Consider the following 56,162-nt stretch of genomic DNA (forward strand, 5'->3'; position numbering starts at 1 on the left):
ACGTACGTCCAGTACGCGGGCATCCGGCCGGCACGCCGAGAGCACGCACCGGACACCGCTCCTTCACCACGGACCTCCGTCAGACACCCCCTAGGGGGCAGGCGCCGCGGTTTGTGGTGGTGGTCGCCGGGCAGACGCCGACTGCCGCCCCGCGGTCACGAGCCCGGGGCGGACCAGACCGCAGGGAACCGGGTGCACGGTTCGGAGGTGGTGGCGATGGACGCGGGCACGAGCTCCGCCCCGGCCGCGGCGGCCGGACCCCTGGAAGCCGGACAGGGATACGACGCGACCCCCTACCTGCCGGCACGCGGCGGTCTGCCGAGCCTGCGGCGCGCGGCGGAAGGATGCCGGGGATGCCCCCTGTTCCGGGACGCCACCCAGACGGTCTTCGGCAAGGGACCGGCCCACGCGCGGCTGATGCTGGTCGGGGAGCAGCCCGGCGACCAGGAGGACGTGCAGGGCGAGCCGTTCGTGGGCCCCGCGGGACGGCTGCTGCGGAAGGCGCTCGACGAGGCCGGGCTCGGCGACGAGGACCCCTACCTGACCAACGTGGTCAAGCACTTCAAGTTCACGGTGGCCCCGCGCGGCAAGCGCCGCATCCACAAGGCCCCGAGCCTGCGGGAGATGACCGCCTGCCGGCCCTGGCTCGTGGAGGAACTCCGGCTGGTCGCCCCCGACGTGCTGGTGGTACTGGGCGGAACGGCGGGCAAGGCGCTGCTCGGCTCCTCGTTCCGCGTCGGCGAGCGCCGCGGGATACTCCTGCCGATGCCCACGCTGGACGGCGGTCAGGCACACGAGATGCCCGGCCAGATGCTGGCGACGGTCCATCCGTCGTCCGTCTTGCGGTCCGACGACCGGAGCGCCGCCTTCTCGGGCCTGGTCGCGGACCTCTCCGTGGCCGCCACCGCGCTGGACTGACCGGCGCTGCGAAAAGTCCGAACTGCAGCGGGCCCTCGGCCGCTGAACCTCCGCGCACCGGTCGGACCCACAGGGTTCAGGCCCCCGCGTGGAGGTGCGCCGCCCAGCGGGTGGGAGTGTGCGGATAGCGGTCGCGGAGCTCACGCAGCGTCTCGTTCAGCGCGAGGGCCGCGTCCGCGGTGTCCGGTGCCCGCGTGCCCCCGCCGGTCAGCCGGCGGTAGAAGCCCTCGGCGACGGCGGCGGCGGCCCTGTCGCCGACCGGCCAGAGCGTACCGATGGCATGCGGATACCCCGACAGCTGGAAGGCGGCCGTGATGTGGACGGCCTCGTCGGCGAGCCGCGGGGTCGTGATCGCCGTGCTGCACGCCGAGAGGTAGACCAGCTCGGCTTCCCGCAGGCGCAGTCCGGCGATTTCCGAGACGGTGAGCGGCCGGCGTGCGTGGTCGGCGAGGAGCAGCCGGTTGCGCGAAGGGTCCGCAGGGTCACCCACACCATGGCAGATGAAGTGCACCAGGCCGTGGTCCTCCAGGTGCGTGCGTACGGCGGCCGAGGTGGCCTCGTCGCCGACCAGCGTGGTGACCACCCCGGTCGGCTCCAGCAATCCGCCGACGACGCGTGCTTCGGCGGCGGCCTGGGACAGCGGCGGTGCCGCGGGTGTGTCGGGCAGGGCCACCACGAGCGCGGCCGGCGCCTCCCTCCCGGGCTTCCGCCGCGCACGGGCCCGGGACCGCGAGTGGCCCAGCGCGCGCAGCGTGGTGGTCGTGGAGGAGACCGTCCGGTCCAGCAGGGTCGCCGGCAGCCGGTCGGGCGCGGGCGGCGCGTCGCGGTGGCGTCCGGCGGCCTGGAGGGGCAGCCGGGACAAGAAGCCCACCGGGCACCACCAGATCCGCGGAGTCCCCGCCGCCGGGCGGGAGCCGTCGATGCCGAGATGGTCGAGCACCGGTGCGGCGACGGCGTCCCACAGCCACTCCAGCAGGGCGTGCAGATCCTCTTGCGCCTGCTCGCGGGCGCTGAAGGGAAGGGCCTGCGCGGCCGCAGCGTCGACCATCCCGGGAAGGCGGGCCATGTGGGCCGCGGCCTCCTCGGCCACCAGCAGGGGCAGCGGCACCGCCTCGACACGGTGTCCGGGTGCGGCGCCCGGACGCAGGACGAGTGCGTCGGACCGCCACGGACTGGTGTAGACGAGGACGACGAGCCCTGGTTCCACCTGCCGGAGCAGCCCGTCGATGGCGGGCGGCCGCATGAACTCCTCGTGGCCGGGCAGCGCGCGGATGCGCGCCAGGAGGGCGGTCCGCCGCTCGCCGAGGCGGTGGCGCTCCTCGGCGGGCCCGGTGGTGAGGAGGCCGTCCCGCGGTCCCCGCACGGGCACGGCGCGGAGGTCCTCGTAGGCCCGGGCCAGCGCGGGATGGGTGCGCCGCAGCGCTTCGAGTTCGCCGTCCGGGCCGGGCAGCACCTCGGCGTGGAGCCGGCCGCGGCACTGCTCGAGCAGTTCGACGGCACGCTCGGCCCTGCCCGCGGCCACCGCTGCCGCGGCGGTCAGGTTGGCGAGTCCCGCCGTGCCCTGGAGGAGGTGCTGCCGGTCCCGGTGCGGCAGGTCCCACGGAGCGAGCACCGGAATCCGGGCGATCGCCTGTTCCACGGCGGCCAGTGCGGCCGTGGCGTCCCGTCGCTGCATGGCCTTGGCGGCGAGGGCGCCGGCCGCCTCGAGCCGGACGAGCGGTTCCGCGGCGGCCCGTGCGGCGATCGCCCGGTAGATCTCCTCGGCCTCGACGGCCGCCTCCGGGACCCCACCCGCTGCGGCCTGCGCGTCGAGGACGCGGGCCAGGAGCCAGGCGTACGCGTCCTTCCTGTGCGAGGCGGTTCCGGACGCGGCCGCACATGCCGCCCGCGCAAGCGTCACGGCCCGGGGGAGGTCGTCCGGGAACCCGTCGAGGAGGGCTTCCTCCTCGTCGGTGCAGTGGTGCCGCGTCAGGAGCAGGTGCGCCAGGAGCGCGCGGGCCTCCGCTCCGTTCTGTTCGTCCGGGGGGAGGGCCTGGGCCTCCTCCACGCAGGGCTTCGCCTTGACGAGGGCAGTCGCGATCCGGGTTCGCCGGTACACGTCCAGCCATGCCTGCCCGGCACGCAGCAGCAGAGCCGGGTACTGTCCGTCGGCTTTGGGACAGGCCGCCGCGGCCGCCATGCCGTGGCCGGCCGCCTCCATGGCGCGCGCCAGGTACGTGTCCGCGTCGGTGGCCCGCTCCGCGGCACTCTCCAGCACGTCGCCCAGCCCGGCCAGGGCCCTCGCACGCATGATGCCGTGGGAGGGAGTGAGCGCCAGGGCCCGCCGTGCGAGCAGCTCGGCCTCCTCGAGCGTGTCGAGGTCTCCGCGCCGCTGGTACAGGGTGTGCAGCACGTCCACCAGGGCGAGCAGTCCCCTCGCCTGGTCCGCGCGGTCGGCCGGCTGGTTTCCGGCAGCGGCCGCGCCGGTCAGGGACCGGTGGACATCGGCGCAGTCCAGCAGCGTCCTCAGCTCGCCCGTGGTGTCGTACACCCGCTTGAGGGTCTGGGCGAGCACCGGCATCGCCTCGCGGAAGGAGTCGGGTCCGGCGGCCGTGACCCGGCCCCGGGCGAGGTCCAGCAGTTCCGCGGCCCCTTCCGGGCGGCCGAGCTCCCAGACGCTCAAGGCCAGGGCGCGGTACGAGTTGTTGAGGGACTCGCGGTGTTCGGGGTGGCCGGGTGGTGCGTGCCGGAGGTTCTCCCGGGTGAGGGCGACCGCGAGGTCGACCGTCGCGGCGTCGTGCGTGGCCTCGGCCAGGTCCACGAGGAACACGGCCAGGTTGTGCCGCCGGCCGGGCCACTTCGGGGAGTCCTTCGGCGTGGCGGCCACGGCCCTGCGCTGCGTGGCCACGGCCTCGCGCAGGGCCTGCAGCTCACCGTCGGCCTCGTACAGGGTGTGCAGATCCTTGGCGAGGTTGTACAGCAGCCTGCCGTCCCGGACGGGGGGCTCCGACGGCCGGCTGTGGACCGCCTCACGGCCCCGGGTGACCGCCCTGCGCAGGTGAGCCGGATCACGCGTCCGGTCGTACTGGAGGGAGTGCACGTGCGCGACGTGGGCCAGCCGCTCGCGGCGGTCCGGGTCCGCGGCCGAGGTCAGAGCCAGCGCGTCCAGGCCGAAGCGCAGGCTCTCGCCCAGTGCGCGCTCGTCGCCGGCGCGCACGTGGCGGTCCAGCAGCAGAGTGGCGAAGTTGAAGAGCACCAGGGGGCGTTCGGGGTGGTCGCGGGGGCAGCGCTCCACCGCCTCGCGGCTGAGGGACAGGGCTTCGATGAGCGCCCGGAGGTCGCCGGTGAGGTCGAGCACGCGCTGCAGTCCGGTGCCCGCCGCGGTGCGCGCCGCCACTCCCAGCGTGTGGGCGTGGGGGCTGCCCGCGGGTGTGCCGTCGACGGCCTCGCGCATCAGGGCGAGGCCCAGCCGCAGGGTGGACCGGTCGAGCAGGGCGTCGTAGCGGTTGAGGGCGGCGAGGCCGTGCCGCACGAGGGCGGACAGCCGCTCCGCGGGATCCTTGCGCAGGCGCCTGAAGCTGCGCGGCAGCCGGGGGAGTCGGCGTACGGCCTCCCGCACGTCCGCCGGGACGAACGCGGGGAGGAAGGCGTCCGTCCAGGCGTAGAGGAAGAGCGCGGCACGCCGTTCCGCCCGGCCGTCGGTGCGGCGCGCGCCCGGTGTCCGCCGCTGGCACAGATGGCGTTGCCACAGCAGCGTGGCCACGGTGTACACGACGTCGAAGTCCGCACCGTCGGGATGGGCCCGCCAGGCGCCGGCCATCCGGAGGGCGTGCTCCGCGGTCTGCGGGTCGCAGAGCGGACGCGGATCGCCGCTCTCCTCGAACAGCGTGGCCCGGGCGCGCAGTTCAGGGTATCCGTCGGGCTGCAAGCTGGTCACTTTCGGTGAGGCGTCCGGTGCTCTGGGTATTTGATCGTCTGTCATCATGACGCCCTGGGAGGTCGGATGTCGGACATGGATCACCGGATCGAGCGGTTGTGCGCGCACCTGGCGGGCGGCGAATTGACGCTCCGCGCCGAACGGTACGGCGTCGCCGAGGCCTTGGAGCGGGTGCTGGACGCGCTACGGCGGGGGACGGATCTCGAAGCGGTACGAGGGGACCTGGACGCGGTCGACGAGGGCTTCGCGGTGCACGGGATCGACGGGCTGACCACGGGCAGCCGCGCGTACCAGCCACTGCCGGGCGAGGGCGGCCACCGGGTGCTGCGGGGGTGGGTCTGCCCGGCGCCGCGGCGCTGCGTACGCCTCACACCGCTGGGTGACGAGGGCCGCCCCCCGACGTGTGCGGCGCTGGAGACTCCCCTCGTGCGGGTCGAGATCCCGCTGTGAACGCCTTCCTCGGCGAGCTCGGCAAGCGGTTCGCCGAGCGCTGGCTCGCGCTGCTCGTCCTGCCCGGTGCGCTGTTCGTGGCCGCGGTCACCGTCGCCTCCGTGCTGGGACACCGGCGCGCGCTGGAAGCGGCCGCACTGGGTGCCTGGCTCGACCGGCTGGCCGCCACGCAGGCGAGCGGGAAGACCGGCATCAGCGTGCTCGTCGCGGCCGGCGTGCTGGCGGCCTCCGCGGCGGCGGGACTCGGCGCCTCGGCCCTGGGGTTCTTCGTGGAACGGCTGTGGTCCGCCGAGGGCCGCTGGTGGCCCCTGCGCCCGCTGGCCCGACAGCGCAGGCGGCGGTGGCAGCGGGCGCAGGAGCAGGTCCGGCTGCGGCGTACGGCCGTCATCCGGTCGGCCACGCCCCCGTACGGGGCCGATCCGGCGGCGCGGGCGGCCCTGCGCGAGGCGATGGTCCGGTGCGCGCGGATATCCCTCGTGCCGGCCGAACGCCCGACGTGGATCGGGGACCGGCTGCGCGCCGCGGACGTACGGGTCCACCACGCCTACCGGGTCGACCTGACGGCGTGGTGGCCGGCGCTCTGGCTGGCCGTGCCGGACAGCACGCGGGAGGAGCTGACGCAGGCGTACGCGGCGTACCGGTCCGCCGCGCGGCTGACCGCATGGGGAGTGCTGTACCTCGTCCTCGGCGGCTGGTGGTGGCCGGCGGCCCCGGTCGCCGTCGTCACCCTGGCCACGGCGGCGATCCGGGCACGGGCGGCGGCCGCGGCGCTGGCGCAACTGGTCGAGGCGTCGGTCGACCTGCACGGCCGGGAGATCGCCGGGATGCTGGGCGCCGGCACCGCCCCCACCCCCGCCACCGCCGACGCCGCGGACGCTTCCGGCGGCGGCGTCCTCGACGCGCGGGCCGGCGCCCGGATCAGCGCACTGCTCCGCAAGGACGACCTCGTCGCCTTCGAGGCCGGCGAACTGGACTAGGGGGTGTCTGACGGAGGTCCGCGGCGTCGCCGGCACGCCGAGAGCACGCACCGGACGCCGCTCCTTGACGGGCAAACATTGCCCGACGCGCCACTAGGCCGGCGTGAGGGCGCCCGCGCGGCCTGCTGCCGGCGCCGGCGAGCGGTTCCACCGCATGCGGGACCAGGGGAGGGCGAGTTCGTCCTGGGCCGCCACCGCGTGCGGCGCGAAGTCCTCCAGGCGCGCGGCCGGACCGGGGCGGGCGTAGACGCTGTCCACGTACCGGTGGCCGGTATCGGGGGCGATGAACAGGACGGTCCGCCCGGGGCTGCGGTCGCGTTCCCAGCGGGCTGCGAGGTACCCGGCCCCCGTGGAGAGCCCCGCGAACACCGCGTGGCGGCGCAGCAGGTCGACGCTGCCGGCGCGGGCGGCGTCGAAGGAGATCCAGTGCAGGACGTCGTACAGCTCGTGGGCGACGTTCCCGAACGGGATCGAACTGCCGATCCCGGCGATGATGATCTCGGGGTCGGCGACGTGCTCGGCGCCGAACGTGACGCTGCCGTACGGCTGCACGCCGACGAGTTCGACACCGGGGTCGTCCGCACGGAGGTACCTCGCGAGGGCTCCGGTCGAGGCGCCCGTCCCCACGCCGCCGACGATGGTCAGCGCCTCGGTTCCGGCCGCTCGCCGGATGCGCTCGGCGATGGAGCGGTAGCCGAGGTAGTGGATGTCGTCGTGGTACTGGCGCATCCAGTGGTACTCGGGGTGTGCGGCGAGGATCTCGTGGACGCGTTCGACCCGGCGCTTCTGGTCGAGCTTGAGGTCGCTGCACGGCGCCATCTGCTCCAGCGTCGCGCCGAGCCCGGCGAGTTGGGTGCGCAGGGTGCGGTCGACCGTGGTGGAACCGACGATGTGGCACCGCATGCCGTAGCGGTGGCAGGCCAGCGCGAGGGCGTGGGCGTAGATACCGCTGGAGCTGTCCAGCAGGGTGTCGCCGCGCCGGACGACTCCGGTGTCGAGCAGGTGCCGGACCGCCGCGAGCGCGGAGACCACCTTCATGGTCTCGAAGCGGAGGCAGACGAGGCGGTCGTCGAGGCGTATCAGGTCGGGGCGGCCGACCGACTCCGCGAAGTGCTGGTCCATGTCGGAATTCCTTGTCGTGGGGGAGGAAGTGCCGTACGCGACGGTGTCCCGGTCGGCCACGCTCACTCCCCGGCCCCGGCCCCGGCCCCGGCCCCGGCCCCGGCCCCGGTCGCGGACCGGTAGCGGTACAGCCGCGTGGGGTCGGCGCTGAACTGGGAGAAGGGGAACGGCTCCGCCGACAGCGCGGTCACCCCCGCCCCCAGGAAGGCGCGGGCCACGGCGCTCCCGCTCTGCGCGTACACCACCAGGGGGATCCCCCGGGACCGGCAGCGGTCCAGGACCGTGTCGAACGAGCCGTTGCCGAGGGTCATTCCGGTGGCGACGACGGCGTCCGCTGCGTCGAGGACCTGGTGCATGTCGTCGGTGACGGGGTCTCCCCACTGGGTCGTCTTCAGGTTGAAGTCGCAGGGCAGGGGCACGGCGCCGCGCTCGCGGATCGCGGCGACCAGGGGATTGACCACGCCGATGAGGCCGACCTTCGCTCCCGCCGGGAGGTCGAGCAGCCCGGCGATCGCCGCGTCACGGGCCTTCGCGCGGACTTCCGGCGTCCCGGCCGGCAGGACGACCGCCTCGGCTTCCCCCGCGTCCGCGGCGCTCGCGTGCGGGCGGGCTTCGGCGAGGTAGGCGTCGAGGGCCGCCATGCGCAGGGGGCGGGGTGCCTCGCGGAGCAGGACGTCGAGCGGGGTACCGGAGGAGTCGCGGCAGACGTCCGGGTCGATCTCGCCGGCTTCGAAGGCGCATCCGCCGAAGGAGCCGCCGAGACGTACCAGCACGTACTGGTTGAGGTAGGTGGTGTCGCCGCCGGCGAGGCGGGTGCCGTGGTGGATCCAGAACACGCTCGTCGCGACGAGTTCGGAGGGCAGCGGCCCGTGCTCACCGGCCAGCACGGACGTCGTCAGTGCGTCAACGGTACGAAGCGCAGGGGTGGATGAGGTGGATGACGCGGATGAGGCGGAGGCAGTGGGCGTGGGCGTGGTGGTCGTCATGGTGGGATTCCTTGTCACAGGGGGAGCGGGGTGGAGGGGGCGAAGGCGCGGCGGCGGTAGGCGACCGCGCGGTTGCCCAGGGCGTCGGTGGTGAGTTCGGCGTCGACCTCGAAGACCTCGGCGAGGCGCTCGGGGGTCAGGACGGCCTCGGGGGTGCCGGAGGAGACCAGCCGCCCGTGGTGCATCAGCACCAGGCGGTCGCAGTACCGGGCGGCCAGGGACAGGTCGTGCAGCGCCACCAGGACGGTCTGGTCGGTACCGGCCAGCAGCTCCAGCAGGTCCAACTGGTGTTTCACGTCCAGGTGGTTCGTCGGCTCGTCGAGCAGCAGGCAGTACGGCTGCTGGGCCAGCGCGCGGGCGATGTGGGCGCGCTGGCGCTCACCCCCCGAAAGGGCCCGCCAGGACCGGTCGGCGAGTGCGGTGAGCCCGACGCGGTCCAGCGCGGCAGCGACGACGGCCCGGTCGGCCGCACCCGGTCCGCGCCAGCGGTCCCGGAAGGGGGTGCGGCCCAGGCCCACGACGTCCGCGACGCTCAGGTCGCTGTCCGATCCCGGGTCCTGCTCGACGAAGGCGACATGGCGGGCGATACGGCGCGCGCCCCACCGCCGCACGCACTCGCCGTCGTACAGCACGGTCCCCGCGTCCGGGGCGCGCAGGCCCGCGAGGCAGCGCAGCAGGGAGGACTTGCCCGACCCGTTGGGCCCGAGCAGTCCGACGGTCTCGCCCGGGGCGATGTCCAGGTCGACTGCGCGGACGACGGGCGTGCCCGCCGCGGACCAGCTCAGCCGTTCGGCGGTGATCCTCACAGCTCACCCCTCTTGCGCAGGACCAGGAGGAACAGCGGGACGCCGAGCAGTGCGGTGATCACGCCCACCGGCAGTTCCCGGGGCGCGAAGGCGACCCGCGCCAGGGCGTCCGTCCACACCAGGAACACCGCGCCGCAGAGGGCCGCGTACGGAAGGAGGACCCGGTGCGCCGGCCCGATCAGGAACCGCACCCCGTGGGGCACGATCAGCCCGACGAAGCCGATGGCGCCGACGGTCGCGACCGCCACGGAGGTCAGTACGGCCGTCACCACGAGCAGCAGCAGCCGGGTGCCGCGTACGCCGATCCCCAGGGACGCGGCGGTGTCGGCGCCGAACGCGAGCCCGTCGAGGGCGTTCGAGCACAGCCACGCGGCCGCCAGCCCCAGGGGCGTGACGACGGCACAGACGAGGACCGCGTCCCAGCGGGCGGGTGCCATCGAGCCCAGCAGCCAGTGGGTGACCGCCCGGGTGGTGTCCGCGTCGGCCGAAGCCATCAGCGTCAGCGAGGTCAGCGCGGTGAAGAGCTGGCCCACGACCACCCCCGTCAGCACGATGCGCACCGAGTCCAGGCCGGTCCGCCGCAGCAGCAGGAGCAGCAGTCCGAAGGAGAGCAGTGCGCCGAGCAGGGCGCCGCCGGTCACCCCGACCGTGCCGGCGCCCACGCCGAGGACCACGACGGCCACGGCTCCGGTCGACGCACCCGAGGACACGCCGAGGAGGTACGGGTCGGCGAGGGCGTTGCGGGTGACCGCCTGCAGCACCGTGCCGCACACCGCGAGGGAGGCGCCGACCAGGGCGGCCATCAGCACCCGCGGCATGCGCAGGTCCCAGATCAGCGAGTCCGCCAGCGGCGGCAGCGGTGGGACGGCCAGGCCGAGCCGGCTGCCGAACACCGCGCCCAGGTCGCCCCATCCCACGTCGGCGGTGCCGATGCGCAACGCCCACGCCATCGAGACGGCCAGGCCCGCGGCGGCGGCGAGGAACAGCCCGGCCCGGGCGGGCGCGGACCGGCCGGCCGGGGGCGGCGCGGATGACGGGACGACGGCCGCCGCGGCAGTCGCGGCAGCCGCGGCCACCGGGGCCTGGCGGGCCGTCGGATGCAGCAGATCCAGCGGTCCCGGACGGCCGTCAACCGGGTCAGCGGGCATGCCCGAGGTCCCGCATCCCCGCGGCGAGCAGCTCGAGTGCGTGCACGGAGCGTACGGACGGGTCGAGTTCGATGCCCGGCACTTCGATGATCTTGTTGTCGCGTACGGCGCCGAGCTGGGAGACCACCGGGTGCCGGGCCATCGTGTCGCGCTTCTCGGCGGCGCTGTCGCCCGGCCGGCCGCGCTCGGAGAGGGCGCCGATGACGATGAAGTCCGGGTCGCGCTTGGCGACTTCCTCCCAGGAGACCTCCGGCCAGTCCTCGTTCACGTCGTCGAAGGCGTTCCTGGCCCCGACAATCCGGCTCATCTCGCTGGGCAGGCCGGTCTTGCCGGCCACGTACGGCATCCCGTTGAAGACGGAGTAGAGGTAGACGACGGTCGGCTGGTCCTTGACCTTCGCGCCGGTCTCCCCGGCCTTCGCGACCGCGGCGCGCTGCTCGGCGGCGAGCCTGCCGGCGGGCTCTTCCGCGCCGAAGGCCTTGCCCAGGTTCTCGTAGTCGGTGAAGAGCAGGTCGAAGGCGGTCTTGCCGGGCTCGTTCTGCTGGGGGCAGTCGACGGCGCTGACGAAAGTGGGGACCTTCAGGGCCTCCAGCTCCTCGCGGGTGCCCGCCCGGTCCTTCGTGTAGAGGTCGCCGGAGCCGGCGACGACGAAGTCGGGGGTGGCGGAGCGCAGCTGCTCGCCGGTGGCGATCTTCGGTGCGATGACGGGGACCTTGGCGTAGGCGGCCTGGTACTTCGCCGGGATCTTCGTCTTCAGGTTGGCCGTTCCGGCCATGCGCTCCTGAAGTCCGAGCTCGAGCAGGATCTCGGTCGAGGCCTGGTCCAGGGCCACGGCCCGGCGGGGCGGCCCGTCGAAGGCCAGGTGCCGGCCGCAGCTGCTGAAGCCCGCCGCCTTGCCTGCGGCGGGGGCCGCGGGTTGGCGGTCCGGGGCGGAGCCGTCGGCGGTCGCCGAGCAGCCGGCGGTCGCGAGGACGACGGTGAGGGCGATACCGAGGCGGACGGGATGACGCATGGGTTCTCCGGTCTGGAAGGAGCGTGGTTCTGGTCGCGGGCAGTGGCAGGAGTGCCGCAGCCGCAGACGATACATTAATGATTATCATGTTCAATAACTGCTCGGGGGTGGCTTCCCGCCGGGTGACCGCCCGGAAGAACCCCTTCGGCATCACCGGCCGCAACCGCTCGGTCCCTGCGGCCTGTTGATGCACCGCCACCCCCGGCCCCGTCCGACCGTCAACAAGGGAGCAACGCCCCGTGGCGACTTCATCCACGCCCGCCCCAGCCAAAACCGATCCGCCCGTCGCGACGCCATCCGTCCTGCGTGATGTCGCGTTTCTCCGCCTGTGGGCAGGAACCACCGCCTCCGGCCTGGCGACCTGGGCGCTGCCCTTCGTCCTCGGTCTCGCGGTGCTGCACCGAGAGCTCAGCCCGGCGGGCCTCGGCCTCGTGCTCGCCGCGCGAACCGCCGGTTTCCTCGCCGCGGTCGCCGTCGGCGGTGTACTCGCCGACCGCCACTCCCGCCGGGCGGTCGTCCTCTGGTCGGCCCTGGCGGCCGCCGCTGCCGCCCCCCTCCTCGCCGCCGGGCTCGGCCGCTCGGTCCTGCTGATGACCCTCGCCGCAGCCCTGGCCGGCGCCGGCCAGGGCGCGTGCCGCCCCGCCTTCCAGGCGCTCACCGCCGAGGTCGTGGCCCCGGAGGGCAGGCAGCGGGCCAACGCCGCCATGACGCTGGCCGTCCGCAGCTCCACCCTGTCCGGCCCGGCGCTGACCGCCCTGCTCGCGGCCTTCCTGGACGTGTGGACCCTGCTGCTCGGCATCGGCCTGCTCTGGCTGGTCGCCGCTCTCGTCCCGGGCCGGGGCACCCCCGTCGCGGCCCCCGTCACCGCCGCCGGGCCCGCGGCGCGGGCCTCCTTCCGCGCGGAGTTCGCGGACGGCATACGCGAAGCCCGCCGCCACCCGTGGTTCCTGGCGGGCCTCGCCTCGCTCACCGCGGTCATCGCGCTCGGCTACTCCGCGACCAGCGTCGCCCTGCCGCTGATCAGCCGGGACCGCTACGGCACGGAATGGGTGCTGGCCGCCGCCATGACCGCGTACACGGTCGGCGCCCTCGGCGGCGCCCTGGTCATCGCCCGCTGGCGACCCCGTGCCCAGGGCTGGGCCGCCTTCGCCGGCCTCGCCGCGTACGGTTTCGCCCCCCTGAGCCTGGTGCTGCCGGTGCATCCCGCCGTGGTCATCGCCGCGTACGCCGTCGCCGGGACCGGGATCGAACTGTTCAACGTCCCCTGGTTCACGGCCACCCAGCGCGAGGTCGCCCCGGACAAGCTGGCGCGCGTCTCCTCGCTGGACTTCCTCGTCTCCTACGGCCTCGCCCCGGTCGGCCTGGCCCTCATCGCCCCGGCCATCACCGCCTTCGGCGCCCCTGCGGTACTCGCCGTGTGCGCCGCGGCCTGCTTCGCCGTACCGGCAGCCGCAGCACTGGTTCCCACGGCCCGCCACTTCGCCCGTACACCTGCCGCGGCCGGCTGACGGGGACTGGCGGGGACTGCCAGGATGGGGCGGGTCCACGAGTTCCGCTCCGACAGCACGAGTTGACCACTCCAGGAGACCCTCCCATGGCATCCGAGCACGACATCGCCGCTGATCCGGTACGGGTCCGGCGCAGCGGCGCGGTGACGACGATCAGCCTGAACCGGCCGCACGTCCGCAACGCCGTGGACCTGACCACCGCGACGGCGCTGGCCGAGGCGTTCCGTGTCTTCGACGCCGACCCGGAATCGGCCGTTGCCGTCCTCTACGGCGAAGGCGGAACCTTCTGCGCGGGCGCCGACCTGAAGGCCATCGGCGAAGGCAGGGGCAACCGTGTCGCGGCGGACGGCGACGGCCCCATGGGCGTCTCCCGGATGCGGCTCTCCAAGCCGGTCATCGCCGCCATCAGCGGGCACGCGGTGGCCGGCGGTCTGGAACTGGCGCTCTGGGCGGACCTCCGGGTGGCCGACGAGAGCGCGGTGTTCGGGGTGTTCTGCCGTCGCTGGGGCGTACCGCTCATCGACGGCGGAACGGTACGGCTGCCCCGCCTGATCGGCACGAGCCGGGCGATGGACATGATCCTCACCGGCAGGGCCGTCGATGCGGCCGAGGCCCACCACATCGGTCTCGTCCACCGCGTGGTCCCCGTCGGGGAGGCGCTGACGACGGCCCAGGACCTCGCGGCGCACCTGGCGACGCTCCCGCAGACCTGCATGCGCCACGACCGCATGTCGGTCCTCGAACAGGAAGGCCTCGACGAGAGCGCCGCCCTGGCCGTCGAGTTCCGGCACGGCACCGTCTCGCTCGCCGCCGAGGCCGTGACCGGCGCCGCCCGTTTCGCTGCCGGGGCCGGCCGCCACGGGCTGGACGGCGGGCCTGCCCGACCCGGGCCGTGACGCCCGCCCGCTCCCGCCCGCTCGCGTCCGCGCCCGGTCAGTGCCAGTGCAGGGTCTCGAGGGCCTCGACGAGGATCCTGGGGTCGTGTCCGCCCTTGTAGACGGGCGGGGGCATGGTGTCGAGTCCCAGCAGCCGGGCGACCGCGGTCCGGGCGGTGCGCACGGAGTACTCGACGGTGAAGACCACGTCGTCGGGGACCTCGGCGTACTGGCCGATGAAGGCGAGGTTGGTGGAGCCCGCGGGGACGACCTGCGGGCGGTCGCCGGCCTTGCGGACCAGGAACTGGCTGGTGATGTACGGCATCAGCGCGGGGATCACGACGGAGCCGTCCAGGATCCGCTGCCGCTCCGCGAAGGGCAGGTGCTGAAGCACCTCGTCGAGGATCTCGCGGCCCGTCCACGCGGACATGGGCTTGCGGACGAAGTCGCCCTGCTTGTCGGGGAACAGGGCGTAACCCCACCATACGAACGTGTCCTCGGGCTGCTCGCGGAAGTGCGGCTGGTGGTTCAGCACGATGGTCAGCAGCCAGCTGGACTCCTTGAAGGTGATCAGGCCGCCCTTGCCCGCCTCGCTGCCGCTGAACTCCTCCATCAGTTTGAAGAAGAGCGGGTCCTTGGTGGTGACCGTGAACGATTCCCAGGTGGAGTCCTTCGTCGAGGAGTTGAACACCTTCGGGTGGCCCAGCCCGGCTCCGGGACGCTTGGCGGCGAGCGTCTCCCAGAGCTGCCAGGCGCCACTGGAGGAGGTCGTGTCCAGGGCCGGGACGGTGTCCGTGGAGCCCAGGGTGGAGTTCGCGGTCATCGAGCCGTTGGTGACCAGCACCAGGTCCTCCGGGCCGATGACGGTCTCCCCGCTCTTCCCGCCGCGCTCCCAACTGAGGGCCTCCACCGTCAGCGCATCGCCGTCGGCCAGGCGCAGATCGGTCACACGGGTGCCCAGCCGGAGGGTGACGCCCTGGGCGGTGAGCCAGGCCAGCAGGGGGCGGACGATCGAGTCGAACTGGTTGAACCGGGTGCGGTAGATCCCCGACATGGTGTCGAAGTCCTTGAACAGGTGGACGAAGCGGTTGAGGTAGCGGCGGAACTCGATCGCGCTGTGCCAGGGCTCGAACGCGAAGGTGGTGCACCACATCGCCCAGAAGTTGGTGGTGAAGAACTCCTCGTGGAACAGGTCCGAGATGCGCTTGCCGTCCAGCAGTGCCTCGGGGGTGGCCACGCACCTGACGAGCTCGAGGCGGTCGCGCTCGGTGAACGTCATCGAGTGCGCGTCGATGATGTTCCCGTGTCCGTCGACCAGGCGGGCCCGGTCCTCCCACGCGAAGTCCTCGTGGAAGGCGAACGTGTCCTCGGTGACCGAGGTGCCCGGGTCGTCCAGCGAGGGGATGGAGGAGAGGAGCTCGTAGGTGCAGTCGAAGTGGATCTCGAACATGCGTCCGCCGCGCATGGTGTATCCGGTGTCGGGCGAGCCCGCGGCGTCCAGACTGCCGCCCTCGCGGTCCTGCTCCTCCAGGATCACGATGTCGCTCCCGTCGAATCCGCCGTCGCGCACCAGGTACGCCGCCGCCGCGAGCGACGCGATCCCACTGCCCACCAGATATGCCTTCGCCACGGCCATCCCTCGTTCTCTGTTCGTTTTTCTGTTCGTTCTCTGTCGGAGCCCTTCACGCCTCCCCGGCCGTGCCCGGCGCGACACCGGGGAGGGCTCCGGGTCGCCGGTTCGGACCAGCGGGCTCCGCAGGAGGGGGGAGGCGGCTCCGGACGCCGCGCCCAGCGCCCCCCGGGGTGACTGTCGGTGATCGGCTGGCGGTGCTGCGTAGCAGAGGCGGACCGGGAGGCGGCGTCACGCCGACCGGCAGACGATGGAGGCGTGGAGGACACCCCGGCGTTGGATGCGGGTGCCAGATGAACGAGCCCATACCGGTCGACGAGCTGATCAGCAGCGCCGCGCAGGCTGCCGGCGGATGGCTGGGCGCGCTGCCGGTCGCGCTGGTGGCCACCAGCGCCGACGGGACGATCGTGCGCTGGAACCAGGTCGCGCAGGAATTGCTGGGCCATGCTCCGCCGCAGATGCTGGGCCGCAACATCGCGGACCTGCTCCATCCGGGCGCGGACCGCAGTCTGGGCCGCTCCCTGTGGGAAGCCGCGGCCGCGGGACGGGGCGTGATGGGCACGGTGACCGCCTGGCACCGCGACGGGCACCCGCTGGAGCTGGAGATCTGGGCCGCTCCGGTGTCAGACCGCCGGCACGGCACGGCCACGGTGCTGGTCTTCGCTGCGGACGCCCACGCGGCACGGCGCATCCGGGGGTCGTCGGCGGTGTGGGACGGCCTGTTCGCGCGCTCCCCGGTCGGCATCGCGATCCTCGACACACAGCTGAGGTTCCTGCAGGTCAATGCCGCGCTCGAAGCCATGAACGGCCTGCCGGAATCGGCGCACGTGGGCCGCCGCCTGGCCGAGATCCTCCCCGAGGTGAACGCCCTGGAGATGGAGGAGGCCATGCGGCAGGTCCTGGAGACCGGCCGCCCCCTCCTGGACCGCCGCCGTGTCGGACGGACGCCCGCCGAGCCGGACCACGACCGGGTGTGGTCGTGTTCCTACGTCCGGGTCGAGGATCCCGCCGGCATGCCGATCGGTGTCATCGCCACGCTAGCCGACATCACCGAGCAGCAGCGCGACCACGTCGAAGCCGAAGCGGGACGGCGCAGGCTGGCCATGCTCAGTGAGGCCAGCATGCGGGTCGGCTCCAGTCTGGACCTGGAGCGCACCGCACAGGAACTCGCCGATCTCGCCGTACCGCGCCTGGCCGATGCCGTCACCGTGGACGTCCTGGACGTACTGGCCCACGGGGACGACCCCGGCATGGGGCTGACCGGCGGGGTCGCCTTGCGGCGGCTGGGCAAGGCTCCGCTGTCCGGATCCCGTGTGACCGACATCCTCGCCCCCCTCGGCCGGACGCTCACCTTCCCCGCGGCCGCCCCCTACACCCAGGCCCTCGCGGCCCGGCAGCCCTTCCTGGTCGCCCGTCTCGACGATCGGGCCGTCGCCTCCGCGGCCCGGCACACGTCCAAACCCGCACAACTGCTCTCGGTGGGCGTGCATTCGTTCTTCATGGCGCCCCTCGTGGCCAGGGAGGCGGTGCTCGGCGTCGCCACCTTCTACCGCACCCGCCCGATCGGGCCGTTCGGATCCGAAGACGTCACCCTCGCCGGTGAGCTGGCGGCCCGCGCCGCCCTCAGCATCGACAACGCCCGTCTCTACCACCGCGAGCACGAGACCGCCGTCATCCTCCAGCGCAGCATGCTCCCCCAGCACATCACCCCGCCCCCGGGCATCGCCGTGGCCCACCGCTACCTTCCCGCGAGCGACGTCAACGAGGTCGGCGGGGACTGGTACGACGTCCTGTCCCTGGCCGGAGGCAAGGCGGGCCTGCTCATCGGCGACGTCATGGGGCACGGCATCGCCGCGGCCGCGGTCATGGGCCGGCTGTCCGCCTCCGTACGGGCCCTCGCGCGCCTGGACCTGTCGCCCATCCGGCTGCTGCACCACCTGGAAGCCACCCTCTCCGACCTGGCCGAACCGATGCTGGCCTCCTTCCTGTACGTCGTCTGCGACCCGGCCACCGGGCACTGCACCGTCACCCGGGCCGGACACCCGCCGCCGGCCCTCGCCCTCCCCGACGGGACGGTCCGGCTCCTGCACACCCCGCCCGGTGTCCCCCTGGGGGTCGGGGGCGTCGCCTTCACCTCCACCGAGATCGACGTCCCTCCCGGCAGCCTCCTCGCGCTCTACACCGACGGGCTGATCGAAGCGCGCGGCTGCGACATCGACGAGCGGCTGGACGAAATGACACGCCTGCTCGCGGACCCCCAGCGGCAGCTGGACCACCTCTGCGACTCGCTGATCACCCACCTCGTCCCGGCCGCGGCGGACGACGACATCGCCCTCCTGGTCGCCCGCGTCGGAGGCCTCGGCACCTGACGCGACCTGACCGGCCCCGAGGTGATTGCCCTGCCCGGAACGGTTCACCGGTCACACCCGCCGTCTCGCATACCGCAGTCGTCGTGCTCCATCGGTACGGGCCGCTCCGTCGGCCTCGTGACCGGCCCGGCCTCCGGCGTCCGGTCCTGGACGACGGGCGGGAGCGGACGCCGGCCGATGGGGGAGTGCGACGCCACCTGTACGAGGAGCTCGCCTGCCGCCCCCGCCGCAACGGACCAGAGGTCGCCGGAAGCGGGACCGGCCGTGATGAGCACGATGAGCCCCACGAGCACCATCAGCCGAATCCACTCCGCCATACCCCAGCCGTTTCGCATCTCGCCACCCATTGCGGACTCCTCCACCCCATAGACGGGACGTACGGCCCGTCAGCCGGACGTTCTGGTCCTACTGTTGGGAGCGGGAAGCGGGTGGGCACAGACGCGCGCCATCGGGCAAGGGGTGCAGCAGGGGGCTCGAAAAGGGCGCGCCGACGGCAAAGACTTAGTCAAGCTGACGCAGGATCACTAACGTGGGTGGTCGAGCGGAGCAATCGCATCGGGGGTCTGATGAGTACTCGTCGAGAACCGAACCGGAACTTGCAGGACCTGATCAATGAAGCACGGTTTTCCCGTAAGGGTCTGGCTCGGCGCGTCAGTGAGCTCGCCGCCACGCAGGGCCTCAGCATGGGATGCGACCACACGGCGGTCGCACGCTGGCTGGCCGGTTCGGTGCCGAGGGACCCCACCCCGAGCCTGCTGGCGCAGGTGTTCTCCCAGCGCCTCGGCCGGATGCTGTCCCCGCAGGACCTCGGCATGGACATCGTTTCGGAAGACCACACGATCGGCCTCCGCTATCCCAGGAATACGGAACGCGCTGTCGATACGGCGCGGCGTTTGTGGAGGTACGACGTGGAAAGTCGTGGGTTTCTCATCGATTCCGCCTTTGCGGCCGGAGCCGTATCGGCCGCCAGCCGCGACTGGCTGATCGGCGGCCCGCGCGAGGACGTGAGTTATGCGGGCACTGACGGTCGCGTCACCATGTCCGACGTACGTCACCTGCGCGCTCTGGGCAATGAATTCGAGCGGCTCAGCCACGAGTTCGGGGCGCAGCGCATCCGCCGACACATGATCAATTATCTGCATTTCGATGTCGCCCCGCTGCTCAAGAAGTCACGGACCGACGAGGTGGGCCGCGCCCTCCTGCAGACCGCGGCCGAATTCACGGCGGCCGCCGGCTACATGGCCATTGACTGCAACGAGCTCAACCTGGCCGAGCGCTACTACATCCTGGCCCTCGGACTGGCCCATGCCGCCGACTCGCGGGATTACGGAGCCCAGGTCATGGCCACCCACATGGGGCACCTCGCGCTCTACGCCCAGCATCCTGCCGAGGCGGTCCAACTCGCCGAAGCGGCACGGCTGGGAGGACGGCAGCGGGGCGGACACCTCGCCCTGGCGGTGGCCTGGGTCGTCGAGGCGCGGGGGCACGCCCGCATGGGTGACGGACGTGCCTGCGCCCGCGCCCTGTCGGAAGCCGAGCAGCACTTCGACCGTTCGAGTCCGGCGGACGATTCGGCCACCTACCTGCGCTACTTCAAGGAGGCCTACCTCGCGGACGCCTTCGCCCACTGCTTCAGGGACCTGAACGAGCCTGCCAAGGCCTGTCACTACGCGCAGGCCGCCCTGCGCGGCCTGCCCGCCACCCACATCCGCCGCCGATCGATCAACACCGGCATCCTCGCCCACGCCGACCTGACGAACCACGAGCCCGAAGCGGCCGCCCGGCACGGGCTGGAGGCAGTCCGGCTCACGCGGCAGCTCCACTCCCCGCGGGCCTTCCGCAGGATCGCGCGCCTGCGCAAGCGGTTCGAGCCGTACCGGGGACTGCCGGAGGTCGCGGCGTTCGTGCACCAAGCCGACACCCTGCTCGCGGACGCTCCGGCATAGCGGCCGGCAGTGCTCCTCCGGTACGGCCCCCTGGTGGGGGCGCGTGACGCCGGTGCACCCCACCGCGGCACGTGCGGCGGGGTGCACCCGTGGCCGCCGCCGGCGCGGCGGCGCGAGGTCAGAGCAGGGTGACCTTGTACTTGGCGAGGACCTCCGGGACCGGCTGGTAGAAGGTCGTGCCGCCGACCGAGCAGTTGCCGCTGCCGCCGGAGGTGATGCCGAGCGCCTTCGTGCCGTCGTAGAGGGCGCCACCGGAGTCCCCGGGCTCGGCGCACACATTGGTCTTGATCATCCCGCGCACGGTGCCGCCGCCGCTGTAGCGGACCGTCGCGTTGAGGCCGGTGACGGTACCGCTCTTGGTGCCGGTGGTGGAGCCGCTGCGCTTGACCGGCTCGCCCACGTAGGCGTCGGCAGCGGTGAACCCGCCGGAGTGGCTGAGCGAGGTGTTGTCGTAGCGGACCAGCGCGTAGTCGTTGCCGGGGAAGCTGGAGCCCACCGTGGGGCCGACCAGGGTGCTCTGCGCGGAGTTGGTGTACCAGGTGGTGACGACGTTGCCGCAGTGGCCGGCGGTCAGGAAGTAGTACGTGCTGCCGCTCACGGCGTTGAAGCCCACCGAACACCGGTAGCCGCCGCCGTAGATGGCGTCGCCGGGGCCGAGCAGACGGGTGAACGTGCCCGGGGTCCGCTCGATCCGCAGGGCGCCGGCGTTCGCGCCCGCCGCCTTCCGGATCTTCGCGAGGCCGGCCTCGGACACGGTGCTGTCCGCCGTCACCGTGACGCGGCCGCTCGCCGCGTCCACGTGCCATGCGATGCCGCCGACATCGGTACCGAGCACGGCCTGGTCGACCTGGGCGAGTTCGGCCGCGCCGAAGGACCGCGGGGCGGCCGCTTCCGCGCTCGGCATCGTGAACGCGGCGCTCGCCAGCAGGCAGGCGGCCGCGGCGGCGATCGCGGCGCGCCTGGTCGTGGGGCGCGGGGTCCCGGGGGTCGCGGGGGTTGCGGGGGAGGACGTGCTGCGCGGTTTCCTCACTGATCTCCTCCTCGGAGCGTCGGGGCCCGGGGTGGGGGCCCTGTGAGGCGCGTTCAAGGATGACGTGTCCCTGACAGGCGCTGCAGGGAGTATGGGGAGTGGGTCGCCCCCGGCACAAGAGCCGCGTCGCCGCCGGGGAGCGCCCCGCCGGGTCAGGTGCCAGGCTGGGTGGTCCAGACGGCCGTCGTCCGCGGCGAAGGAGCGTGGCATGGACACGGGGGCGAGCACGGGGGCGAGTACGGGGGGTGCAGCCGGCCTGGTCGTCCCGCTGGGGCGGCTGGGCGGCACCGGCCTGGGGGTCGCGGGCGGGAAGGGCGCGAACCTGGGGGAGCTGGTCCGCGCGGGCTTTGCGGTGCCTGCGGGTTTCGTCGTCACCACGGCGGCGTACCGGCCGCCGGACCCGAGCCGGCTCGCCGCGGGCGGCCCGGCGGCGGTCCGTGAGGCCGTGGTGGAGGCCGGCGTCCCGGACGACGTGGCCGAGGCGGTGCGCGCCGCCTACCGGGAACTCGGCGGCGGGCCGGTCGCGGTCCGTTCGAGCGCCACCGCGGAGGACCTGCCGGAGGCGGCGTTCGCCGGTCAGCAGGACACCTTCCTCAACGTCATCGGCGAGCCGGACCTCCTCGACGCGGTCGTCCGCTGCTGGGCCTCGCTGTGGACCGACCGTGCCGTCGACTACCGCGCCGGCCACGGCATCGACCACGGGCGGGTGAGGATGGCGGTCGTCGTGCAGCGCATGGTCGACGCCGCGTACGCGGGGGTGGCATTCACCTGCGATCCCGTCACCGGCGACCGGAACACGCTGGTCATCGACGCGAGCCCGGGGCTGGGCGAAGCGGTGGTCTCCGGGCTGGTCACGCCGGAGCACATCGTGGTCGACACGCGGAGCCCGGGGGCGGTCCGCCGCAGCCCCGGCCACCACGACATCGCCGTCCGCCCCCGCCCCGGCGGGGGAACGGAGCAGGTCGCGGCGGACGGAACCGCTGCCGCGCTGCCCGCGCCCGCGGTACGGCAGCTCATCGGCGTCGCCGAAGACGTCGAGCGGCACTTCGGACGGCCGCAGGACCTCGAATGGGCGTGGGCCGACGGGAACCTGTACGTCCTGCAGACCCGCCCGATCACCGCACTGCCCCAGCCGCCCGAGCACCCCGCGCGCACACGGCCGGCGGCCCTCCCCGCCCGGCTCCAGCGGATGGCGAGCGCGATGCTCAGCGAGGTCCTGCCGGTCCGCCCGTACCCCATCGACATCACCGCGTGGCTGGCGCCGCTGCTGGAACTGCTCGAGGACGCCGTGGTCGAAGCGACCGGCGTGGCCCCTCCACCGCCGTCCCGGATCTTCATCGAGGACTCGGGCGTGGCGGTCCGTGTGGACATGCCGCTGCCCGCACCCACCTGGCGGCTGGTGACCACGCCCCTGCGCCTCGTACGCGCGGCGCGCCGCCACGACCCCGCCCGGTGGGCGTCGGATCCGCTCATCGGGGCCATGCGCCGCCGCGCGGACGAACTGCGCGGACGGGACACCGGCAGCTGCTCCTGGCCCGAACTCACGGCCCTGCTCACGGAAGGGCCCCGGATCGCCGCGCCGTTGCTGGGACTCAGGCTGCGCTACTTCCCCCGTACCCTGCTGGCACTGGCCGGGCTGTACGTCGCGCTGTCCGCGCTGCGGCGGCGCCGGCTCATGGGGGCGCTGCTGTCGGGCGTGGACACCCTGACCGCCGCCGCGAACCGTTCCCTGGAAGACCTGGCGGCCGCCATCCGGGCCGACACCGGGCTCTCGGAGGCCTTCGCCCGGCGCACCGCCGACGAGCTGTACGAGGCCCTGCACCACGGCATGCGGGAGTCGGCTCCCGGCTTCGTGGCCGACTTCGAAAGGTTCCTCGACCTGTACGGGCACCGTGACACGGCGTCCCCGCTGCTGCTCACGCCGGGCACCTGGAGCGACAGACCGGACATCGTCCTGAGCATGCTGAAGGGCCTCGCCTCCCAGGACCCGCCGCCGGTCGGCCCGCACCCCGGCGAGCAGGCCGAACAGGCCCTGTTCCGGCACCCCTTCCTCCAGCGCGCGCCGGGACCGCTGCGGTCGGCGCTCCGCGGGCTGCTGCGGCAGGCGCGCTGGTTCCAGCAGATCCGGGACGACACGCGGTTCCTGCCGATGCTGCCGCTGCCCGCGATGCGACGGGCGCTGCTGGAGATGGGTCACCGGCTCGTCGCGGCCGGGGTACTAGACGCCCCCGAGGACGTCTTCCACCTCCGCATGGACGAGCTCGACCGGATCGGACCCTGGCCGCCCGCGCCCCGACCCGCCGCCGAACTGCGCGGGCTCGCGGCCCGCCGCAAGGCCGCCCGTGCCGCCCTCGCCCGGACCCCGCTCGTCCCGCCCGCCCCCGCGCGGCCGCTCGGCCCGGTCCGCGCCGATGTCCTGCTGCGCGGGACCCCGGGCAGCGCCGGTGCCGCGGAGGGCCCGGTCCGCGTGATCCACGGCCCGGACGGGTTCGCCGCGCTCCGCAACGGCGACGTCCTGGTCGCGCCGTACACGAGTCCCGCCTGGACCCCGCTCTTCCGCCGGGCGGCCGCCGTCGTCACCGAGACGGGCGGCGTGGCCTCGCACGCCGCGATCGTCGCCCGTGAGTACGGCATCCCCGCGGTCATGGCCGCACCCGACGCGACGCGGCGGCTGACCGACGGCCGGCGGGTCCGCGTCGACGGCGACCACGGGCTGGTCCTGCGCCCGAGCCGCTGAAACACGCGGTCTGGGTGGGGCAGTGAGGGCAGGCGCTCCCCTATCCGGCGTCCGGGAGATGCGTCGGACCGGGGCCCGGCCGGCCGGTACGGCGCAGGGCGGCGGGTGTGGTGCCGTACCAGCGCTGGACGGCGCGGCGCAGGGCGCGGGCGTCGGCGTACCCGCTCCGCGCGGCGATGGCGTCGATGCCGAGGTCGGTGTCGTGGAGCAGCCGCGTGACCCGGGCCCGGCGCAGCGACTCGACCTCGCTGTTCCAGGTGGTGCCGTGTTCGTCGAGGCGGCGCTGGAGCGTTCGCGTACTGACGGCCATGCGCCGCGCCACCGCCGAGAGCGACGGGGTCGTCCCGTCGTGCGCGGAGGCCAGGACGGTGCGGAAGAGGTCCAGCCAGTCGTGCAGCGGGATCGCGTCGGCAAGGGTCTGTTCGGCGTGCTTTCGCAGCACCGCCGACAGGCCGGGCTGGGCGTGCGGCGTCGGGGCCTTCACGTCGGAGGCGAGGAAGGTGAGGGAGCTGTCCGGGGCTTCGAAGTCGATGGCGCGGGTGCCGTACAGCTCGGTCAGGGCGTCGTGCCGGCGGGGAGCCTCGGCGGCCAGCGTGACGCGGACGGGAACGAGGCGGCGTTGCGCGGCTTCGCTCAGACGCCGCTGGTACAGGCCGAGTGCGTAGCCGCGGATGGCGCACGCCGCCTCGTGGGTCAGATCGGCCTGGTTGACGTGGCTGATGGTGACGTGTTCGCCGTCTTCGGTGATCCGGAGGGTGTCCGTGCCGGGGTCGGCCACGACGGCGAAGTGGGCGGCGGCGTCCCGGATCCCTTCGAGCGGCGTGGGCGCGGAGGTGATCAGGTAGTCCCAGACCCCCAGGGCGCCGATGCCCGACTCCCGTGCCAGCACCACGGAGAGCTCGGTCCACGGAGCGTGAGCGGCCGTCAGTTCCGCGATGCGCAAGCCCGTGGCCGCGGGAGTCCGGCAGAGGTCGTCGTTGAGGTGCTCGGGCGCCAGGCCCAGCAGGTGCGCGTATCCGTGCGCGGGTACGCCGAGCAGACGAGCGGCGGTGACACTCAGACGGGTGAGGGCGGAGGAGGTTGTTCCGCGGTGTGCTTGCGAGACCACAGGGGCTGAGCATAGACCAGCCTGAAAGTCCAGGACTTCGCCGCGGTCCGGCGCCCGGTGTCCCCCTCATGGCGCGCAAGGTCCCCCCGTGGCATGGACGGTCCCCAGTGGCGCGGACGGTCCCCAACTGGCGCGCACGGTCCCCTGGGTGGCGCGTGCGGCCCTGGCCGCGTGCCTTTCCCGGCCGTAGCGTCCTGATCGTGCTCGCGCGGTGTCACCGGGACGAAGGTGTCGTGGACGGTACGCCGCGGTGCAGCGGGTCAGGCCCCGTCCGGCCAAGGAGCGGAGCCCCCCCACGGGGGTGGGGGGTCCCGCATCCGGAGAAGGCCGGCGGAGGCTGACCGCATGCCGGGGAGACGCGGACGTCACGCGGACGGGGTCTCCTCGGGCTTCCACCCCCAGGCCGTGAGCATCCCCGGCGACAGACCGGTGCACTGGGGCGAGTCCAGGTAGCGCAGCGCCTCGTCGAGCCCGGCGTCGTCGACCAGCCCCGTCGCGACCATGGCCGCCCGTGCCCGTTCCCAGGTGTCGGCCCAGAAGCGGCTGATCGCGCTGCCGGGCAGGAGCGGGGGTACGTGGATCTCGGCCGTCACCGCCTCGAGCCCGGCCGCTCGCAGCCCCTCGGTACGGTGCGGCACCTGGGAGACGTCGGTCCCGATGCTCTCGCGCAGCCCCTGCCACATGGCCCGCATGGCGCGCGTGTACGGGGTCACGGCCGCCGACTCCGTGGTCAGGTCGACCGCGTCGCTGACCACCAGCACCCCGCCCGGCACGAGCAGTCCGGCGAGCCGGGAGAGCATCTGCTGCGCGGCGGGCAGGTGCATGAGCACGAACCGGGCGTGGACCAGGCCGAACCGTCCGGGGGAGAAGTCCTCGGAGGTGATGTCCGCCTCGAGCGCGGTCAGTCCTGGCACGGGGTGCGCGGTGAGGAACCGTACGTCGCGGTCGACCGCGAGGACCCGCGCCACGCCCGCCTCGCCGAGCAGCCGCCGCGCCACCGTGCCCGTTCCCGCACCCACCTCCAGGCAGGTCCAGCCCGGTCCCGCGCCGAGTTGGCGGAGCCGGGCCATGGTCGTCTCGTCGTAGGTGACGGCCCCCAGGTCGATGCGGTCGTCCTCGCCCCGGTCCCCGGGACGGAAGACCCGCTCACCGTAACGGCCCCCGCTCGAGGGCCCCGCACCGGCCATGCGGCCATTGTCACAAGCGGCGGCGGCTGCCACATGTCGTGTGGCGATGAGCGATGGGGTGCGCCTCCCGACGGGGGTCGGGCCGCCCCACTACGCTGACGGAATGAGCCTCCACCAGGACGCCGCCGAGGGCCGCAGCCGCGCCCCCGGCGACGCGGGCCTGAGCACCGCAGCCGCGGCCGGGCGGCTCGGAGCCTCCGCGAGGGCACCGCGGCCCCGGGAGCGCGGGCCCCTCGCGCGAAGTGGGGCAGACACGGACCGGTACGCGGACGATGCCGCCCGGAGCGGAGGCGTCCATGTCCGCACACCGTGACGCAGCCCGCCCCGGCAACGAGCCGACGCAACGGCCCGGGCCGCTGTCGTGCCTGGTCACCGGTGCCGGCGGCTATATCGGCGGCCGTCTCGTGCCCGAGCTGCTGGACGCGGGACACACCGTACGGTGCCTGGCGCGGTCCCCCGAGCGGTTGCGCGACCACACCTGGGCCGGCCGGGTCGAAGTCGTGCGGGGCGACGTCACCGACGCCGAGTCGACCGGCGCCGCCCTCCGGGGAGTCGACGTCGCCTACTACCTCGTGCACTCGCTGGACTCCGGGCGCTCCTTCGAGGAGCGGGACCGCGCGGCGGCCCGTACGTTCGCCGACGAGGCCCGTGCGGCGGGCGTACGGCGCATCGTGTACCTGGGCGGGCTGGTGCCCGCCGGGGTGCCGGCCCGCCGCCTGTCCCCGCACCTGCGCTCGCGCGCCGAGGTCGGGGAGGTCTTCCTGGCGGGCGAGGTCCCGGCGACGGTGCTGCGCGCGGCCGTCGTCATCGGCTCCGGCTCCGCGTCGTTCGAGATGCTGCGCTACCTGACGGAGCGGCTCCCGGTCATGGTCACCCCGAGCTGGGTGGGCACCCGGGTCCAGCCGATCGCCGTCCGCGACGTCCTGCGCTACCTCGTGGGCAGCGCGACCATGCCCGCCGACGTGAACCGGTCCTTCGACATCGGCGGACCGGACGTCCTGACGTACGAGGAGATGATGCGGCGCTACGCCGCCGTCGCCGGCCTGCCCCACCGGCTGATCCTGCGGGTGCCCATGCTCACCCCGCGCCTGTCCAGCCACTGGATCGGCCTGGTCACCCCGGTCCCGCGCGGCCTGGCCCGGCCGCTCGCCGAATCGCTGCGCCACGAGGTGGTCTGCGACGAGCACGACGTGGCCCGCTACGTACCCGACCCGCCCGGCACCCCCATCCCCTTCGACCGGGCGCTCGCCCTGGCCCTCCAGCGGGTCCGCGAGGCCAACGTGACCACCCGCTGGTCCAGCGCCTCCCTGCCGGGCGCGCCGAGCGATCCGCTGCCCACCGACCCGGACTGGGCGGGCGGCAGCCTCTACACCGACCACCGGACCCGGGCCACCAGCGCCTCCCCGCAGGCCCTGTGGAAGATCATCGAGGGAGTCGGGGGCGACAACGGCTGGTACTCCTTCCCGCTCGCGTGGGCGGTCCGCGGCTGGCTCGACCGGCTCGTCGGCGGAGCCGGCATCCGCCGCGGCCGCCGCGACGCGTCCCGGCTGCGGGTGGGCGACTCGCTGGACTTCTGGCGGGTCGAGGAGATCGAGCCGGGCCGGCTGCTGCGGCTGCGCGCGGAGATGCGGCTACCGGGACTGGCCTGGCTGGAGATGTACGCCGACCCGCACCCGGGGCCTTCCGCACCGGGCGGCGCGTCCTACCGGCAACGCGCGCTCTTCCATCCCCACGGGCTGCTCGGCCACCTCTACTGGTGGAGCGTGGCCCCCTTCCACGCCCTGGTCTTCGGCGGCATGGCCCGCAACATCACCCGGGCCGCCGAACGCACCGACACCGGTCCTCCCACGCCCGACGGAGAGTGAGGGGCGTCCGGGGACATCCGGCACGCCCTCGGCGCGGCACACCCCACGGCCGGCAGCCGTCCTACCGATGCGGAGTGCGCCCCCATGACCGTCGCGATCGTCCTCTACACCTCCGACCTGCGCGTGCACGACCACCCGCCCCTGCGCGCCGCCCTCTCGTCCGCGCAGGAGGTGGTGCCGCTGTTCGTCCGCGACAGCCGCATCGGGGCGGCCGGCTTCGACGCCCCCAACCGGCAGGCCTTCCTCGCCGACTGCCTCGCCGATCTCGACGCCGGGCTGCGCGCCCGCGGCGGCCGGCTGGTCCTGAGGGCGGGTGACCCGGTGGCGGAGGTGGCTGCGGTGGCGCGCGAAGCCGGCGCCCGGGAGGTCCACATGGCCGCCGGCGCGAGCGCGTACGCCCATGCCCGCGAGGCACGCCTGCGCGCTGCCCTGGAGCCGGAGGGCCGGCGGCTGTACGTACACGACACGGTCGTCACCGCCGTGGCTCCCGGTGCGGCGACCCCGGCCGGCTCCGACCACTTCGCCGTCTTCACCCCGTACTTCCGGCGCTGGGCCGGGCTGCCGCTCCGGGCCGAGGCGGCCGCACCGCGCCGCGTGCCCGTTCCCCGGGGGATCGCCTCGCAGGACCTGCCCGCGGGGGCCGCCGTCCAGGGTGTCTCCGCCCTCCTGGCCCGCGGCGGTGAGTCCGAGGGCCGGGCGCTGCTCACCCGCTGGCTGGGCGGCGGCATCCGGCAGTACGCCGACACCCAGGACGTCCTGGCCGCCGACGCGACCTCGCGGCTCTCCCCGCACCTGCACTTCGGCACGGTCTCGGCCGCCGAGATCGTCCGGCGCGCCCGTCAGCGGGGCGGCCCCGGAGCGGAGGCCTTCGTACGCCAGATCTGCTGGCGGGACTTCCACCACCAAGTGCTCTCCGCACGCCCCGACACCGCCACCGCGGACTACCGGCCCCGCCACGACCGCTGGCGCACCGAACGGGACGCGGCGGAGGAGATCCAGGCCTGGCGCGAGGGCCGCACGGGCTACCCGGTCATCGACGCGGGCATGCGCCAACTGCGCCAGGAGGGCTGGATGCACAACCGGGCCAGGCTGCTGACCGCGAGCTTCCTGACCAAGACGCTGTACGTGGACTGGCGCATCGGAGCGCGGCACTTCCTCGACCTGCTCGTCGACGGAGACCTCGCCAACAACCAGCTCAACTGGCAGTGGGTCGCCGGAACCGGTACGGACACCCGCCCCAACCGGGTCCTCAACCCGCTCAGGCAGGCCCGCCGCTTCGACCCGGACGGTGCCTACGTGCGGCGCTGGGTCCCCGAACTCGCCGGCCTGCCCGTCCCGTACGTCCACGAGCCGTGGAAGCTCGCAGGCGCCGAGCGTGCCGGGATCGACTACCCGGACCCGCTGGTGGACCTGACGGACGCGCTCGGCCGGTTCCGCCACGGCCGGGGTCTCGACTGATCCGCCGACCGCCGACCGCCGACCGCCGACCGCCGACCGCCGACCGCCGACCGCCGACCGCCGACCGCCGACCGCCGACCGCCGACCGCCGACCGCTGATCCGCGCGGTGGGCTCTGACCGCGCTTGACCTTCGAGTCGGGTGGAAGGTCTACCGTCGGTGGTGTGACGACCTACCGCATATCGCAGCTGGCCGAACGCGCCGGTGTTCCGGCGACGACGCTGCGCTTCTACGAGACGGCCGGGCTGCTGCCGGCGGAGCGGACCGCGTCCGGATACCGCGTGTACGGGGAGGACGCGGTGGAGCGGCTGGAGTTCGTCGCCTCCGCGAAGCTGCTGGGCCTGGCGCTGGAGGAGATCCGCGCACTCCTGGACGTCCGCGAGGAGGGCGTCTGCGCCTCGGTGCGGGCCCGGATGCTGCCCCTGCTCGCCGACCGGATCAGGGACACGGACCGCCGGATCGCGGAGCTGCGCGCGTTCTCCGCCCGCCTGGCCGCCGTGCGCACCGCGATGTCCGGTCCGGCGCCGGCCGGGGGGTGCGGCCCGGACTGCGGCTGTACCACCGCCTCCGGCCCGGCCGGTCCGGTGTCGGTGCCGCTGCCGGTCGCGCTCGCACCGACCCGCCGTGCACCCGAGCCGGAACCGGGCGGGGAGGCGTGGCGGGACGCCCCGGTCGTCTGCGCGCTCGGCGGCGCCGAGCTGGGCGCGCGTGCCGAGGAATGGCGCGCGCTGGTCGCGAAGGCCGACCGTCGTGAGGAGACCGCCGACGGACTGGGGCTGTTCTTCCCGCCGGACGCCGAGCTCGCCGGACGGATCGCGGAGCTCGCCGCGGCCGAGCAGGACTGCTGTTCCTTCTTCGACTTCACCCTGCACCTGACTCCCGCCGCCCTCCGGCTGGACGTGCGCGCACCCGAGAGCGCCGCCGGGATGCTGGCCGAGCTCTTCGGAGCGCCAGACCGGGACGGCACCGGCCGGTCCCCGTCGCGGTACCGGGGCACGGCCCGTGACCTGTGAGGATGGGCGGGCGGCTGCCGGCGGGGCGGACCGCCGCGTGGGTACGAGGGAGAAACCGCAGTGTCGGAGCGGGGACCGCGGGGCCTGGCCGAGCGGATGGAACACCACCAGGTCGCGATCTACCTTGCCGCGATGGCCGCCGGCGCGCTGCTGGGCCGGCTCGCGCCCGCCGCCGGTCCGGGGCTGGCACACGCGATCAACCCCGTCCTCGGTGCCCTGCTGCTCGTCACCTTCCTCCAGGTCCCGGCCGCCGAGCTGGTCCGCTCCCTGCGTGACGGGCGCTTCCTGGCCGCCGCCCTCGTGGTGAACTTCGTGGTCGTGCCACTGGTCGTGGCCGCGATGTTCGCTTTCCTCCCCGCGGACCAGGCCGTCCGGGTCGGGGTCCTGCTCGTACTGATGTGCCCGTGCGTGGACTACGTGATCGTCTTCTCCGGGCTCGCCGGGGGCTCCAGCCGCCGCCTGCTCGCTGCCACCCCCTTCCTCCTGACCGCGCAGATGCTGCTGCTCCCGGGCTTCCTCTACCTGTTCATGGGCCCCTCTCTGGCCGAGGTCGTGGACGTCGCACCGTTCGTGGAGGCCTTCGTCGCACTGATCGTCCTCCCGCTCGCCCTCGCCTGGGCGCTGCAAGGGTGGGCCGCGCGCCGCCCTGCGGGGCGGAAGGCCGCCGACGTCGCGAGCACCACGATGGTGCCGCTGATGGCGGCGACGCTGCTGACCGTGGTCGCCTCCCAGGTCCCCGCGATCGGGAACGGGCTCGGCGATGTCGCCGCCGTCGTGCCCTTCTACGCCGCCTTCCTCGTGATCATGGCCTTCGCGGGGAAGGCCGTGGCCCGCCTGTTCCGGCTCCCTGCCCCGGCCGGGCGCGCGATCGTCTTCAGCGGCGCCACCCGCAATTCCCTCGTCGTGCTGCCCTTGGCGCTGGCCCTGCCCGACGCCCTCGCCGTCGCCGCGGTCGTCGTGGTCACCCAGACCCTCGTCGAAGTCCTCGGCATGGTCGCGTACGTCCGCCTGGTCCCCCGCCTCGTCCCCGGAGACACCTCGGCTCTACAGTTGTAGAGGCTCGGACTCTACAGCTGTAGAGTCTGGGTCTTGTGGCTGTACGAAGGTGCTCGAACCGAAAGGAAGGGTGTTCCATGCCGATACGTCACGCGGTGGTGGCCGGGGCCGGAATCGGCGGCCTCACGGCCGCCCTCGCACTGCACCGCCGGGGCTGGCGGGTCACCGTCTGCGAACGCGCTCCCCAACTTCCCGTCACCGGCGCCGGTATCGGCCTCGCCCCCAACGCCCTGCGCGCGCTCGACGCCATCGGCGTGGACGCCGCTCACGCCGCCGGCAGCGCCGTACCCGCCGCGATGGGTCTGCGCCGCTCCGACGGCCGTTGGCTCAGCCGGGTCGCCACCGCGGACATGGCGGCGCACTACGGAATGCCGCCGATCGCCGTCCCGCGCCCGGCCTTCACCGCCGCCCTGGCCGCAGCGCTGCCGCCGGACGCCCTCCGCTACGGGACCGAGGTGACCGGCGTCGACGACGCCGCGGGCCGCCCGACCGTCCGTACGGCCTCCGGCCCCGGCCTTCCGGCCGATCTGGTCGTCGCCGCCGACGGGATCCACAGCCCGCTGCGCCGCGCGTACTTCCCCGGCCACCCCGGCCTGCACTACCTCGGCGAGACCGCGTGGCGGACCGTCGTGGACGCCCCGGACCTGCGGATACCGGCGATGAGCGAAACCTGGGGCCGGGGGGAGCGGTTCGGCGTGACCCCGCTCTCCGACGGCCGGTACTACCTGTACGCCACCGGAGTCGGTCCGGCCGGCGTCCGGGCAGCCGACGCCCGCGCCGAACTCCGCCGCCGGTTCGGTTCCTGGCACGACCCGATACCGGCCCTGCTGGACCGGATCGACCGCCTCGACCCCGCCGACCTCCTCTGCAACGACCTCTACGATCTGGCCGGCCCGCTCCCGCGCCTGCACCACGGCCGGATCGCCTGGCTCGGCGACGCCGCCCACGCGATGGCCCCCAACCTCGGGCAGGGCGGCTGCCAGGCCATCGAGGACGCGGTGGTCCTCGCCCACCTGCTTCCCGCCGGAGACGCCGGTGACGCCGGTGACGCCGGAGAGGGGGGAGCCGGCGCCGGCTCCGTCCCGGCCGCCCTCGCCGCGTACACCGCCGCCCGCCGCGACCGCACCGACGCCATCCGCGTCCGCGCCCGCCGGATGGGCCGCCTGGGCACCCTGCGCAACCCGCTCGCGGCGGCGGCCCGCGACCTCGCCGTCCGTGCGACCCCCGCCCCCCTGGCCCTGCGCGGCATGGACGACCTCTTCAACGGCTTCCGCCTCCCCGGGTGACGGGGCGGCGCCGCCATCGGGCCCCCGGCCGACGGTGCTGACAGCACGAGGCCCCGGGACGCGCGTCCCGGGGCCTCGTGCTGTCACTTCGCTGACCGCCCGGTTCAACGACCGGCCGGACGGAGGGTCACGCCCGGAGTCGCCTCAGGATGACGCGGGGGTGGGTGCCGTGGGTGTCGTGGGTGTCGTGGGGGTGGACGAGTTATCGCCGTCCAGGCACAGCAGCGACACGGCCACCGGCGCCTGGAGCCCCTGCGCCGGCGTGCCCGGGAAGCCGGCCATGGCCGTCCAGTTGCTCTTCTTGAGGGTCAGCGTTTCGCCGCCCATGTCAGGGCCGGCCTGCCAGCCGTGCTCGGAACGGGCCCGTGCGAAGGCTGCCTTCAGGGCGGCGTCCACGGTCTCCGGCGCATGCCGTCCCGAGAGCCGTTCGACGCACCTGCCCCGTACGTTCGAGGGTTCCCTCTCCACCGTGATGCCCTCCGCGGCCAGTATCGACGTCATCTCCGACACGACCGTGTCCGCGGGCAGCAGGGGACCGGAGAAACGCGGGGGCAGGGGGCCGAGGTCCTCCAGCGGATGGGCGCAGGCCGTCGCCGACGCCGTGATCAGTGAAACCGCCATGACCAGGGACGCCAGGCCCGAGCGCTGCGGTCGCAGTCGCGGTCGCCGTCGCACGATGGTGTCCGTCCTCTCTGTTCTCTGCACGGCCGTACAGTCTCCCATCCGGCTGATCTTGACGGACCGTCGGCCGCGGATACGCGGGCCCATCGGCGCGCGGCGAGCCCGATGTCCGTCTGGTGCCGGCCCGTTGGTGTGACGGGGCGCACAGGGAACGTTCTCCCGGTGCGCCCCCTCCTTCGGGTGTTGGTTCTCCGACCCACACCCCTGGGAGTCTCCGTGGTCGATCCTGTTCGCCGCCGCCGGGCCGGCAGGGCGCTCGCCGCCCTGTTCGCCGTCGACGGTCTCGTGCACCTGTACTGGGCCACCGGTCTGACCTGGCCCGCCGCCGACGAGCGGGCGCTGTCCCTGGCCGTGATCGGCGGCGAGGTGTCCTTCGCGCCGCGCGTCGTGCTCCCGCTCGCGCTGGTCGGGCTCACGACCTCCGCCGTGCTGCTCGCGCGGGGGAGCGGGCGGGGCGGGTGGTTCGCCGCCGCCGCGGCCTGGACGGTCACCGCCGGTTTGCTGGCGCGCGGGCTGCTGGGCCTGTTGTGGGTGTCCGGCGCCGGTGACGGGGCCGCCGGGCCGGCGTTCTCCTGGTTGAACCTGCTGCTGTGGACCCCGCTGTGCCTCGGCTTCGCCTGGATCGCGGCGACGGGGCTGCTCGATCCGCTGCCCCGCAGGCTCCTCGCGCTGCCCGTCGCCGTCGTGGCCCTGCTCGCGGGGACGGCGTACGGGTACCAGCCGGCGGAGCGGCGGGATCACACCGCCCCGGCGGACGCGCGGTGGGTGGAGACCGCGGTGGCCCGCTTCCACTCCACGCAGCAGGGCTCCGGCGGCACACCGCTCGTCCTGCTCTCTCCGGGCTCGTCCTGGACTTTCGCCTGGCGCGAGCAGCCACCGGCATCCAGCGGACCGCGCTCGCCGGGAAACTCGTGGAGCGGGGGCTGGGCCCTGGCGTACGCCCAGCGGCACCCGGAGCAGGTGACGGACGCGATCGTGGACGCCGCCTGGGCGCCGGGCACGCGCGACACCAACCGGCGTGCCGTGTACCGGCTCGAGCGCGGCCTGGACTGGCGGGAGACGGAGGCCGCCCTGCCGGAGACCCGGCAGCCGGTCCTCGTCCTGTGGGGCCGCCAGGACTCCGTGCTCCCCGCCCGGCAGGCCGCCCGCTTCGGCCAACTCCTCCCGGACGCACCGGTGTCGGCCCTGGAGGGTTGCGGCCACGCGCTGATGCTGGACTGCCCCGACCGGGTGAACGCCGCCATGGAAGAGTTCCTGAGGTGAACGAACCGCCAACCGGGGACGGATGGGAGCGGGGGGTGGCGCTGGCCCGGGCGGCCCGCGCCGGGAACACCCTCGCGCTGCACGAACTCCTCGACCACCTGACCCCGTACATCTCCCGGATCTGCCGTCCCATCGCACTGGACGACGGGCCGGACGCCACCCAGGAGACCCTCCTGGCCGTGTTCCGGTCGCTGCGGTCGATGAAGGATCCGCAGGCGCTGTACGCGTGGGTGCGGGCGATCGCCGTCCGGGAGGCGGTGCGGACCGCCCGGCGGGCCGCGCGCGCCCGGCCGGCCGCGCCGGTGGACCTGCCAGGGCCCGGGGATCCGCAGCTCGCGGCGGACATCGACGACGTCCTCGCGCGGCTCTCGCCCGAACACCGGGCGGTGCTGGTACTGCGGGACGTGGAGGGCCTGGACGAGGAGGCGGCCGCGGCCCTGCTCGGTGTGCCGGTCGGCACCGCCAAATCCCGGCTGCACCGGGCCCGTACGAGCTTCAGGAAGGCGTGGTTCGCATGACCGAGACCGAGATCGACCCCGTACGGCGGCTGCACGTCATGGCGGCCGCGGTGCGCGGGGCCCGCGTCGCCGAACACGTGGTCCCGGCACCGTTCGAGGAGGTGTGGCCGGTGATGGCGCAGCTGGACTTCCTCCCCGATCTGCACCGGATCCGCGTGCGGGTCATCGACGGCGACAGCGACAGCGACCGCGTCGAGGCGACGGCCCGCAGCACGTACGGCTTCCGGGCACGGCTACGGGGCTTCCGCCGGCCCGGCTGGTGCTGGCTGCAGAGCCGGTTCCTGATCGTGGGCGTCGCGGCCGCCCCGACGCCGGACGGCACCGGCACGCGGCTCGCCCTCACGGGCGGCGTCCGCGTCCCCACCCGGGCGGCGGTGGTGCCCTTCGGCACCCTGCGCGAGCTGACCACCGCGGCGCACCGGCTCGAAGCCCGGGTGTGCGGCGCCGCGGCACGGCCGGGCGGCCGTAGCGGTTGATCGCACCCGGATCGCGCAGCGGATGCCGACGCCGCGCGGCGGCGCCGCTCACGTCCCCGATGGCCGCGGCTGCTCCGGCGGAACCGAGCTCTCGGCAACGGCCATCCACTGGTCCAGGTCGGACTGGGTGAACTCCGTCCACGGTGGGAGTTCCGGGAGCCGGCGCAGGAGGTCGTAGGCCTCGGGGATCTGGCGGCCGCGCAGGACGGGGCAGTGGCAGCCGGCGATGACCTCGGCGTTCAGGTGTTGGAAGCCGGTGACGACGGTCCCGAACTTCTGGGCGTCCACCAGGGCGACCCAGGGGGAGACCAGCCTTCCACCGAAGAACTGGCCGTCGCGGAACTCGTCCGGCGACAGTGCTGCTGTTTCGGGCATGGGGGTCGGCACGTTCGTGGCGAAGGTGTCGACGGCCCACAGGACGTTGGTCTTCGAGTCGAAGAGCGCGCGGGTCGTGGGGTTGTCGTACAGGGGTGGTCGCTTGGCGACCAGGGTGCGGTCGCCCGCGTCGATCGTGTCGCCGTCGGTCATGAAGCGGCACCGGTTGATGGGAGTCTCCCACTCCTCGGCCATGCGACCGATGGAGAACCATGTCGTCAGCAGCGTCGCGTTCGGGCATTCCGCGAGGACCGCCAGGAGGTTGCCGGCGTGGTCGCGGTCGTCGTGGGTGAGGAAGATCCACCGTACGTCGAGAGGATCCACGACCGACCAGGCTGCCTCCAGCCACTGGGCGCGCACTGCGGGCGCGCCGGTGTCCACGAGGACCGGTTCGGCTCCCCGGATCACCATCGAATTCATCGGGAAGTGGCCTACCGGTGGGGCCTCGAGGGCCCACGGGATGACGAACGTCTCCTCGGCGATCTTGTACGGCTGTAGCAGGCTGAAGCTTTCCGTGGCGGTCATCGCTGCTCTCCTCAGGACGGAGTCGCCGCAGCGTCCATGAATCCAGTGCAGCCCCGTCCCGGGCCGTCGTCAAACGCACCGATCGTGAGGACGGAGCCGACCGGATTCGAACCGGCGTCCTCGCGGTTGTGGAGACCGCGCGCGACGACCTCTGCGCTACGGCTCCGTCCCGCCGGGCATCTTAGCCAGTGGCTGCAGCCGCAGCCCGGCCGCCGGTCAGGGGTTCAGCGCCGCGAGCTCCGCGTCGGCGCGTTCGGTGACCAGGGCGAGGACGCGCCCGGCGGCGGCCAGGTCCTCGGCGGGGATCCCGCCCCAGATGCGGGCGCTGACGGGGGCGGTCTCGGCGCCGACGGCGGCGAGCAGTTCCCGCCCCGCGTCCGTGGGGCGAAGGTGCGCGCCTTCCACGGCGAGCAGATGCCGGTCCAGCAGCGCGTCCAGAGCGGCGCGGATGTCGGCCGGATCCGCCTTGAGGGAACCCTCGACCCGGGTGACGAGATCGTCCGGCGACAGCGGGGCGTCGGCGGTGACCGCGGCACGCAGGGCGATCTGCTGCGGGAACGTGATGCCGTGCCGGGCCAGGACGTGCTCCAGGACTCCGCGGGCGGCGTAGTGGGCCAGGCCGAGGGCGCGGGAGTCGGCGACGGGTGCGGTGGCGGCGGCGGAAGCAGCGGTGGTGGAAGCAGCGGTGGTCATGGTGTTGTCTCCTGAGTGCTCTCGTCGTGCGGTACGGAGGGAGCGAGAGGTGCGTCGAGCAGGGCCGTCAGCTCGTCGGTGAACGCGCGTGTCCGCGCGGCGTCGAGGCCGCCGAGCGGCTCCAGCAACTGCTGGAGCAGTTCCTGGACCACACCGATGGCCCGCCGGGTGACGGCCTGGCCCTGCTCGGTGAGGGCGAGCTGTACGGCGCGCGGGTCGCGGGGATCGCGGGTGCGCTCGATCAGACCGGCCGACTCCAGGGCGCGCGCCAGCTTCGAGACGTACAGCGCCTCCAGGCCGGTGTGGTCGGCGAGTCGGCGCTGACTGGGCCGCTCGCCGGCGCGCTGCATCCCGTACAGCGACGCGACGAGTGAGTACTGCGCGTGCGTGAGGCCCAGCGGAGCCACCGCGCGATCGACCGCGACGCGCCACTTGTTGGCGAGCCGCCATACCAGGAAGCCGGGCGTCGAGCCCGGTGAAGCCTTGCTCATGAGATATAGAGTACATGGCTACTATGTACATGGCTACTATTTCTGGCGAGGTCGGCGGCTGGACGTCATTCCCCCTGGTCAGGGGCGCGCCTTGGTCGTTCTGCTGAGGAAATCCGGCGTCCCTGGTTCGGACAGCACATTGCGCGCCTGCGTGCCGGTGGATTGGATTGCCAAGATCAAGACGGCGGGGTCGCTTCCGCGCTGCGCGCTGCGCACTGGAGTCGGAAGCCGGCACAGAAGGAAGCGAATGACATCCATGCTCGACGGCTGCACGCCTTGGCCCGAGGAGGCCGTCGACCGCTACTGGGCGGCCGGCCACTGGCGCGGCAACACGCTGGACAACCTGCTGCGCGGCTGGGCGCCGCAGTTCGGGCCGCGGACCGCACTCGTGCACGGCGGCACCCGCATCACGTACGCGGCCCTGAACCGGCGCGTGGACCGCATGGCCGCCGGGTTCCGGCTGCGCGGCCTCCGGCCCGGGCAGCGGGTCGTCGTCCAGCTGCCGAACGTCCCCGAGTTCGTCATCACCGTCTTCGCGCTGATGCGCGCCGGCCTGGTCCCCGTGTTCTGCCCGGTCTCCCACCGCGCGTCCGAGGTGTCCCCCCTCGTGCGGTTCACCCAGGCCGTCGGCTACGTCGGCCCCTCGGTGTACCAAGGCTTCGACCACACGGCGATGGTGGCGGACATCGCGGCGGAAGGGCCGTTCCTGCGACGGGTGTTCACCTTCGAGGAGCCCGGTACCTCCTCCCCGTACGGCGGCCTCACGACCGATCCGGCGGGCTGCCAGTACAGCCCGCTGGGCTCCCTCGACGCCCCGCCCGAGCCGCCGCTCGCGCAGAGCGCCGACCAGGTGGCGTTCCTCCTCCCCTCCGGCACCGGCTCCGGCACAGGCAGTGCCACCACCGCGCCGAAGCTGGTTCCGCGGACCCACAACGACTACGCCTACCAGGCGCAGGCCGCCGCCGAGCTGGTGTCCCTCACCGAGAACGACGTGTACCTCGCCGCGCTGCCCGCCGAGTCCACCTTCGCCTTCGGCTGCCCCGGCATCGTCGGCACCCTCTCCGTCGGCGGCACCGTCGTCCTGGCCGAGGACCCGGGACCCGGCGCATGTCTTCCGGTCATCGAACGGGAGCGGGTCACCATCACGTCGGTGGTGCCCGCGGTCGCCGCATCCTGGCTCGACGCACTTCCCGCGGTCCGGGCCGACGTGAGCAGCCTGCGCCTCGTGCAGATCGGCGGCGCGCCCCCGCACCGGGCGACCGCCGAACGCCTCCGCACCGAATGGGGCTGCCGCCCGCAACAGGTCTTCGGCACGGCCGAGGGGCTGCTCACCCTGACCCGGCCCGACGACCCGGACGAGACCGTGCTGACCACGCACGGCCGCCCGCTCTCGCCCGACGACGAGATCCGCCTCGTGGACGCCGACGGCAAGGACGTGCCCGACGGACAGCCCGGCGAACTCCTCGCGCGCGGCCCGTACACCCTGCGGGGCTACTACCGGGCGCCGGGCCACAACGCAGCTTCCTTCACCGCCGACGGCTACGTCCGCACCGGCCACCGCGCGCGCCGCACCCCGGACGGCAACCTCGTGGTGACCGGCTACCCCGAGGAGGGACCTCCCGCGGCGGGCTGACCATCAAGATCCCCCGGTCCGTGACGGGCGGCGGGCGGCGGGCGGCCGTCGGTCTCACTCCATGTGGATGTCGACGGCCATCTCGTCGTCGTCCGGTTCGCCCTCGACCTCGATGGTGACGCCGGACCACCTCCCGTCCGGCAGGTTGAGTGCCGGGGTCGTCGATTTGCCGATGGTCCTGTTCCCCAGCGAGGGATACAGGTCGGTCGAGTCGCCCCGGTTGCCCTGGCTGAAGACCGCGCCCAGATCGCGCCTTCCGTCGGCCTGCAGCAGCTCGATGGCGAGGAGGTCCTCCTCGTTGACGTTCCGGATGTCTTCGTCGACCGTGTAGACGGCGATTCCTGCGTCCGGCAGGAACGCGTCCTGTCCCCGGCGGCGCCGGTACTCGACGAGGATGTACTGCACCTCCGTCATCGTGGCCGCGTTCTGGATGAAGAGCATGTCACCGCCCTCCGCGGCCGGCCCCAGGACGACGTCCTTGGCGGTCTTCGTGATGCGCTTCGGACTGGCCCAGCCGTGGAACATGCGGAGCATCCCGTTGGGGAACACCGGCGTGAGGCCGAAGTTGCCCCAATTGCCGGCCGCCATGAGGCAGTAGTTGCCCAGGCCGTTCGACTTGGTCGCCTGCAGCCGGCCCGTGTCGTAGTAGTCGGCCCACCGCGCCGCCAAATGGCCCCATTCGTGGGCGCACAAGCCCATCGCGCAGTCCTCGGGCACCGTCAGGAACGTCTCGACGGTCAGGCCCGGGCCGACGGTGACGCCTCCTGGAATGCCCCACTTGAGGCTCCAGATATCGTGGCGGCTCTTGGTCCGCTCGGTGCCGGGCCCCGAGTGCACGACGAACAGCGCGGTGACCGTGTCCTCGTCCAGCACGTCGTAGGGCCTGAAGTCGATGCCTTCGGCCTTGGCCAGCGTCACCGCGTCCCGGGCCATGCCCTGAGCGTTGCGGGGGAAGTCACCCTGTCCCGATCGGCCGTCGGCGTAGAAGGAATGCGGCTGCGGCATCCGCAACCAGCCGTGGACCTCGCCCTGGATGTCGATGCCGTGGTCGCCGAACGCGTCGAAGCCGCTGATCTTGCGGTAGAAATCGCGCATGCTGCCGGTCGGCAGGGAGTTCGTGCTGAACAACAGCTGTTCGTAATGGCCCGGGCTGTGGCTCGGCTCGTGCGGCTTGTCAGGGAAGTCGACGAGAAGTACGAGGGTGTTGACGACACCCTTGAGCCGTTTGTCGGGCCTCGTGATCAATTGCCGGTCGGCACTCGGCTCGACTCGTACGGCGCCGTCGTCGAGACCGACGAGCTTTTCGGCTCGCCGGGTGGAGCGCCAGGTGTAGTAGTAGTCCTCGAAGGTGGTGTAACTCGGCAGCCGGCCCGATTGCATCAGGTCCAGGTATTCGGCATAGAGCTGGGCCAGCGCGTCGGGGGCCAGTGGGGCCGGGCAGGGATGCGTACAGGTATTCGTGCGTCGCATGGCGACCACTCACTTGTCTGAACGATCACAGAGGCGCGTTGCGGTAACCGCGCTCAGGGTGTATGCGGACACCATCCGTTTATGCTGTACATATACAGCCTCCCTCCGTCGATACCGCTGGTCAAGGGGCACAGGGGGCACGGTCGACTGCGCTCGTCGGGCCTGTCCGCAGGGTTCCGGATGGACCTGCACCGGCCGCGGTGTGGCGCCGGGGCGGCCCGTACGACAGGACGTGGGCGTCCGTCATAGGCTGGCGCGGCACGGACGGACAGGAGGCTGAGGTGGCCGGGACGATGCGGACCGAGACGACGGTCGCCGAGGTGATGGCCGAGCTGGCCGGGCTCGAGGACCCGAAGGCGCGCGCCGTGAACGAGAAGCACGGTGACGACCACGGTGTGAACCTCGGCACGCTGCGCGCGCTCGCGAAGCGGCTGAAGACGCAGCAGGACCTCGCGCACGGGCTCTGGGAGACGGGCGACACCGCGGCGCGACTGCTGGCCCTCCTGATCTGCCGCCCGAAGGCCTTCACAGGTGACGAGTTGGACGCCATGGTGCGCGAGGCACGCACACCCAAGGTGCACGACTGGCTCGTGAACTACGTGGTGAAGAAGAACCCGCACGCCGAAGAGCTGCGCCTGGCCTGGTCCGCGGACCCGGATCCCGTGGTCGCGAGCGCCGGCTGGGCGCTGACCGCCGAACGCGTGGCGAAGAAGCCCGCGGGCCTCGACCTCGCGGCACTGCTCGACGTCATCGAGGCGGAGATGAAGAACGCCCCGGACCGCCTGCAGTGGGCGATGAACCACTGCCTGGCCCGGATCGGGATCGAGCACGCCGAGCACCGCGCACGCGCCATCGCCATCGGTGAGCGCCTGGAGGTGCTCAAGGACTATCCGACGTCCCCGGGCTGTACGTCACCGTTCGCGCCGATCTGGATCACCGAAATGGTGAACCGGCAGCAGGACAAGACGGTGGCGTGACCGCGAGCCCGCCGTCGCGGACGCGACGGCGGTTGCCGCCGGTGGCCGGCGCGTCTCCGCTCTCGCCCTCCGCGCCACCACGGTGCCGGTACAGTCGGCTTGCGCCGCGTGCTGCCCTTCGCGCGGCGGTCGGGGAGGGGGCGGGGGGAATGCCGCGCACGTATGTCCATCGGACGGTTTCCACCACGCCGTGCCCGGACCGCCGGGCTGCCGCGCGCTCGTCCGCCTAGACCCTCAAGGGCCCCCATGCACCTGACATTATTCGATGTCCAGTACGACGACCCCCTCTACCAGGAGTTTCTCGCCGAGCAGGAGAGGGCGTACGCCCGGCTCGGCCACGAGGTGATGGTGCGGTTCGGCAAGGGCGATCCACGCGTCGGCGCCGATGCGCTGAGCTGTGTGGCAGCCGTCGACGACGACGGCCGGCTCGTGGGCGGTGTGCGTATCCACCCCGGAGTCAAAGGGGAGTTGCCCTCCGAGATCCACCTCGGCAGTCCGGACGTCGCCTCCGCCGTCACCCGCGCTCGGGCGCGGGGGGAGACGGTGGCGGAAATCGCCGGCGCCTGGGTGGCGCCGCAGTGGAAAGGACGGCACCTCGTCACCGTGCTGGTGGTAGCCGGTATCGCCGCCGCCGAAACCCTCGGCGCCACCGCGCTCCTCGGCAGCTGCTCGGCCCGGCTGACGGGGACGTACGAGCGCTGCGGCTACCGGTGGCGGTGGGAACGGCCCCTGGCCGACGCCCCCTTGCCCGGCGTCACCTCGTACTACTCCCTCGACAGGATCGAGGCGTTCCACCACCGCGAAGCGCGGCTGACGCGCACCCTGCAGACGCTGGGCGAAGGGCTGAGGGCGGGGGGCGCGCGCGAGCGCATACCCGAGCAGGTCGTGCGCGTGTGCGCCGACCAGCTCGGCCTGCGGCTGTTCGAGCCCTCGCTGCTCTCGCCGGAGCCCTGACACCGTCCGGCCGCGCTGCCCCCTCTCCCTATCCCCCCGGCCCTATCCCGCCGACCACGACCCGCCGAAGGTGCACGATGAGTCTGGAAACGCAGATCAACTCCCTCACCCGGGCGGCCGACGACGTGAGCCCCTGGCGTCCACGGCTGTTCGCCGCGGGCGACCCCGGTCAGCGGTCGGAGCTGACCGGGATACTGACCCGCGGTGAGGCGACAGCGGTCCAGGACACCCTGACCGACCAGGTGGCGGAGCTGCTCACCGCCCGCCGCCCCGCCTGGCGTCCCAGCGCCGAGGAACTCCAAGCGGCGGTGGAAGGCCACCTCGACGGGCAGCCACCCCTGGAGTACGGGACGTGGGTCTGGTACCCGTGGTCGGGCCGGCTTGCCCACGTCCTGCCCCGGGCCGAGTACCGCGAGCTGCGGCAGTCCCGCAACCACTACAAGATCACAGCAGCGGAACAGGCCGGCCTCACGGGCCGGACGATCGCGGTGGCCGGCCTCTCCGTGGGCGCCGCCAGCGCGTTCACCCTCGCCCAGGAAGGCGTCGGCAGCCGCTTCCGTCTCGCGGACTTCGACCGGCTCTCCCTCTCGAACCTCAACCGCCTGCGTGCCTCCGTCACCGACATCGGCCTGCCCAAAGTGGTCATCGCCGCACGGCAGATGTACGAGATGGACCCCTACCTCGACATATCGATATGGCCCGACGGCCTGACCGAGGACAACGTCGACGCCTTCCTCACCGCCGACGGCCGCGCCGATCTCTTCATCGAGGAGTGCGACGACCTCTACATCAAGGTCTTCGCGCGGGAACGCGCCCGCGCGCACCGGATCGCGGTGCTGATGGAGACCAACGAGCGCGGCATGCTGGACGTGGAACGCTTCGACCTCGAACCGGACCGGCCCCTGCTCCACGGCCTCGTCGACGGCCTGGCGGCCGCCGACCTCAAGGGGCTCCCGGTCCGCGAGAAGGTGCCGCACGTCCTGCGGATCCTCGGCCCCGAGAACCTCTCGGACCGCATGGCCCCCTCGCTGATGGAGATCGGGCACACCCTCTCCTCGTGGCCCCAGCTCGCCTCGGGGGTCGCCCTGGGCGCCGCCGTGCTCACCGACACCGCCCGCCGGGTCCTGCTCGGGCAGTTCACTGCTTCCGGGCGCTTCTTCGTCGACCCGGCGGAGCTCGTACGAGACGGCGCACAGGCCCACCCGACGCCAGGACGGCCGCCCGCGACGCCGCCCGCGACGCAGCCCGCAGTGCCGCCGACGACGGTGCCGCCCGCGACGCAGACGGCGACGTCCCACCCCGCCCCCCTCGTCCTGCCCGGCCCCGGCGAGGCCCTCGGCGAGGAAGGCATCCGCCGCCTCGTGGCGTACGGAATCCAGGCCCCCTCCGGAGGCAACGTCCAGCCCTGGAAGTTCCTCGCTCGGGGCACGGTGCTGCACTGCCGCACCGACGACGAACAGCGGCCGACGCTGCTCGACTTCCAGGGGAGCGCCACCCGGCTGGCGATCGGAGCGGCCGTCGAGAACATCGACCTCGCCGCCCGGGCCGCGGGCTGGGCCTGCCACGTCCGCCGCTTCCCCGATCCGGCCGATTCCGGACTCGTCTGCGAACTCACCTTCTCCAGGGCCCCGCAGACCCCGCGGCCCGCACTCGTCGACTGGATCGGCCGGCGTGCCACCAACCGCCGGCCCGGCCCCGCCCGCCCCCTGGACACGTCCCACCAGCAGGCCCTGATGCGCTGCGCAGCCGACAGCGGCGCCCGCCTGCACCTGGTCACCGAACGTGCGGAGCTGGAGGAGACGGGCCGCATCCTGGGCGCCGGCGACCGGCTGCGCATGCTGTCCCCGCGCCTGCACGGGGAGATGATGGGCGAACTGCGCTGGACCCCCGAGGAGGTACGCAAGACCCGGGACGGCATCGACCTCGCCACCCTCGAAGCGGACGCCACCGACCTGGCCGGCCTGTCCCTCGCCCGTCACTGGCCCCACCTCGCCTTCGTCCGGCAGATGGGCGGCGGCCGGGCCTTCGAGGAAGGGGCACGCAACAGCGTCGCGGCTTCCTCGGCGATCGGCTGCCTCACCGTTCCCGGAGGCGGCCCCCGGGCCCACTTCGACGGAGGCAGGGCCCTGCAACGGCTCTGGCTCACCGCGACGTCCCTGGGCCTCGGATTCCAGCCCGTCACCGTACTGCTGTACCTCTTCGCCCGCATCGAGCACGGCGCAGGCGCAGGCCCAGGCGCAGGCCCAGGCGCAGGCGAAGGCGACGGCACCGGCCTCGACGCGACGGAAACCGCCACGCTGCACGCCTTGCGCACACGCCTTTCCGCCGTCGTCCCGCAGCGCCCGGACGAGACCGAACTGCTCCTGTTCCGCCTCGCCTACGCCCCACCGCCCACCGCCCGCGCCCTGCGCCGGGACGTCGACTCCGTACTCCGCTTCGACGACCCCGACACACGGCCCTGACGTCACGGGCCGGCTGCCGAGCGGGCACCGCCTCCGAAGAAAGAGCACACATGAACCACGCGACCGGATCCTTCCAACTCCTCCCCGGCGCCGCCACGTCGCCGGTGGTCCTGCACGTACCGCACTCCTCACGCGCCATACCGGAGTCCGTCCGCAGCGGCATCGCGCTGGACGACCGGGCGCTCGAGCGGGAACTGGACCACATCACCGACTCCTGGACCTCGGACATCGCCGCGGCGGCCGCGGCAGGTTCCGCCGTCACACCCTGGCAGTTCGTCAACGGGCTGTCCCGCCTCGTCATCGACCCGGAGCGCTTCCCGGACGAGCGCGAGGAGATGCTGGCCGTGGGCATGGGAGCGGTGTACACGCACACCACCCACCGGGAGCGGCTGCGCCCCGAGGGCTTCGACGGCCGACCGCTGATCGACCGCTACTTCCACCCGTACGCGGAGGCGATGACGCGGGCCGTGGAGGGCCGGCTGGCGGCCGTCGGACGGGCCGTGGTCATCGACGTGCACTCGTACCCGACGGAGCCCCTCCCGTACGAATTGCACGGCGACGGCTCCCGGCCGCCGATCTGCCTGGGCACGGACCCCTTCCACACCCCGGCCGGCCTCCTGGCCGCGGCCGAGAAGGCCTTCGCGGGCTTCGGCGGCACGGGAACGGACAGCCCCTTCGCCGGCACGTACGTACCGCTGGACCACTACGGCAAGGACGACCGGGTCAGTGCGCTGATGATCGAGATCCGCCGGGACGTGTACATGTCCGAGCCGGGCGGACCCGCCGGACCCGGCCTCGCCGCCGTGGCGGCGGCCCTGGCGCACCTCGTGAACGACCTGCACACCACGAACACGAATCCTGACAGCCTTGGGGGAATTCATCCATGACAGCTCTCTCCCACCGCACGGCGGTCGCGGCCGCCCTGCTGCCCCTGGCCGTACTGGGCCTGACCGGCTGCGGACCATCCGACGCGGGCGGTCAGGCCACGGCGACCAAGGCGCCGTCCGGGACCGGATCCGCCGCCCCCGCGCCGTCAGCGGTACCCGCGGAGTCCGCCGGTGCGGACGGGAACGCCAAGCCGTGCACCACGCACACGCTGGACTACACCGTCAAGCCGGTCGACCAGCCCGCCGGTCATGTCCTGATCACTGCCGTGAACACCAGCGGCCTGCCGTGCCGCATGCCGGCCGAGGTGCCGATCGTCACCTTCAAGGAGCACCCGCACGACGCGGACGTCATCGGCCCCGAAACCGGCACCGGCCCCGTCCTGCCGCCCGGCGCACGGGCCTACGCGGGGCTCGTGCTCACCGGACCGGGCGGCGAGAGGGACCGGGGCCACGTCGTCACGGTGGCCGTCATCCGCCTCGGCTCCTCAACCGGCTCCGAGCGCGCCCCCATCGAGGGCGGCCCCGTCACGGTACGGTCGGCCCGCACCACGGTCTGGTCGACCACCGAGAAGGCCGCGTTCACGTACTGACCTGACCTGACATGTTCCGACTGAGGGGAATCCGTGTATCGCGGGCGTATCGGAAAACGCATACGCCCCCGCAACGGCCCTGCGTGTCCCATGGGGGCATGAACCACCACGCATCCCCCTCGGCACCGCCCCGCCGCATACGCAGGACCGTCCTTCCCGGCCTGGCGGTCCTCGGCATCGCGAGCGCCCTATTCGCCGTGCGGAGGCCGCTCATGATGTCCGCTCCGAGGTGCATGGCCGGGCGGTGGCACGGCTGCTTCGACACGTTCAACGGTGTGGTGCTCATGACGTTGGTCGCGCTGCCGCCGGCGGCGCTGGTGGTGTGGGTGCTGGCGCGCCGCCGGAGTGCCGCCGGCGTCACATCGGCGTGGCGGACGTCGCTGGCCGAGGTGGGCATGGTCCACGGGACGGTGCCGTTCCTGTGGCTGACCATGATGCCGGGCGCCGGGGCCGGCACCGTCCCCGGCCGGGTGAGCCTGGTACCGCTGCAGGACCTGGTCACGATGGGGCCGCTCGGAACCATCGGCAACCTGCTGGTCTTCGCAGCGGTGGGGTTCTTCGCCCCGATGCGGTTCGCGGCGCTGGCGTCGGTGCCGCGGATCCTGGCCCTCGGGGCGGCCTGCTCGGTCCTGGTCGAAACCGCCCAGTACGTCCTGCGGCTGGACCGGGTGACCTCCGTGGACGACGTACTGGTCAACGCCGCCGGCGCCGCGCTGGCCGCGCTGGCGTCGCGCCGCTGGTGGCGCACGGCGGCGCAAGCGCCGTCGGACCGGCCTCGCCCCGCGCCGGCAACGGCGCCGGCAGCCTGAGCTTAGGCTTCGGACATGCGCGTACTGATCGTGGAGGACGAGCCCTACCTGGCCGAAGCCGTCCGTGACGGCCTGCGCCTGGAGGCGATCGCCGCCGACATCGCCGGCGACGGCGACACCGCTCTGGAACTGCTGGGAGTCAACTCCTACGACCTCGCGGTCCTGGACCGCGACATCCCCGGCCCCTCCGGCGACGAGGTCGCCCGGCGCATCGTCGCCTCCGGCAGCGGCATCCCGATCCTCATGCTCACCGCCGCCGACCGGATCGACGACAAAGCCTCCGGGTTCGGGATCGGCGCCGACGACTACCTCACCAAACCGTTCGACCTGCGGGAGCTCGTCCTGCGGCTGAGGGCGCTCGACCGCAGACGCGCGCACGCCCGGCCCCCGGTCCGCGAGATCGCGGGCGTGCGGCTCGACCCGTTCCGCCGGGAGGTCTTCCGCGACGGGCGCTTCGTCGCGCTCACCCGCAAGCAGTTCGCCGTGCTGGAGGTCCTCGTCGCTGCGGAGGGCGGGGTCGTCAGCGCCGAACAGCTGCTGGAACGGGCCTGGGACGAGAACGCCGACCCCCTCACCAACGCCGTGCGCATCACCGTCTCCGCACTGCGCAAACGACTCGGCGAACCATGGATCATCGCCACGGTGCCCGGCGTCGGCTACCGGATCGACACCGGCAGCACCCATGCATAGAAGCGCAGGGCTCAGCGCCCGGCTGAAACTCACCCTCAGCTATGCCGGATTCCTCGCCGTCGCCGGCGCCCTCCTGCTGGCCGTGGTGTGGGTGTTCCTGCTGCGCTACGTACCCGACAACTCCCAGGGCCTTCTCGGGATCGCGCCCAACCGGTACCTCCTCGTGCGCACCTTCGTCCCCGCCGCGGCCGTGGCGATGGCCTTCCTGCTCGTGTTCGGCCTCGTCGGCGGATGGATCCTCGCCGGCCGGATGCTCGCACCCCTCACCCACATCACCGAAGCGGCACGGAGGGCCGCGCACGGGTCGCTGTCCCACCGGATCCGCATGAAGGGCCGCCAGGACGAATTCCGGGAACTCTCCGACGCGTTCGACTCGATGCTCGAACAACTGGAGTCCCATGTCGCCGAACAGCAGCGGTTCGCCGCGAACGCCTCCCACGAACTGCGCACCCCGCTGGCGATCTCGCGGACGCTCCTCGACGTGGCCCGCAAGGACCCCACCCGGGACCGCGGTGAACTCATCGAACGCCTCTACGCCGTCAACGCGCGCGCGATCGGACTCACCGAGGCGCTCCTGCTGCTCAGCCGCAGCGACCGCGGCAACTTCACCCGCGAGAGCGTCGACCTCTCCCTCGTCGCCGAAGAGGCCGCCGAAACCCTCCTCCCCCTCGCCGAACAGCGGGGGATCACGCTCGACGTCACCGGCGGAGCGACACGGACCAGCGGCTCCGCGGAGCTCCTGCTGCGGATGGTGACGAACCTCCTCCAGAACGCCCTCGTCCACAACCTTCCCGCCGGCGGCACCGTGACCGTCCACACCGAAGCACTGGGCGACGCGAGCGTGCTGCGCGTCGAGAACACGGGTCATCCGCTCCCACCGGAACTGGTACCGACCCTCACCGAACCCTTCCGGCGCGGAGCGGAACGCGTACGCACCGACGAGCACGCGGGCGTCGGCCTCGGCCTGGCCCTCGTCCACAGCATCGTCCGCGCCCACGACGGGACCCTCGACCTCGTCCCCCGCCCCGCCGGCGGCCTCCTCGTCACGGTGCGCCTCGCCGGCAGGCCGTGACACGTGCCCGGTACCACCGGGCTAGAGGACCGCGATGCCCAGCGGGCGCTGACCGGCGGGGAGCCGGCGCGTCGAGCCCGTGTCCAGGTCGACGACCGTGATGCCGTTCCAGTAGCCGTCGCGGGTGAAGCCCCCCGTGACGTAGGCCGTGCGGCCGTCCTTCGCGACGGCGACGTCCTCGTGCGGACCGTCGAGCGGGACCACCTTCTCCTTGCCGTCCGGGCGGCGGACGGTGAGCGAGGGGCCCCCGTCGGCGGCCGGATCGACGGGGCCGGTACCGACGACGAGCAGCGTGCCGTCGGGTGTGACGGCCGTGCCGTGCTGATGGGTGTTCGCGGTCATCCGCTCGATCGACGAGGTGCCGGTCTCCGGGTCGACGACGACCAGCTTCTCGCCCTCGAACGGCAGGAGCAGGCGGCCGTCGGAGGGGCGTACGGCCGCGTAGTGCGGCTTGAGCCACGAGCCGAGTCCGCCCTCGGTGCCGTACGGGGCGACCTCGATGCGGCGCGTGTCCATCGTGTCCGTGTCGACGACCGTGACGTCGAAGGAGTCGTGGTCCGTCGCGTACACCCGGGTGCCGTCCGGGGAGACGTCCACGTCGAACGGGCGGCGGCCGGTGCCGGCGGTGCCGGTGACCTTCAGGGTGCGGGTGTCGATCGCCTCCAGCGCGCCGCGGCCACCGGGCACGTTGACCCCGACGTAGACGTGGCGGTCGTCCGGCGCGAGGGCGATGCCCATGCCGCCGCCGCGGTATTCGCCGTACGTCGCGGGGCCGAGACCCGCCGTCGCGTAGGGCACGAGGGCCAGGCGGGCGCGGGTGGCGGTGTCGACGACCGCGACGCCCTCGGCCGTGGCGACCCACGCGCGGCCGTCCGCGCCGACGGCCAGCCCGTAGGGCGCGGCGCCGACCACCACCGAGTCGATGGGGCCCTCGTCCGGGTCGACGAAGGTGACGGTGTCCGCTCCGAAGTCCGCGACCAGGAGCGTTCCGTCGGGCGTCCTGCCTCCGGGACCGCGAGAGGTGCTCGAGGTGCCCGCATCCGTCCCGGCCGATGCGGCGGGCCGGGTGGCGGCCCCGGCGGGATCCGCCTGCGTGCAGCCCGCGAGCAGCGCCGCGATGCCGGCGGTGACCGCCGCCGCGGTGAGCGCGGGGCGGGGACGCCGCCGCACGGGGAGGCGCCCCGTACGGCCAACGGCCTTCGGCAGCAGGGCTCGGTCGACAGGGGACACGGGGGTGCTCCTCGGGTGGGCACGGGCGGTCGGTCGGGGTTCGGCCGCTTCGGGGCCGTCCGCTCCGACCTCCATGGTGGGCCCGCCCGGGGCCCGGTCCCGTCGGCGTACCGGATGCCTGGCGTGCGCGAACGGCCGACGGGCGGGTCAACCGATCGGCTGACCCGCCCGACGCGGACCCCGTACTCAGCGGCAGGCCGCGGGACGGGCGGGCGCGCGGCTCAGCTCGCGGGGGCCGCTTCGGGGCAGTACTCGGCCTCCATGATGTTCTTCGGGGATCCCACGCTCCAGTCCCCGTTGCGGTTGTAGGCGAGCTGGTGGCGTCCGTCCTCGGTGGTGACGGCCAGCGAGGTCGACCCGACCATGCCTCCGCCGTGGCCCCACAGCGTGGTGCCGCAGCTCGTCCGGAACCGTGTGATGCCGAGTCCGTAGGACATGTCGGGGTGTTCGGGAGACGAGACGGTGGTCTTCATCGCCTCGAGCTGCTTCGGCGGGAGCAATGCGCCGCGCAGCAAGGCGTTGTAGAACCGGTTCAGGTCGCCGGTGGTGGAGATGACGTCGCCGTCGGCCCAGCCCTGCGACCCGTTCATCTCGGTGACGTCGTCGATGCGGTCGGGGGCCGACTCGAACAGCTTGGAGTAGCTGCGGCTGCCGGGCCGCGGCATGTGGATGCTGTCGCCGGGGTTGGAGGTCGCCCTCAAGCCCAGCGGTTTGATGATGCGGTCACGGACCTCGGCCTCGTACGTCCGCCCGCCGGCCTTCTCGATGACCAGCCCGGCCAGGACGTAGTTGGTGTTGGAGTACGAGAACCGGTCACCGGGCTCGAACAACGGCTCGTGGGAGAGAGCCACCTTCACGTGCTTCTGCGGGGGCACGGTGTCGTACCGGTGCGTGAGGTACCCCTCACCCCGGATGTACGTATCGAGGTACTCCTCGTCGGCCAGGTAGTCGAAGAGGCCGGAGGTGTGGTTGAGGAGTTGACGCACGGTGATCTTGCGGCCGTCGTTGCCGTTGCCCCGTACCAGGCCGGGGAGATGGTGCTCCACCTTGTCGTCGAGATCGAGTTTCCCCTCCGCCTCCATCTGGAGCAGGACGGTCGCGACGAAGGTCTTGGTGATGCTGCCGATCCGGAATCGGTCGTTCGTGCCGCGCGGCGTGCCGGTCGTCAGGTTGCCGACACCCGACGTCGATTTCCAGACGCCGTGGGCGTCGCGCACCTGGGCCGTGATGCCGGGGATGCCCCCCTTCACCTCCGCGTCCATCGCACGCTGGGTCGCCTCGTGCCGTGCCCTCGCGGGGGCGGCGTCCGACGATGCCTGCGCGGGCACCGCGAAGGCGGTGGCCGCCATCGCGGCGGCCGTGAGACCCACCGCGCCGGCCCGTGCGGTCTTCCGTAACGTCATGCCGTGCTCCTTGGCGTTCGCCGAACTCCGTGACTCGTGGCCCGTCCCGTGGACCGGCAAGGCCCACTTGCAGAACAGGACCGCCAACGATCGCCGGATGGTTGAGCGAACCCCGAGGTTGGCTGATTCAGGTGATCAAGGCTGGTGGTGGCTGACCGAGCGCCAGATGTGTTCGGGCAGCGCACGGGCGGCTTCCTCGAGATCGACATCGCCCATGGTGAGCCAGCGGCGGACGACGGCGACGACCGGGCCCATGACGAGGGACTCGATCATGGGGGCGGAGAGGCCGGTGAGTTCGCCGGATTCCTGGTGTGCCTGGATCCAGAGGGTGATCGGTGCCAGCCGGGCCTCTTGGGAGTCGCGGATCTGGCCGGCGTGCGCCATGCCTTGCCGGTCCGCGCTGACGGAGTGTATGAGGCGGGCCTCGTCCGGATGGGTCTGCGCGAAGTCCAGGTAGGCCAGGACGACGGCCTCGATGCCCGAGCGGGCGTCGGCCGCCTGTACGAGCGCTGTTCCCAGCGAGTTCAGGAGCTTGCCGAGCGAGCGCAGGGCGAGCGCGGAGAACACGCCGTCGAGGCTGCCGAAGTGGTGGTAGATGCTTCCGGAGCTGATCCCGCTGGCCTTGGTGATCGCGCCGAGGGTGAGGCCGGCTTCGCCCGACGAGGCATAGACGCCGAGTGCCGCGTTCAGCACCTGTTCGACCGTGGCTTCGCCACGTTGTTGTTTCGGGCTCATCGAACTGGCGTCCTCGTTCTCATCGCGCGTGATCCGCTTACTCCTCGTCACGGACAGCGTAGAACATCGTTTTCCGGACTCCGTCCTGAAGAAGGGCGAGCGTGAGGCCGGGACGACGTGCGGCAGCGGCGCATCTCGGCTTGACAGGCACGTGAACGTTTGCGGTGCTGGAGGCCGCAGGGCTCGTCGAGACCATGCGGCAGGCCGCGACACGTCCGAACCGGAGGAGAGCACCCCGTGAAGATCCATCTGACCAGCGTCTTCGTCGACGACCAGGCCAAGGCCCTGCGCTTCTACACCGAGGTCCTCGGCTTCGTGAAGAAGCACGACGTGCCGGTGGGGGAGACGGACCGCTGGCTGACCGTCGTCTCGCCCGACGAGCCCGGCGGCACCGAACTCCTCCTGGAGCCCGCCGGACACCCGGTCGTCAAGACCTACCGCGACACGCTCGTCCAGGACGGCATCCCGCTCGCCCAGTTCGCCGTCGACGACGTGAGCGCGGAGTACGAGCGCCTGCGCGGCCTCGGCGTCCGCTTCACCCAGGAGCCCGTGGACATGGGCCCCGTCACCACCGCCGTGTTCGACGACACCTGCGGCAACCTCATCCAGATCGCGACCCAGCCGAAGTAGAAGGCCGACCACGCGCGGCGCCGGCCGCGCCGGCCCAAGGCGTGTCAGAGACGGGGCAGGTAGCCGGCGACGCGGTTCCACACGGAGCGGGTGGCGCCGAAACCGCTCTCGTGCACCCAGACGTGCGTGCACGCGGGGCACTGGAGGTGGAGCAGGCTGCCGGTGTTGGTGAGCAGGTAGCGCCAGTGGGCGGAGCAGGTCCGCCCCTGTGCGCAGGGCTCACACCCCTGGGCGTCCTTGCACTGCGGGCAGGCCGCCCAGGCACGGCGCCCGGGGTCGGCCTGCGGGTCAAGCGGCAGCACGGCCGTCTCCCCTCGCGGGCAGCACCCCGGCCGCGACCAGGCTCTCGTAGAGGTGCTGCTGCTGCGCGTCGAGTCCGGAGTACAGCAGGTCGTACGCGGCCTCCTCGCCGAGCAGCACCTCGACCGGATCCCAGTCCGAACCGAGCGCCTCCATCACCTGGGCGCGCCGGAGCACCTCCTGTGAGGTGAGGTCCACCTCGAAGCCGACCAGCTCGGACGCGCCGGAGGCGCCGGGCTCGTCAGGGGAAGGGATGGGGTCACGGGGGGCCATGGCGTCGAACTTAGGTAGCCCTTCCTTTTCGGGTCAAGGGAGGGTGGGCGGAGTCACAGGCCGGATATCGCGTGGCGGCACCGCCCCCGGTCGGGCAGGGTTCCGGTTGATGACGACCGAAGACGAGATGTACTACGCCCCGTTCGACTCTCTCGAAGGGCTGCTGCAACGGGGGCGCGGCCTGGGTGCCGTACGGGCGCTGCAGGATCCCCGGGCGGCCGCGCCCCTCGTGTACGACGGGATCCGGCGGGACTGGCGGTGGGACGGGTTCGACGAACGCGCCCACTACCTCGCCGGTCTGGTACGGGACCTGGAACTGTCGCCCACGCCGGTCGTGGCGTTGCTGGACGGGGACGAGCAGCAGTGCAGGCGGGCCGTCGGTGTGCTGGAGCTGCTGGCCCTCGGCGGTTGCGGCGAGGCCCGGGACGCCCTGCGCCGCCACGTCAGGGAAGGCGCGCACTGGGTCCACGTACTGGAGTCGGTGAGCGATGTCTGGCCCCTGGAGTGGTGGGAGGACCTGGGCGAGGTCGCCCGCTACCGGATCGCCGGGGAGCCCGAGCCGCCGTGGTTCACCGAGCCGTGGACCCGGTTCGGAATCGGCGTCCGGCGGCCCGACCCCGGCCCGGCGCCCCACGACCTGACCGGTCTCGCGGACGGCGAGCTGCTCGAGGTGCTGGCCGGAGTCCGGCCGGCCGGGGAGGGCGCCGCGGTCGCCGCCCTGCGCGAGTTGTCCCGCAGGGACCCGGTGGACGGGCTGATCCCGCTCGTGCCCTCGCTCGTCACCCCTGACGGGAGTCGTCCCCTTCCTCTCCTCAGGCGGGCCGTGGACCACCTGGGAGCCTTGGCGGTACCGGCCGCACGCGGCTGGGCGGACGACGAGCGGCAGTGGCTCGCGCGGCTCGGCTCGGACGTCCTCGCCGATCACCTCGGCCCCGAAGTGATCCCGGCCCTCGTGGCCGAACTCGCCGAACAGTGGCGCAACCGCGCCTGGTGCGGCCCCGACGCCACGGCGAGGAGGCTCGCCCGCTTCGGGCCGCAGGCAGCCGGGGCGGTGGCGGACCTGCGCCGGTTCTGGCTGTGCACCCCGCACTCCTACGAGCGCGCCGCCTACCTGGAAGCGCTCGCCGCCATCGACACGGGCGGGCTGGACCACGCGCACACCGAGTCCCTGTGGGACTGCGAGGAAGGGGCCCGGCTGCTCGGCATCGCCCGTGCGCCGGACACGCCCGAAACCCTGGCGCGGTGCGCGGCACTGCGCGACGACCCGATGGAAACCTCTGACGTACGGGCCGCCGCCCGCGCCAGGCCGGCCGCCACGACCACTCCCTGAAACCCCGGCGATCCGAAACGGACGGCCCACCCGGGCGCGCGCCGAACTGCGCCGATCCCGGGAGCGGGATATCAAAGGGTGTGAAGGTGAGCGCGAGGCCCCGGCGGTCGCCACCCCCACGGCTAAGGAGCACGTCTCGTGGAGTTCGAGGTCAATGGCGCCCGGCGGGCGGTGGACGTGGACGACGACCCGGCCGCCGTGGACGTGGTGCGCGACCGGCTGGGTCTGACCGGCACCAAGCTGGTCTGCGCGGGCGGGGTGTGCGGGGCCTGCACGATCCAGGTCGACGGTGAGCCCCGCGTGTCCTGCCTGACGCCCGCGGCCGTGCTGGCCGGCCGGCGGGTGACGACGGTGGAGGGCCTGTCCGGCCACCCGGTCGCACGTGCCTTCGCCGGCGAGGACGCCCTCCAGTGCGGCTACTGCACCCCGGGGTTCGTGGTCGAGGCGGCGGCGTTCCTCGACCGGTGGCGGGCCGCGCACGGCCGCACCCGGCCCGGGCGCGAGCAGATCGCGGACGCGCTGGCGGGTCACCTGTGCCGCTGCGGCGCGTACGAGCGGATCTTCGCCGCGGTGGCCGCGGCCTGCGCGGGGGAGTACGACACGGAGCCGGGCGCCGGGGAGACGCCGGCGGTCCCGCGCACCGAGGCCCCCGAGAAGGTCGACGGATCGGCCCGGTACACCACGGACCTGCGTCCCGAGGGACTGCTGGTAGGGGTGATCATCCGGTCGCCGCACGCGCATGCGCACGTTCGGTCCCTGGAGGCCGGAGACCTCCCGCTGGTGCCGTTGCTGCCCCCCGACGGCGTCGTCCGGTACGTCGGCCAGCCGGTGGCCGCGGTCGCCGCGCCGGACCGGGCCTCCGCACGGGCGGCCGCGGCGCGGGTCACGGTGGACTACGAGGTACTGCCGGCGGCCCTGGACGTACGCCAGGCCCGCGCCGGCGAGGGCCCGTTGGTGTACGAGGACAAGGCGGCGCGCAGACGGGCACCGGGCTCCGGCGAGACCCCCCAACTGCTGCCCGCCCGCTGGCGCGGCAACCTGCGGGGGCCCTCCGCGATGAGCAGGCGCCCCGCCACGGCCGTGAGCCGGATCACCGAGGCCCGGGCCCGGCACCCCGAACGGGTCGTGGAGGGCGTCTTCACCACCGCCGCGCAGACCCATACCCCGCTCGAACCGCACGTCTGCCTGGCCCAGTGGGTCGACGGCACCCTCCACCTGGAGGTCTCCACGCAGTCGGTGAAGCACACGGCCGAACTCGCCGCCGAACGCTTCGGGGTGCCCGTCGAACGGGTG

The 56,162-nt window shown here is 73.2% G+C and carries 49 protein-coding genes and 1 tRNA gene (1 of these 50 running past the window's edge); 28 read left to right on the top strand and 22 right to left on the bottom strand.

The window, feature by feature from the left end; translation table 11 throughout:
- The first annotated feature begins 216 nt into the window (after window positions 1-216).
- Window positions 217-918: a UdgX family uracil-DNA binding protein gene (locus ACZ6I1_RS26630; RefSeq protein WP_469291244.1), complete on the top strand. Its 702-nt coding sequence runs from the start codon at window positions 217-219 to the stop codon at window positions 916-918.
- A 76-nt stretch (window positions 919-994) separates the two neighbouring features.
- Here the strand turns inward: ACZ6I1_RS26630 and ACZ6I1_RS26635 are convergent, their stop codons facing one another.
- Window positions 995-4,834, bottom strand: a complete 3,840-nt coding sequence (locus ACZ6I1_RS26635) for a CHAT domain-containing protein (protein ID WP_469291246.1) — start codon at window positions 4,832-4,834, stop codon at window positions 995-997.
- 66 nt (window positions 4,835-4,900) lie between these two features.
- Here ACZ6I1_RS26635 and ACZ6I1_RS26640 point away from each other — a divergent pair, with 66 nt between their 5' ends.
- Together ACZ6I1_RS26640 and ACZ6I1_RS26645 are read left to right on the top strand one after the other, a co-directional pair.
- A complete protein-coding gene (locus ACZ6I1_RS26640; protein WP_469291248.1) occupies window positions 4,901-5,284 on the top strand; it encodes a hypothetical protein in 384 nt (127 codons plus the stop codon).
- A complete protein-coding gene (locus tag ACZ6I1_RS26645) occupies window positions 5,281-6,261 on the top strand; it encodes a hypothetical protein (RefSeq protein ID WP_469291250.1) in 981 nt (326 codons plus the stop codon). The genes ACZ6I1_RS26640 and ACZ6I1_RS26645 overlap by 4 nt, the downstream gene beginning before the upstream one ends.
- A 93-nt stretch (window positions 6,262-6,354) precedes the next feature.
- On the opposite strand, the gene ACZ6I1_RS26650 is transcribed toward ACZ6I1_RS26645, so the two are convergent.
- The 5 genes from ACZ6I1_RS26650 to ACZ6I1_RS26670 form a co-directional block, all read right to left on the bottom strand.
- Window positions 6,355-7,383, bottom strand: a complete 1,029-nt coding sequence (locus ACZ6I1_RS26650; protein ID WP_469291252.1) for a pyridoxal-phosphate dependent enzyme — start codon at window positions 7,381-7,383, stop codon at window positions 6,355-6,357.
- Window positions 7,384-7,445: 62 nt separating this feature from the next.
- Window positions 7,446-8,369: a Rossmann-like domain-containing protein gene (locus ACZ6I1_RS26655; protein ID WP_469291254.1), complete on the bottom strand. Its 924-nt coding sequence runs from the start codon at window positions 8,367-8,369 to the stop codon at window positions 7,446-7,448.
- Between the two features lie 14 nt (window positions 8,370-8,383).
- Window positions 8,384-9,175: an ABC transporter ATP-binding protein gene (locus ACZ6I1_RS26660; protein WP_469291256.1), complete on the bottom strand. Its 792-nt coding sequence runs from the start codon at window positions 9,173-9,175 to the stop codon at window positions 8,384-8,386.
- A complete protein-coding gene (locus ACZ6I1_RS26665) occupies window positions 9,172-10,323 on the bottom strand; it encodes a FecCD family ABC transporter permease (protein ID WP_469291258.1) in 1,152 nt (383 codons plus the stop codon). Before ACZ6I1_RS26665 ends, ACZ6I1_RS26660 begins: the two co-directional genes overlap by 4 nt.
- On the bottom strand, window positions 10,313-11,335 hold the full coding sequence (locus ACZ6I1_RS26670) for an ABC transporter substrate-binding protein (protein ID WP_469291260.1): 1,023 nt from the start codon (window positions 11,333-11,335) through the stop codon (window positions 10,313-10,315). The genes ACZ6I1_RS26665 and ACZ6I1_RS26670 overlap by 11 nt, the downstream gene beginning before the upstream one ends.
- Window positions 11,336-11,574: 239 nt before the next feature.
- On the opposite strand from ACZ6I1_RS26670, the gene ACZ6I1_RS26675 reads away from it, so the two are divergent.
- Together ACZ6I1_RS26675 and ACZ6I1_RS26680 are read left to right on the top strand one after the other, a co-directional pair.
- Window positions 11,575-12,843 (top strand): MFS transporter, encoded by a 1,269-nt coding sequence (locus ACZ6I1_RS26675; protein ID WP_469291262.1) that lies wholly within the window; start codon window positions 11,575-11,577, stop codon window positions 12,841-12,843.
- 86 nt (window positions 12,844-12,929) lie between these two features.
- Window positions 12,930-13,739, top strand: a complete 810-nt coding sequence (locus ACZ6I1_RS26680; RefSeq protein ID WP_469291263.1) for a crotonase/enoyl-CoA hydratase family protein — start codon at window positions 12,930-12,932, stop codon at window positions 13,737-13,739.
- 37 nt (window positions 13,740-13,776) lie between these two features.
- Here the strand turns inward: ACZ6I1_RS26680 and ACZ6I1_RS26685 are convergent, their stop codons facing one another.
- Window positions 13,777-15,432 carry an oleate hydratase gene (locus tag ACZ6I1_RS26685; RefSeq protein ID WP_469291265.1) on the bottom strand — a complete coding sequence of 552 codons (1,656 nt, stop codon included), beginning with the start codon at window positions 15,430-15,432 and terminating at the stop codon, window positions 13,777-13,779.
- Window positions 15,433-15,641: 209 nt separating this feature from the next.
- Here ACZ6I1_RS26685 and ACZ6I1_RS26690 point away from each other — a divergent pair, with 209 nt between their 5' ends.
- The gene (locus ACZ6I1_RS26690; RefSeq protein ID WP_469291266.1) at window positions 15,642-17,717 is read left to right on the top strand and encodes a SpoIIE family protein phosphatase; all 2,076 of its coding nucleotides are present in this window, start codon (window positions 15,642-15,644) and stop codon (window positions 17,715-17,717) included.
- 44 nt (window positions 17,718-17,761) lie between these two features.
- Here the strand turns inward: ACZ6I1_RS26690 and ACZ6I1_RS26695 are convergent, their stop codons facing one another.
- The gene (locus ACZ6I1_RS26695) at window positions 17,762-18,034 is read right to left on the bottom strand and encodes a hypothetical protein (RefSeq protein WP_469291269.1); all 273 of its coding nucleotides are present in this window, start codon (window positions 18,032-18,034) and stop codon (window positions 17,762-17,764) included.
- Window positions 18,035-18,313: 279 nt separating this feature from the next.
- Between ACZ6I1_RS26695 and ACZ6I1_RS26700 the strand changes: the two genes are divergently transcribed.
- Window positions 18,314-19,663, top strand: a complete 1,350-nt coding sequence (locus tag ACZ6I1_RS26700; RefSeq protein WP_469291271.1) for a transcriptional regulator — start codon at window positions 18,314-18,316, stop codon at window positions 19,661-19,663.
- 118 nt (window positions 19,664-19,781) lie between these two features.
- Here ACZ6I1_RS26700 and ACZ6I1_RS26705 read toward each other — a convergent pair whose 3' ends face one another.
- Window positions 19,782-20,612 carry a S1 family peptidase gene (locus tag ACZ6I1_RS26705; protein ID WP_469291395.1) on the bottom strand — a complete coding sequence of 277 codons (831 nt, stop codon included), beginning with the start codon at window positions 20,610-20,612 and terminating at the stop codon, window positions 19,782-19,784.
- A gap of 289 nt (window positions 20,613-20,901) precedes the next feature.
- On the opposite strand from ACZ6I1_RS26705, the gene ACZ6I1_RS26710 reads away from it, so the two are divergent.
- On the top strand, window positions 20,902-23,430 hold the full coding sequence (locus tag ACZ6I1_RS26710) for a PEP/pyruvate-binding domain-containing protein (RefSeq protein WP_469291273.1): 2,529 nt from the start codon (window positions 20,902-20,904) through the stop codon (window positions 23,428-23,430).
- A gap of 40 nt (window positions 23,431-23,470) precedes the next feature.
- Here the strand turns inward: ACZ6I1_RS26710 and ACZ6I1_RS26715 are convergent, their stop codons facing one another.
- On the bottom strand, window positions 23,471-24,538 hold the full coding sequence (locus ACZ6I1_RS26715; RefSeq protein WP_469291275.1) for a helix-turn-helix domain-containing protein: 1,068 nt from the start codon (window positions 24,536-24,538) through the stop codon (window positions 23,471-23,473).
- Between the two features lie 365 nt (window positions 24,539-24,903).
- The gene (locus ACZ6I1_RS26720) at window positions 24,904-25,725 is read right to left on the bottom strand and encodes a class I SAM-dependent methyltransferase (protein ID WP_469291277.1); all 822 of its coding nucleotides are present in this window, start codon (window positions 25,723-25,725) and stop codon (window positions 24,904-24,906) included.
- A gap of 296 nt (window positions 25,726-26,021) precedes the next feature.
- On the opposite strand from ACZ6I1_RS26720, the gene ACZ6I1_RS26725 reads away from it, so the two are divergent.
- The 5 genes from ACZ6I1_RS26725 to ACZ6I1_RS26745 all read left to right on the top strand — a co-directional run bounded on the left by ACZ6I1_RS26725 (window position 26,022) and on the right by ACZ6I1_RS26745 (window position 32,402).
- On the top strand, window positions 26,022-27,590 hold the full coding sequence (locus ACZ6I1_RS26725) for an SDR family oxidoreductase (protein ID WP_469291279.1): 1,569 nt from the start codon (window positions 26,022-26,024) through the stop codon (window positions 27,588-27,590).
- Window positions 27,591-27,674: 84 nt separating this feature from the next.
- Window positions 27,675-29,048 carry a cryptochrome/photolyase family protein gene (locus ACZ6I1_RS26730; protein WP_469291281.1) on the top strand — a complete coding sequence of 458 codons (1,374 nt, stop codon included), beginning with the start codon at window positions 27,675-27,677 and terminating at the stop codon, window positions 29,046-29,048.
- Between the two features lie 163 nt (window positions 29,049-29,211).
- A complete protein-coding gene (locus tag ACZ6I1_RS26735) occupies window positions 29,212-30,060 on the top strand; it encodes a heavy metal-responsive transcriptional regulator (protein ID WP_469291283.1) in 849 nt (282 codons plus the stop codon).
- Between the two features lie 96 nt (window positions 30,061-30,156).
- A complete protein-coding gene (locus ACZ6I1_RS26740; protein ID WP_469291396.1) occupies window positions 30,157-31,116 on the top strand; it encodes an arsenic resistance protein in 960 nt (319 codons plus the stop codon).
- 77 nt (window positions 31,117-31,193) lie between these two features.
- Entirely contained in the window at window positions 31,194-32,402 is a 1,209-nt protein-coding gene (locus ACZ6I1_RS26745) for an FAD-dependent monooxygenase (protein ID WP_469291285.1), read from the top strand.
- A gap of 144 nt (window positions 32,403-32,546) precedes the next feature.
- Here ACZ6I1_RS26745 and ACZ6I1_RS26750 read toward each other — a convergent pair whose 3' ends face one another.
- Complete coding sequence (locus ACZ6I1_RS26750; protein ID WP_469291287.1) at window positions 32,547-33,023, bottom strand: hypothetical protein; 477 nt, start codon at window positions 33,021-33,023, stop codon at window positions 32,547-32,549.
- Window positions 33,024-33,299: 276 nt separating this feature from the next.
- On the opposite strand from ACZ6I1_RS26750, the gene ACZ6I1_RS26755 reads away from it, so the two are divergent.
- From ACZ6I1_RS26755 to ACZ6I1_RS26765, 3 genes are read left to right on the top strand one after another with little or no spacing between them, the layout of a single operon-like run.
- Window positions 33,300-34,346 (top strand): DUF3995 domain-containing protein, encoded by a 1,047-nt coding sequence (locus ACZ6I1_RS26755; protein WP_469291289.1) that lies wholly within the window; start codon window positions 33,300-33,302, stop codon window positions 34,344-34,346.
- Window positions 34,343-34,864 (top strand): RNA polymerase sigma factor, encoded by a 522-nt coding sequence (locus tag ACZ6I1_RS26760; RefSeq protein WP_469291291.1) that lies wholly within the window; start codon window positions 34,343-34,345, stop codon window positions 34,862-34,864. Before ACZ6I1_RS26755 ends, ACZ6I1_RS26760 begins: the two co-directional genes overlap by 4 nt.
- Window positions 34,861-35,340: a hypothetical protein gene (locus tag ACZ6I1_RS26765; protein WP_469291293.1), complete on the top strand. Its 480-nt coding sequence runs from the start codon at window positions 34,861-34,863 to the stop codon at window positions 35,338-35,340. The genes ACZ6I1_RS26760 and ACZ6I1_RS26765 overlap by 4 nt, the downstream gene beginning before the upstream one ends.
- A gap of 48 nt (window positions 35,341-35,388) precedes the next feature.
- Here the strand turns inward: ACZ6I1_RS26765 and ACZ6I1_RS26770 are convergent, their stop codons facing one another.
- The 4 genes from ACZ6I1_RS26770 to ACZ6I1_RS26785 form a co-directional block, all read right to left on the bottom strand.
- Window positions 35,389-36,240, bottom strand: a complete 852-nt coding sequence (locus ACZ6I1_RS26770) for an MBL fold metallo-hydrolase (protein WP_469291295.1) — start codon at window positions 36,238-36,240, stop codon at window positions 35,389-35,391.
- A 91-nt stretch (window positions 36,241-36,331) separates the two neighbouring features.
- Window positions 36,332-36,406: transfer RNA gene (locus ACZ6I1_RS26775), tRNA-Trp, on the bottom strand.
- A 50-nt stretch (window positions 36,407-36,456) separates the two neighbouring features.
- A complete protein-coding gene (locus ACZ6I1_RS26780) occupies window positions 36,457-36,933 on the bottom strand; it encodes a MarR family transcriptional regulator (RefSeq protein WP_469291297.1) in 477 nt (158 codons plus the stop codon).
- Window positions 36,930-37,424 (bottom strand): MarR family winged helix-turn-helix transcriptional regulator, encoded by a 495-nt coding sequence (locus ACZ6I1_RS26785; protein WP_469291299.1) that lies wholly within the window; start codon window positions 37,422-37,424, stop codon window positions 36,930-36,932. Before ACZ6I1_RS26785 ends, ACZ6I1_RS26780 begins: the two co-directional genes overlap by 4 nt.
- 247 nt (window positions 37,425-37,671) lie before the next feature.
- Between ACZ6I1_RS26785 and ACZ6I1_RS26790 the strand changes: the two genes are divergently transcribed.
- Window positions 37,672-39,057, top strand: a complete 1,386-nt coding sequence (locus ACZ6I1_RS26790; RefSeq protein ID WP_469291300.1) for a (2,3-dihydroxybenzoyl)adenylate synthase — start codon at window positions 37,672-37,674, stop codon at window positions 39,055-39,057.
- Between the two features lie 54 nt (window positions 39,058-39,111).
- Here ACZ6I1_RS26790 and ACZ6I1_RS26795 read toward each other — a convergent pair whose 3' ends face one another.
- Window positions 39,112-40,527 (bottom strand): M6 family metalloprotease domain-containing protein, encoded by a 1,416-nt coding sequence (locus ACZ6I1_RS26795; protein WP_469291302.1) that lies wholly within the window; start codon window positions 40,525-40,527, stop codon window positions 39,112-39,114.
- 293 nt (window positions 40,528-40,820) lie between these two features.
- On the opposite strand from ACZ6I1_RS26795, the gene ACZ6I1_RS26800 reads away from it, so the two are divergent.
- From ACZ6I1_RS26800 to ACZ6I1_RS26835, 8 genes are all read left to right on the top strand, one after another.
- The gene (locus ACZ6I1_RS26800; RefSeq protein WP_469291398.1) at window positions 40,821-41,504 is read left to right on the top strand and encodes a DNA alkylation repair protein; all 684 of its coding nucleotides are present in this window, start codon (window positions 40,821-40,823) and stop codon (window positions 41,502-41,504) included.
- 246 nt (window positions 41,505-41,750) lie between these two features.
- The gene (locus ACZ6I1_RS26805) at window positions 41,751-42,458 is read left to right on the top strand and encodes a GNAT family N-acetyltransferase (protein WP_469291304.1); all 708 of its coding nucleotides are present in this window, start codon (window positions 41,751-41,753) and stop codon (window positions 42,456-42,458) included.
- Between the two features lie 77 nt (window positions 42,459-42,535).
- Window positions 42,536-44,920: an Rv1355c family protein gene (locus tag ACZ6I1_RS26810; protein WP_469291306.1), complete on the top strand. Its 2,385-nt coding sequence runs from the start codon at window positions 42,536-42,538 to the stop codon at window positions 44,918-44,920.
- Window positions 44,921-44,970: 50 nt separating this feature from the next.
- On the top strand, window positions 44,971-45,807 hold the full coding sequence (locus ACZ6I1_RS26815) for an N-formylglutamate amidohydrolase (RefSeq protein WP_469291308.1): 837 nt from the start codon (window positions 44,971-44,973) through the stop codon (window positions 45,805-45,807).
- The gene (locus ACZ6I1_RS26820) at window positions 45,804-46,397 is read left to right on the top strand and encodes a DUF4232 domain-containing protein (protein ID WP_469291310.1); all 594 of its coding nucleotides are present in this window, start codon (window positions 45,804-45,806) and stop codon (window positions 46,395-46,397) included. The genes ACZ6I1_RS26815 and ACZ6I1_RS26820 overlap by 4 nt, the downstream gene beginning before the upstream one ends.
- Window positions 46,398-46,495: 98 nt before the next feature.
- Window positions 46,496-47,206, top strand: a complete 711-nt coding sequence (locus tag ACZ6I1_RS26825) for a VanZ family protein (protein ID WP_469291312.1) — start codon at window positions 46,496-46,498, stop codon at window positions 47,204-47,206.
- 15 nt (window positions 47,207-47,221) lie between these two features.
- Window positions 47,222-47,896 (top strand): response regulator transcription factor, encoded by a 675-nt coding sequence (locus ACZ6I1_RS26830; RefSeq protein ID WP_469291314.1) that lies wholly within the window; start codon window positions 47,222-47,224, stop codon window positions 47,894-47,896.
- Window positions 47,889-48,968 carry a sensor histidine kinase gene (locus ACZ6I1_RS26835; RefSeq protein ID WP_469291316.1) on the top strand — a complete coding sequence of 360 codons (1,080 nt, stop codon included), beginning with the start codon at window positions 47,889-47,891 and terminating at the stop codon, window positions 48,966-48,968. Before ACZ6I1_RS26830 ends, ACZ6I1_RS26835 begins: the two co-directional genes overlap by 8 nt.
- A 21-nt stretch (window positions 48,969-48,989) precedes the next feature.
- On the opposite strand, the gene ACZ6I1_RS26840 is transcribed toward ACZ6I1_RS26835, so the two are convergent.
- The 3 genes from ACZ6I1_RS26840 to ACZ6I1_RS26850 all read right to left on the bottom strand — a co-directional run bounded on the left by ACZ6I1_RS26840 (window position 48,990) and on the right by ACZ6I1_RS26850 (window position 52,336).
- Complete coding sequence (locus ACZ6I1_RS26840; RefSeq protein WP_469291318.1) at window positions 48,990-50,273, bottom strand: YncE family protein; 1,284 nt, start codon at window positions 50,271-50,273, stop codon at window positions 48,990-48,992.
- Window positions 50,274-50,419: 146 nt separating this feature from the next.
- Window positions 50,420-51,601, bottom strand: a complete 1,182-nt coding sequence (locus tag ACZ6I1_RS26845; RefSeq protein WP_469291320.1) for a serine hydrolase domain-containing protein — start codon at window positions 51,599-51,601, stop codon at window positions 50,420-50,422.
- Between the two features lie 135 nt (window positions 51,602-51,736).
- A complete protein-coding gene (locus ACZ6I1_RS26850; protein ID WP_469291322.1) occupies window positions 51,737-52,336 on the bottom strand; it encodes a TetR/AcrR family transcriptional regulator in 600 nt (199 codons plus the stop codon).
- A 237-nt stretch (window positions 52,337-52,573) separates the two neighbouring features.
- Here ACZ6I1_RS26850 and ACZ6I1_RS26855 point away from each other — a divergent pair, with 237 nt between their 5' ends.
- Window positions 52,574-52,966, top strand: coding sequence for a VOC family protein (locus ACZ6I1_RS26855; protein ID WP_469291323.1), 393 nt, complete (start codon window positions 52,574-52,576; stop codon window positions 52,964-52,966).
- Between the two features lie 44 nt (window positions 52,967-53,010).
- On the opposite strand, the gene ACZ6I1_RS26860 is transcribed toward ACZ6I1_RS26855, so the two are convergent.
- Both ACZ6I1_RS26860 and ACZ6I1_RS26865 read right to left on the bottom strand, forming a co-directional pair.
- Window positions 53,011-53,268: a hypothetical protein gene (locus ACZ6I1_RS26860; RefSeq protein WP_469291325.1), complete on the bottom strand. Its 258-nt coding sequence runs from the start codon at window positions 53,266-53,268 to the stop codon at window positions 53,011-53,013.
- Window positions 53,255-53,539 (bottom strand): DUF6400 family protein, encoded by a 285-nt coding sequence (locus ACZ6I1_RS26865; protein WP_469291327.1) that lies wholly within the window; start codon window positions 53,537-53,539, stop codon window positions 53,255-53,257. The genes ACZ6I1_RS26860 and ACZ6I1_RS26865 overlap by 14 nt, the downstream gene beginning before the upstream one ends.
- 109 nt (window positions 53,540-53,648) lie before the next feature.
- Here ACZ6I1_RS26865 and ACZ6I1_RS26870 point away from each other — a divergent pair, with 109 nt between their 5' ends.
- Both ACZ6I1_RS26870 and ACZ6I1_RS26875 read left to right on the top strand, forming a co-directional pair.
- Complete coding sequence (locus ACZ6I1_RS26870) at window positions 53,649-54,869, top strand: hypothetical protein (protein WP_469291329.1); 1,221 nt, start codon at window positions 53,649-53,651, stop codon at window positions 54,867-54,869.
- A gap of 138 nt (window positions 54,870-55,007) precedes the next feature.
- On the top strand, window positions 55,008-56,162 hold the 5' portion of the coding sequence (locus ACZ6I1_RS26875; protein ID WP_469291331.1) for a molybdopterin-dependent oxidoreductase. Its footprint extends 1,410 nt past the window's final position; only the first 1,155 of its 2,565 coding nucleotides appear in the window; the start codon lies at window positions 55,008-55,010; the stop codon falls past the right edge of the window.

The sequence above is a fragment of the Streptomyces sp. NPDC046303 genome (assembly GCF_055588085.1).

Bases quoted from the DNA above. Each gene is read 5' to 3' on its own strand.
- ACZ6I1_RS26630 (WP_469291244.1), top strand. From the start codon at position 217: ATGGACGCGGGCACGAGCTCCGCCCCGGCCGCGGCGGCCGGACCCCTG.
- ACZ6I1_RS26640 (WP_469291248.1), top strand. From the start codon at position 4,901: ATGTCGGACATGGATCACCGGATCGAGCGGTTGTGCGCGCACCTGGCG.
- ACZ6I1_RS26650 (WP_469291252.1), bottom strand. From the start codon at position 7,383: ATGGACCAGCACTTCGCGGAGTCGGTCGGCCGCCCCGACCTGATACGC.
- ACZ6I1_RS26655 (WP_469291254.1), bottom strand. From the start codon at position 8,369: ATGACGACCACCACGCCCACGCCCACTGCCTCCGCCTCATCCGCGTCA.
- ACZ6I1_RS26665 (WP_469291258.1), bottom strand. From the start codon at position 10,323: ATGCCCGCTGACCCGGTTGACGGCCGTCCGGGACCGCTGGATCTGCTG.
- ACZ6I1_RS26670 (WP_469291260.1), bottom strand. From the start codon at position 11,335: ATGCGTCATCCCGTCCGCCTCGGTATCGCCCTCACCGTCGTCCTCGCG.
- ACZ6I1_RS26680 (WP_469291263.1), top strand. From the start codon at position 12,930: ATGGCATCCGAGCACGACATCGCCGCTGATCCGGTACGGGTCCGGCGC.
- ACZ6I1_RS26690 (WP_469291266.1), top strand. From the start codon at position 15,642: ATGAACGAGCCCATACCGGTCGACGAGCTGATCAGCAGCGCCGCGCAG.
- ACZ6I1_RS26695 (WP_469291269.1), bottom strand. From the start codon at position 18,034: ATGGCGGAGTGGATTCGGCTGATGGTGCTCGTGGGGCTCATCGTGCTC.
- ACZ6I1_RS26710 (WP_469291273.1), top strand. From the start codon at position 20,902: ATGGACACGGGGGCGAGCACGGGGGCGAGTACGGGGGGTGCAGCCGGC.
- ACZ6I1_RS26720 (WP_469291277.1), bottom strand. From the start codon at position 25,725: ATGGCCGGTGCGGGGCCCTCGAGCGGGGGCCGTTACGGTGAGCGGGTC.
- ACZ6I1_RS26725 (WP_469291279.1), top strand. From the start codon at position 26,022: ATGTCCGCACACCGTGACGCAGCCCGCCCCGGCAACGAGCCGACGCAA.
- ACZ6I1_RS26730 (WP_469291281.1), top strand. From the start codon at position 27,675: ATGACCGTCGCGATCGTCCTCTACACCTCCGACCTGCGCGTGCACGAC.
- ACZ6I1_RS26740 (WP_469291396.1), top strand. From the start codon at position 30,157: ATGGAACACCACCAGGTCGCGATCTACCTTGCCGCGATGGCCGCCGGC.
- ACZ6I1_RS26745 (WP_469291285.1), top strand. From the start codon at position 31,194: ATGCCGATACGTCACGCGGTGGTGGCCGGGGCCGGAATCGGCGGCCTC.
- ACZ6I1_RS26750 (WP_469291287.1), bottom strand. From the start codon at position 33,023: ATGGCGGTTTCACTGATCACGGCGTCGGCGACGGCCTGCGCCCATCCG.
- ACZ6I1_RS26765 (WP_469291293.1), top strand. From the start codon at position 34,861: ATGACCGAGACCGAGATCGACCCCGTACGGCGGCTGCACGTCATGGCG.
- ACZ6I1_RS26770 (WP_469291295.1), bottom strand. From the start codon at position 36,240: ATGACCGCCACGGAAAGCTTCAGCCTGCTACAGCCGTACAAGATCGCC.
- ACZ6I1_RS26780 (WP_469291297.1), bottom strand. From the start codon at position 36,933: ATGACCACCGCTGCTTCCACCACCGCTGCTTCCGCCGCCGCCACCGCA.
- ACZ6I1_RS26785 (WP_469291299.1), bottom strand. From the start codon at position 37,424: ATGAGCAAGGCTTCACCGGGCTCGACGCCCGGCTTCCTGGTATGGCGG.
- ACZ6I1_RS26790 (WP_469291300.1), top strand. From the start codon at position 37,672: ATGACATCCATGCTCGACGGCTGCACGCCTTGGCCCGAGGAGGCCGTC.
- ACZ6I1_RS26795 (WP_469291302.1), bottom strand. From the start codon at position 40,527: ATGCGACGCACGAATACCTGTACGCATCCCTGCCCGGCCCCACTGGCC.
- ACZ6I1_RS26800 (WP_469291398.1), top strand. From the start codon at position 40,821: ATGCGGACCGAGACGACGGTCGCCGAGGTGATGGCCGAGCTGGCCGGG.
- ACZ6I1_RS26805 (WP_469291304.1), top strand. From the start codon at position 41,751: ATGCACCTGACATTATTCGATGTCCAGTACGACGACCCCCTCTACCAG.
- ACZ6I1_RS26810 (WP_469291306.1), top strand. From the start codon at position 42,536: ATGAGTCTGGAAACGCAGATCAACTCCCTCACCCGGGCGGCCGACGAC.
- ACZ6I1_RS26815 (WP_469291308.1), top strand. From the start codon at position 44,971: ATGAACCACGCGACCGGATCCTTCCAACTCCTCCCCGGCGCCGCCACG.
- ACZ6I1_RS26820 (WP_469291310.1), top strand. From the start codon at position 45,804: ATGACAGCTCTCTCCCACCGCACGGCGGTCGCGGCCGCCCTGCTGCCC.
- ACZ6I1_RS26825 (WP_469291312.1), top strand. From the start codon at position 46,496: ATGAACCACCACGCATCCCCCTCGGCACCGCCCCGCCGCATACGCAGG.
- ACZ6I1_RS26830 (WP_469291314.1), top strand. From the start codon at position 47,222: ATGCGCGTACTGATCGTGGAGGACGAGCCCTACCTGGCCGAAGCCGTC.
- ACZ6I1_RS26835 (WP_469291316.1), top strand. From the start codon at position 47,889: ATGCATAGAAGCGCAGGGCTCAGCGCCCGGCTGAAACTCACCCTCAGC.
- ACZ6I1_RS26840 (WP_469291318.1), bottom strand. From the start codon at position 50,273: ATGGAGGTCGGAGCGGACGGCCCCGAAGCGGCCGAACCCCGACCGACC.
- ACZ6I1_RS26845 (WP_469291320.1), bottom strand. From the start codon at position 51,601: ATGACGTTACGGAAGACCGCACGGGCCGGCGCGGTGGGTCTCACGGCC.
- ACZ6I1_RS26850 (WP_469291322.1), bottom strand. From the start codon at position 52,336: ATGAGCCCGAAACAACAACGTGGCGAAGCCACGGTCGAACAGGTGCTG.
- ACZ6I1_RS26865 (WP_469291327.1), bottom strand. From the start codon at position 53,539: ATGGCCCCCCGTGACCCCATCCCTTCCCCTGACGAGCCCGGCGCCTCC.
- ACZ6I1_RS26870 (WP_469291329.1), top strand. From the start codon at position 53,649: ATGACGACCGAAGACGAGATGTACTACGCCCCGTTCGACTCTCTCGAA.